The 57671-nt window shown below is 40.3% G+C and carries 52 protein-coding genes and 1 rRNA gene (1 of these 53 running past the window's edge); 29 read left to right on the top strand and 24 right to left on the bottom strand.

Annotation, left to right across the window (positions count from 1 at the left end):
• Window positions 1–1085, bottom strand: the 5' portion of a protein-coding gene (gene fumC, locus H9X96_RS06680; protein WP_187665566.1) for a class II fumarate hydratase. It extends 313 nt beyond the left edge of the window; the window shows 1085 of its 1398 coding nt (coding positions 1–1085); its start codon is at window positions 1083–1085; the stop codon falls past the left edge of the window.
• 175 nt (window positions 1086–1260) lie between these two features.
• Here fumC and H9X96_RS06675 point away from each other — a divergent pair, with 175 nt between their 5' ends.
• On the top strand, window positions 1261–2478 hold the full coding sequence (locus H9X96_RS06675) for a serine hydrolase (protein WP_187665565.1): 1218 nt from the start codon (window positions 1261–1263) through the stop codon (window positions 2476–2478).
• Here the strand turns inward: H9X96_RS06675 and recG are convergent, their stop codons facing one another.
• The 6 genes from recG to meaB form a co-directional block, all read right to left on the bottom strand.
• On the bottom strand, window positions 2479–4584 hold the full coding sequence (gene recG / locus H9X96_RS06670; RefSeq protein ID WP_187665564.1) for an ATP-dependent DNA helicase RecG: 2106 nt from the start codon (window positions 4582–4584) through the stop codon (window positions 2479–2481).
• Window positions 4585–4587: 3 nt separating this feature from the next.
• On the bottom strand, window positions 4588–5499 hold the full coding sequence (locus H9X96_RS06665) for an EamA family transporter (RefSeq protein ID WP_187665563.1): 912 nt from the start codon (window positions 5497–5499) through the stop codon (window positions 4588–4590).
• Window positions 5500–5502: 3 nt separating this feature from the next.
• The gene (locus H9X96_RS06660) at window positions 5503–5889 is read right to left on the bottom strand and encodes a RidA family protein (protein ID WP_187665562.1); all 387 of its coding nucleotides are present in this window, start codon (window positions 5887–5889) and stop codon (window positions 5503–5505) included.
• A gap of 22 nt (window positions 5890–5911) precedes the next feature.
• Window positions 5912–6046, bottom strand: a complete 135-nt coding sequence (locus tag H9X96_RS23070) for a DUF6728 family protein (RefSeq protein ID WP_370576720.1) — start codon at window positions 6044–6046, stop codon at window positions 5912–5914.
• Window positions 6047–6125: 79 nt separating this feature from the next.
• Window positions 6126–7451: an OmpA family protein gene (locus tag H9X96_RS06655; protein ID WP_187665920.1), complete on the bottom strand. Its 1326-nt coding sequence runs from the start codon at window positions 7449–7451 to the stop codon at window positions 6126–6128.
• 410 nt (window positions 7452–7861) lie between these two features.
• Window positions 7862–8755 carry a methylmalonyl Co-A mutase-associated GTPase MeaB gene (meaB, locus tag H9X96_RS06650; protein WP_187665561.1) on the bottom strand — a complete coding sequence of 298 codons (894 nt, stop codon included), beginning with the start codon at window positions 8753–8755 and terminating at the stop codon, window positions 7862–7864.
• Between the two features lie 52 nt (window positions 8756–8807).
• Between meaB and H9X96_RS06645 the strand changes: the two genes are divergently transcribed.
• The 11 genes from H9X96_RS06645 to H9X96_RS06595 all read left to right on the top strand — a co-directional run bounded on the left by H9X96_RS06645 (window position 8808) and on the right by H9X96_RS06595 (window position 20193).
• On the top strand, window positions 8808–9806 hold the full coding sequence (locus tag H9X96_RS06645; RefSeq protein ID WP_187665560.1) for a glycosyltransferase family 2 protein: 999 nt from the start codon (window positions 8808–8810) through the stop codon (window positions 9804–9806).
• Between the two features lie 7 nt (window positions 9807–9813).
• On the top strand, window positions 9814–10548 hold the full coding sequence (locus H9X96_RS06640) for a glycosyltransferase family 2 protein (protein ID WP_187665559.1): 735 nt from the start codon (window positions 9814–9816) through the stop codon (window positions 10546–10548).
• A 100-nt stretch (window positions 10549–10648) separates the two neighbouring features.
• The gene (locus H9X96_RS06635) at window positions 10649–12469 is read left to right on the top strand and encodes an ABC transporter ATP-binding protein (protein ID WP_187665558.1); all 1821 of its coding nucleotides are present in this window, start codon (window positions 10649–10651) and stop codon (window positions 12467–12469) included.
• 2 nt (window positions 12470–12471) lie between these two features.
• The gene (locus tag H9X96_RS06630; RefSeq protein WP_187665557.1) at window positions 12472–13269 is read left to right on the top strand and encodes an acyl esterase; all 798 of its coding nucleotides are present in this window, start codon (window positions 12472–12474) and stop codon (window positions 13267–13269) included.
• Between the two features lie 2 nt (window positions 13270–13271).
• Entirely contained in the window at window positions 13272–14153 is an 882-nt protein-coding gene (locus H9X96_RS06625; RefSeq protein WP_187665556.1) for a glycosyltransferase family 2 protein, read from the top strand.
• A gap of 6 nt (window positions 14154–14159) precedes the next feature.
• Window positions 14160–15374 carry a glycosyltransferase gene (locus H9X96_RS06620; RefSeq protein ID WP_187665555.1) on the top strand — a complete coding sequence of 405 codons (1215 nt, stop codon included), beginning with the start codon at window positions 14160–14162 and terminating at the stop codon, window positions 15372–15374.
• 47 nt (window positions 15375–15421) lie between these two features.
• Window positions 15422–16243 (top strand): glycosyltransferase family 2 protein, encoded by an 822-nt coding sequence (locus H9X96_RS06615; RefSeq protein WP_187665554.1) that lies wholly within the window; start codon window positions 15422–15424, stop codon window positions 16241–16243.
• A gap of 17 nt (window positions 16244–16260) precedes the next feature.
• Window positions 16261–17490, top strand: a complete 1230-nt coding sequence (locus H9X96_RS06610; RefSeq protein ID WP_187665553.1) for a glycosyltransferase — start codon at window positions 16261–16263, stop codon at window positions 17488–17490.
• A gap of 54 nt (window positions 17491–17544) precedes the next feature.
• The gene (locus H9X96_RS06605; protein WP_187665552.1) at window positions 17545–18465 is read left to right on the top strand and encodes a glycosyltransferase family 2 protein; all 921 of its coding nucleotides are present in this window, start codon (window positions 17545–17547) and stop codon (window positions 18463–18465) included.
• A 4-nt stretch (window positions 18466–18469) separates the two neighbouring features.
• Window positions 18470–19444, top strand: coding sequence for a glycosyltransferase family 2 protein (locus H9X96_RS06600; protein WP_187665551.1), 975 nt, complete (start codon window positions 18470–18472; stop codon window positions 19442–19444).
• A 362-nt stretch (window positions 19445–19806) separates the two neighbouring features.
• Window positions 19807–20193: a hypothetical protein gene (locus tag H9X96_RS06595; RefSeq protein WP_187665550.1), complete on the top strand. Its 387-nt coding sequence runs from the start codon at window positions 19807–19809 to the stop codon at window positions 20191–20193.
• 122 nt (window positions 20194–20315) lie between these two features.
• Here H9X96_RS06595 and H9X96_RS06590 read toward each other — a convergent pair whose 3' ends face one another.
• The 5 genes from H9X96_RS06590 to H9X96_RS06570 form a co-directional block, all read right to left on the bottom strand.
• Window positions 20316–21173 carry a hypothetical protein gene (locus tag H9X96_RS06590; protein ID WP_187665549.1) on the bottom strand — a complete coding sequence of 286 codons (858 nt, stop codon included), beginning with the start codon at window positions 21171–21173 and terminating at the stop codon, window positions 20316–20318.
• Between the two features lie 76 nt (window positions 21174–21249).
• Window positions 21250–24315 (bottom strand): translation initiation factor IF-2, encoded by a 3066-nt coding sequence (gene infB, locus H9X96_RS06585; protein ID WP_187665548.1) that lies wholly within the window; start codon window positions 24313–24315, stop codon window positions 21250–21252.
• Between the two features lie 117 nt (window positions 24316–24432).
• Window positions 24433–25668: a transcription termination factor NusA gene (gene nusA / locus H9X96_RS06580; RefSeq protein ID WP_062550746.1), complete on the bottom strand. Its 1236-nt coding sequence runs from the start codon at window positions 25666–25668 to the stop codon at window positions 24433–24435.
• Between the two features lie 2 nt (window positions 25669–25670).
• Complete coding sequence (gene rimP, locus H9X96_RS06575) at window positions 25671–26135, bottom strand: ribosome assembly cofactor RimP (protein WP_187665547.1); 465 nt, start codon at window positions 26133–26135, stop codon at window positions 25671–25673.
• 175 nt (window positions 26136–26310) lie between these two features.
• The gene (locus H9X96_RS06570; RefSeq protein ID WP_187665546.1) at window positions 26311–26745 is read right to left on the bottom strand and encodes a hypothetical protein; all 435 of its coding nucleotides are present in this window, start codon (window positions 26743–26745) and stop codon (window positions 26311–26313) included.
• 18 nt (window positions 26746–26763) lie between these two features.
• On the opposite strand from H9X96_RS06570, the gene H9X96_RS06565 reads away from it, so the two are divergent.
• Window positions 26764–27111, top strand: coding sequence for a phage holin family protein (locus H9X96_RS06565; RefSeq protein ID WP_187665545.1), 348 nt, complete (start codon window positions 26764–26766; stop codon window positions 27109–27111).
• 269 nt (window positions 27112–27380) lie between these two features.
• Here H9X96_RS06565 and H9X96_RS06560 read toward each other — a convergent pair whose 3' ends face one another.
• From H9X96_RS06560 to panC, 3 genes are all read right to left on the bottom strand, one after another.
• Complete coding sequence (locus H9X96_RS06560) at window positions 27381–28520, bottom strand: acyl-CoA dehydrogenase family protein (RefSeq protein ID WP_187665544.1); 1140 nt, start codon at window positions 28518–28520, stop codon at window positions 27381–27383.
• 97 nt (window positions 28521–28617) lie between these two features.
• Window positions 28618–28968, bottom strand: coding sequence for an aspartate 1-decarboxylase (gene panD, locus H9X96_RS06555; protein ID WP_062550751.1), 351 nt, complete (start codon window positions 28966–28968; stop codon window positions 28618–28620).
• 45 nt (window positions 28969–29013) lie between these two features.
• The gene (gene panC, locus H9X96_RS06550) at window positions 29014–29853 is read right to left on the bottom strand and encodes a pantoate--beta-alanine ligase (RefSeq protein ID WP_187665543.1); all 840 of its coding nucleotides are present in this window, start codon (window positions 29851–29853) and stop codon (window positions 29014–29016) included.
• Between the two features lie 154 nt (window positions 29854–30007).
• Here panC and H9X96_RS06545 point away from each other — a divergent pair, with 154 nt between their 5' ends.
• From H9X96_RS06545 to glmS, 3 genes are all read left to right on the top strand, one after another.
• A complete protein-coding gene (locus H9X96_RS06545; protein ID WP_062551221.1) occupies window positions 30008–30832 on the top strand; it encodes a glycogen/starch synthase in 825 nt (274 codons plus the stop codon).
• Between the two features lie 23 nt (window positions 30833–30855).
• Window positions 30856–32292, top strand: a complete 1437-nt coding sequence (locus H9X96_RS06540; RefSeq protein ID WP_187665541.1) for a DUF4270 domain-containing protein — start codon at window positions 30856–30858, stop codon at window positions 32290–32292.
• A gap of 75 nt (window positions 32293–32367) precedes the next feature.
• Window positions 32368–34206, top strand: a complete 1839-nt coding sequence (gene glmS / locus H9X96_RS06535) for a glutamine--fructose-6-phosphate transaminase (isomerizing) (protein WP_187665540.1) — start codon at window positions 32368–32370, stop codon at window positions 34204–34206.
• 55 nt (window positions 34207–34261) lie between these two features.
• On the opposite strand, the gene H9X96_RS06530 is transcribed toward glmS, so the two are convergent.
• Both H9X96_RS06530 and mutY read right to left on the bottom strand, forming a co-directional pair.
• A complete protein-coding gene (locus tag H9X96_RS06530) occupies window positions 34262–34690 on the bottom strand; it encodes a single-stranded DNA-binding protein (protein ID WP_187665539.1) in 429 nt (142 codons plus the stop codon).
• Between the two features lie 11 nt (window positions 34691–34701).
• Window positions 34702–35754: an A/G-specific adenine glycosylase gene (gene mutY, locus H9X96_RS06525; protein ID WP_187665538.1), complete on the bottom strand. Its 1053-nt coding sequence runs from the start codon at window positions 35752–35754 to the stop codon at window positions 34702–34704.
• Window positions 35755–35926: 172 nt separating this feature from the next.
• Between mutY and H9X96_RS06520 the strand changes: the two genes are divergently transcribed.
• From H9X96_RS06520 to H9X96_RS06490, 7 genes are all read left to right on the top strand, one after another.
• Window positions 35927–36229 (top strand): HU family DNA-binding protein, encoded by a 303-nt coding sequence (locus H9X96_RS06520; protein ID WP_062550757.1) that lies wholly within the window; start codon window positions 35927–35929, stop codon window positions 36227–36229.
• Between the two features lie 6 nt (window positions 36230–36235).
• Window positions 36236–37108: a M48 family metallopeptidase gene (locus H9X96_RS06515; protein WP_187665537.1), complete on the top strand. Its 873-nt coding sequence runs from the start codon at window positions 36236–36238 to the stop codon at window positions 37106–37108.
• Between the two features lie 249 nt (window positions 37109–37357).
• Window positions 37358–38908 (top strand): Rne/Rng family ribonuclease, encoded by a 1551-nt coding sequence (locus H9X96_RS06510; RefSeq protein ID WP_062550759.1) that lies wholly within the window; start codon window positions 37358–37360, stop codon window positions 38906–38908.
• A gap of 125 nt (window positions 38909–39033) precedes the next feature.
• Complete coding sequence (gene radA, locus H9X96_RS06505; protein WP_187665536.1) at window positions 39034–40413, top strand: DNA repair protein RadA; 1380 nt, start codon at window positions 39034–39036, stop codon at window positions 40411–40413.
• A gap of 364 nt (window positions 40414–40777) precedes the next feature.
• Window positions 40778–41245, top strand: a complete 468-nt coding sequence (locus tag H9X96_RS06500; protein ID WP_187665535.1) for a DUF4920 domain-containing protein — start codon at window positions 40778–40780, stop codon at window positions 41243–41245.
• 61 nt (window positions 41246–41306) lie between these two features.
• Window positions 41307–41864 carry a LemA family protein gene (locus H9X96_RS06495; RefSeq protein WP_187665534.1) on the top strand — a complete coding sequence of 186 codons (558 nt, stop codon included), beginning with the start codon at window positions 41307–41309 and terminating at the stop codon, window positions 41862–41864.
• Window positions 41864–42820: a DUF3137 domain-containing protein gene (locus tag H9X96_RS06490; RefSeq protein WP_187665533.1), complete on the top strand. Its 957-nt coding sequence runs from the start codon at window positions 41864–41866 to the stop codon at window positions 42818–42820. The genes H9X96_RS06495 and H9X96_RS06490 overlap by 1 nt, the downstream gene beginning before the upstream one ends.
• An 87-nt stretch (window positions 42821–42907) precedes the next feature.
• Here the strand turns inward: H9X96_RS06490 and carB are convergent, their stop codons facing one another.
• Together carB and H9X96_RS06480 are read right to left on the bottom strand one after the other, a co-directional pair.
• Window positions 42908–45724, bottom strand: coding sequence for a carbamoyl-phosphate synthase large subunit (gene carB / locus H9X96_RS06485; RefSeq protein ID WP_187665532.1), 2817 nt, complete (start codon window positions 45722–45724; stop codon window positions 42908–42910).
• Window positions 45725–45957: 233 nt separating this feature from the next.
• Window positions 45958–46275, bottom strand: coding sequence for a carboxypeptidase regulatory-like domain-containing protein (locus H9X96_RS06480; protein ID WP_187665531.1), 318 nt, complete (start codon window positions 46273–46275; stop codon window positions 45958–45960).
• Window positions 46276–46694: 419 nt separating this feature from the next.
• Between H9X96_RS06480 and H9X96_RS06475 the strand changes: the two genes are divergently transcribed.
• The 6 genes from H9X96_RS06475 (at window position 46695) to H9X96_RS06450 (ending at window position 53087) form a co-directional block, all read left to right on the top strand.
• Window positions 46695–47219 (top strand): hypothetical protein, encoded by a 525-nt coding sequence (locus H9X96_RS06475; RefSeq protein ID WP_187665530.1) that lies wholly within the window; start codon window positions 46695–46697, stop codon window positions 47217–47219.
• Window positions 47220–47276: 57 nt separating this feature from the next.
• Entirely contained in the window at window positions 47277–47897 is a 621-nt protein-coding gene (gene pnuC / locus H9X96_RS06470; RefSeq protein ID WP_187665529.1) for a nicotinamide riboside transporter PnuC, read from the top strand.
• Window positions 47881–48411 (top strand): ATP-binding protein, encoded by a 531-nt coding sequence (locus H9X96_RS06465; RefSeq protein ID WP_187665528.1) that lies wholly within the window; start codon window positions 47881–47883, stop codon window positions 48409–48411. The genes pnuC and H9X96_RS06465 overlap by 17 nt, the downstream gene beginning before the upstream one ends.
• Before the next feature lie 268 nt (window positions 48412–48679).
• Window positions 48680–51109 (top strand): TonB-dependent receptor, encoded by a 2430-nt coding sequence (locus H9X96_RS06460; protein ID WP_187665919.1) that lies wholly within the window; start codon window positions 48680–48682, stop codon window positions 51107–51109.
• A 6-nt stretch (window positions 51110–51115) separates the two neighbouring features.
• A complete protein-coding gene (locus H9X96_RS06455) occupies window positions 51116–51748 on the top strand; it encodes a thiamine phosphate synthase (protein ID WP_187665527.1) in 633 nt (210 codons plus the stop codon).
• Between the two features lie 64 nt (window positions 51749–51812).
• Window positions 51813–53087, top strand: coding sequence for an MFS transporter (locus H9X96_RS06450; protein WP_187665526.1), 1275 nt, complete (start codon window positions 51813–51815; stop codon window positions 53085–53087).
• Window positions 53088–53103: 16 nt separating this feature from the next.
• Here the strand turns inward: H9X96_RS06450 and H9X96_RS06445 are convergent, their stop codons facing one another.
• The 5 genes from H9X96_RS06445 to rrf all read right to left on the bottom strand — a co-directional run bounded on the left by H9X96_RS06445 (window position 53104) and on the right by rrf (window position 57662).
• The gene (locus tag H9X96_RS06445) at window positions 53104–54852 is read right to left on the bottom strand and encodes an ABC transporter ATP-binding protein (protein ID WP_187665525.1); all 1749 of its coding nucleotides are present in this window, start codon (window positions 54850–54852) and stop codon (window positions 53104–53106) included.
• Between the two features lie 86 nt (window positions 54853–54938).
• Window positions 54939–55502 carry a ribosome recycling factor gene (gene frr / locus H9X96_RS06440; protein WP_187665524.1) on the bottom strand — a complete coding sequence of 188 codons (564 nt, stop codon included), beginning with the start codon at window positions 55500–55502 and terminating at the stop codon, window positions 54939–54941.
• Window positions 55503–55542: 40 nt separating this feature from the next.
• Window positions 55543–56250 (bottom strand): UMP kinase, encoded by a 708-nt coding sequence (gene pyrH, locus H9X96_RS06435; protein WP_062550771.1) that lies wholly within the window; start codon window positions 56248–56250, stop codon window positions 55543–55545.
• 38 nt (window positions 56251–56288) lie between these two features.
• Window positions 56289–57395: an N-acetylglucosamine-6-phosphate deacetylase gene (nagA, locus tag H9X96_RS06430; RefSeq protein ID WP_187665523.1), complete on the bottom strand. Its 1107-nt coding sequence runs from the start codon at window positions 57393–57395 to the stop codon at window positions 56289–56291.
• 155 nt (window positions 57396–57550) lie between these two features.
• Window positions 57551–57662, bottom strand: a 5S ribosomal RNA gene (gene rrf, locus H9X96_RS06425).
• Between the last annotated feature and the right edge of the window lie 9 nt (window positions 57663–57671).

Raw genomic sequence — 57671 nt, 5'->3', positions numbered from 1 at the left:
AACACATTCAGTTCAAAATGACCATTGCTGCCACCGATACCAACTGTTACATCATTACCCATTACCTGTGCACAAACCATAGTTAACGCTTCAGGCTGTGTAGGATTTACTTTTCCTGGCATAATAGAAGAACCTGGCTCATTATCGGGAATGATGATCTCACCGATACCACAACGTGGACCAGAGCTTAGCATTCTAATGTCATTACCAATTTTCATTAAAGCTACAGCGGTACGTTTGTAAGCTGCCGACAATTCTACCATGGCATCATGTGCTGCCAAGGCTTCAAATTTATTTGGAGCCGTTACAAAAGGAAGTCCGGTCAGGTCTGCAATTTTAGCAGCAACCAGCACATCGTAACCTTTAGGCGTATTTAATCCTGTACCTACAGCAGTACCACCGAGCGCAAGCTCAGAGATCATCACTAAAGCATTTTTGATCGCTCTAACACTGTTGTCAATTTGCTGTACATATCCTGAAAACTCCTGTCCCAATGTCAATGGCGTTGCATCCATGAAGTGGGTACGGCCTGTTTTTACGATATCGCTGAATTCCGCAACTTTACCACTTAAGGTATGACGTAATTTCTCCAATCCTGGAATGGTAATCTCTACTGCCTGTTTGTAAGCAGCGATGTGCATTGCCGTTGGATAAGTATCATTTGAAGATTGTGATTTGTTCACATCATCATTAGGGTGCAAAACTTTCGCCGCATCAGCAAGTGTACCACCATTCAGCACGTGTGCACGATTGGCAATCACCTCATTCGCATTCATATTACTTTGCGTTCCCGAACCTGTTTGCCAGATCACTAAAGGAAACTGCTCATCTAAAGCACCTGCAATCACTTCATCACAAGCAGTAGCAATCAATGCTGCTTTTTCTGCGGTCAACACGCCTAACTCCGTATTTGCTAATGCTGCTGCTTTCTTCAGATAACCAAAAGCATGTATGATTTCCTTTGGCATCGAAGCCTCAGGGCCTATTTTAAAATTATTACGTGAACGTTCGGTTTGAGCCCCCCAATATTTATCGGCAGGTACCTGCACTTCACCCATGGTATCGTGTTCAGTTCTAAAATTCATAGTGTTTTTTTTGTGATGACAAATTTAGTTTTTTATAATTTAATGGTAGCGCTATTCTTCAAATGTATACAATTTCATAAGGTAAATAATAGGTGCTGATAATGTTTAAAACTCTTTTACGTTTAAAAGGTTATTATTCCTTAATTTTCCGGTCTTTAAAGCACCATCATTATTCATGACTTATCGTAATATTCTAGCCGCAGCTTCAGTAGCCACCTTATTATTCTTTTCCTGTTCAAATTCCAAAAAACCTGCGGCACTTGCTGAGCCAAGTAAAGAGCGGACTGTGGAAGATGATAAGGCCGACAGCTTGTTATTGGTTTACAATCCTGCCAAGGGGGATAAATGGATTGCTGACTTTGTACAGAACCTCCATAAAAAATACGGATTTAATGGCAATATGCTGGTCGCAAAAGACGGCAAGATCTTATATGAAAAGGCCATTGGATGGGCAGATTACCTGCACCGCGACAGCTTAAAAATCAATTCTGAATTTGAGCTGGCTTCCATTACCAAAACCTTCACTGGTACGGCCATTATGCAATTGATAGAGCAGGGGAAATTAAAACTGACCGATGATGTAAAGAAATTTTACCCCAACTTCCCTTATGAAGGCATCAATGTGAAATTGTTATTGACCCACCGCAGCGGCATGATGAACTATGTTTATTTTACGGATGGCATCTGGAAAGATAAGAAAAAACCGATGAGTAACCATGACGTCATGAACCTCATTGCCGAGCATAAGCCTAACCGCTATGCCAAACCGGATACCCGTTTTCATTACAATAACTCCAATTATATGGTACTCGCTGCCATCATCGAAAAGGTGACCGGCAAACCTTACTCCGACTACATGATGGAGCATATTTTCAAACCTGCGGGAATGAAAAACACGCACGTTTACTCTACTACCGTATATCCGAAAATCCCTGTTGATGTAGTAGGTCACGACCGTACCTGGAGATATTCTGTCGTACAGAACTTCCTGGATGGCCCAGTTGGGGATAAAGGAATTTACAGCACGATCCACGATTTAGTATTGTATGACAAAGCCTTGAAAAATGGCAGATTGCTAACAAAATCGAGTCTGGACTCTGCGTATAAGGGACACAACAAAGCCATCAATGGTCACTTTAACTACGGTTATGGATGGAGAATGTTTGATGGTGAGAATGGCAGAAAAGTAGTTTACCACACAGGATGGTGGCATGGATTCAGACACATCTACGTGCGTGATGTACAGAAGAACATTGTGGTAATCTTCCTTGGCAACCTGACCAATGGCAGTTTGATGCATTTGGATGACCTATACAAACATCTGGGTATGCCGATCATCAGAAAAGGAGCATATTCAGGATCAGGATCATTGCCAGGCAGCGACGAAGACTAATTAAGAAATTTTATCTAAAGCAATACCTCTGCTTCTTTTAGCGAGGTATGTTTTTAAAAGACTATTTTCAGGGAGTTCCAACTGTGGATCTCCCGCTAGAATGTCCATCACCGTTGACCTTGCCTCTTGCAAAATCAATTGATCTGTGGCCAGATTGGCCAGTTTCAATTCCAGCACGCCACTTTGCTGTGTACCGGTCAGGTCTCCAGGACCGCGCAGCTGCAAATCGATCTCAGAAATCTCAAAGCCGTTATTGGTTTTCACCATTGTATCCAGGCGCAAACGTCCGTCTGCACTCAGCTTATTTCCGGACATCAGGATACAATACGACTGCTCAGCACCCCTGCCTACCCTTCCACGCAGCTGATGAAGTTGTGACAGCCCAAAACGTTCTGCGTTTTCAATGATCATAATCGAAGCATTCGGCACATTTACTCCTACCTCAATTACGGTAGTGGCCACCATAATCTGGCTTTTTCCATCAATAAACTGCTGCATTTCGAACTGCTTTTCTGCATTCTTCATCTGCCCATGGACGATACTAATCTGAAAATCCGGACGGGGGAACTGATAGCTCATCTGCTCAATTCCGGCTTCCAGGTTCAGCAGATCAAGCTTCTCACTTTCTTTGATCAATGGATAAACCACGTAGACTTGTCGGCCTTTAGCAATCTCTTCCCGCATAAAGCCAAACATGCGCAAACGCTGACCTTCAAAAAAATGACGGGTTTCAATTGGCTTCCTGCCTACTGGCAATTCATCAATCGAGGAAACATCCAGATCTCCGTATAAGGTCATGGCCAGGGTACGCGGAATAGGCGTTGCCGTCATCACCAAAATATGAGGCGGAATCGCATTTTTACGCCAAAGTTTAGCCCGTTGCTCCACACCAAAACGGTGTTGTTCATCGATGACCACTAAAGCCAGGTTTTTAAAAATTACTTTATCTTCAATGAGTGCATGGGTACCTACCAGGATATCAATTTCTCCGGCTTCTAGCTCCGCATGTAATTTTGTACGCTGCTTTTTGGTGCTGCTGCCGGTCAGGATGCCTACTTTCGCCAGGCGGCCATTTAACAGCGATGTGATCGATTCATAGTGCTGGCGTGCCAAAATCTCCGTAGGCGCCATCATACAAGCCTGGAAGCCGTTGTCTTTGGCCAATAACATGCTCATCAATGCGACAACCGTCTTCCCGCTGCCTACATCGCCCTGCACCAGACGGTTCATCTGAATGCCACGCTGTGTGTCTGTTCTGATTTCTTTGATGACCCGCTTTTGGGCCCCGGTCAGTTCAAAAGGCAGGATTTCTTTATAGAAAGTATTCACGCTTTCCCCAACGGAGTTGAATGGATGTCCTTTAAACTTCCACTCCCTGATTTGCTTATTGTGCAGCAGCTGCAACTGGATATAGAACAGCTCTTCAAACTTCAACCTTCGTTCTGCTCCTTTTAAGGCCTTTACATCACGGGGAAAATGGATGCTCAGCAGCGCTTCTTTTTTAGTCACCATCTGGTATTTATCCAGAATATAAGCTGGCAGACTTTCCTTTACTTCCGACAGGTGCTGTTCCAATACCAGCGTCTGTAATTTCTGAATCCCTTTACTATCGAGGAAAAATTTTTTAAGTTTTTCCGTGGAGTTATAAACCGGCTGTAAACGAAGGTTTCCGGTAATCGTTGCTGGTCGCGGGTAGTTTTCCAGTTCTGGATGAGAGATACTAAAGCCTCCGTTAAAAGCCGCTGGCTTCCCAAAAACAATATATACCTTGCCACGCTGTACGTTTTCATCAATCCATTTCAAACTTTGAAACCAGACCAGTTCTATCGAGCCGGTTTCGTCAGTTAGGCGGGCTACAATCCTTTTCTTATGTTTTTCTCCAATCTGTTCTTTTCCGGTAATCCGACCCAATACCTGCACATAAGGCAATTCGCTGTTCAGCTCATTTACTTTATAAAACCGGGTACGGTCGATATAACGGAAAGGAAAATAATTGAGTAAATGATCGTAGGTGAAAATACGCAGCTCCTTTTGCAGGAGTTCCGCACGCTTAGGCCCTACGCCTTTCAGGTACTCTATAGTGGAATCTAAACTGGAAGCAAACAAGAGTTAAATGTTTTTTTTCTTAAAGGTAAGGATATCTTTAATGATGCTCCAATTAAATACGACAACAGAGACCACCAGCAAGAAATAAGCGATCAGTTTATTGGAATCTACGTGTTCATCAAAATAAAAGATGGCCACATTAAAGGCAATAATAGGATTCACATAAATAATGATACCCAGAGTAGAAGAAGGAATTCCGATCAATGCGTACAGGCTGAGGAACAATGGGATGATGGTAAAGAATACCGCCACTACAATAATGTTGCCCCAGAACCAGGCAGAGTCAGGAATACCGCCATGCTGAAAAAGATAGAATGGCAGCATCAGGATGACGGCAAGGCCGATCTGAAGGGCCAGTACATTGAGCTTATCCAGGTTTTGCATTTTCCGCTGAATGATCAGGTAAAACGCATATAGGGAAGCAATGATTACCGACCACAAGACTTCTACAAAGGAGCCGGTGGCCAGCAGGATGATACTCAGCAGGGCAATTGCCAGGGAGATCAGTTTTAATTTTGATAAATGTTCTTTGAGGAGTATAAAGCCACCAAATGCAGTAATCAATGGACAAACCATGTAAGCAAAGGCTGCAGATTGAAGGCTGACATTATTTACGGCATAAATATAAGTGTACCAGTTGGAGACTAGGAGTACCGTGGACACTGCAATCTGCAGGGCGATGGTGTTCTTTTCCTTTCTGCCTAAACCGGCGATATAATCCAGGTCTTTTCTAATTTGCTTTTTTCTAAAGGCCAGGATCGCCATCCATAGAAAAACCAGGGAAGTAAAGATCCTGTAATAAAGGATTTCCTCGGAAGGAAAAGCCTTTAAATTTCTCAATGGAATGGAGAAGAAACCCCAGATGGCAAAAGATAAAATGCCGGCAAAAAAATACCTGAGATTAGACTTCCCCAAAACTTATCCTTTACAAGCGATGATAGAAATCTCCACGTTTACCCCTTTAGGCAAGCCTTTAACGGCAACGGTTTCGCGGGCAGGAAAATTGCTTTTACTGTCGAAATAAGAACCGTATACTTCATTCACTTCATTAAACAAAGCCATATCGGTTAAGAAAATAGTGGTCTTTACAATATCACCAAAGCCATAAGAAGCCTCTAATAATACTGCTTTAATGTTTCTCATTACCTGGTGCGTTTCTTCAGAGATGGAAGTCATGGTCAATTCTCCGTTTAAGGGATTGATGGCCACCTGACCTGATAAGAATAGGAAACCATTTGCTTTTACAGCCTGGCTGTAAGGACCAATCGGAGCCGGCGCATTGTCGGTATTAAAAATTTGCTTCATAATTATATAGGTTTATTTTATGCTAAAATAGCCAGCTGATCAGCTTATATAGTAAGCCAGCTACAAAAACGGAGATGGCAACGGCATTAATGACGTGCATAATCCTCAGGTTGATATTGGTTGGTCGGTTCGGATCTTTCTTTCTAAATAGATACATACGTCTCACAAATGTAGGCATAAAAAAAAGAGGGCTTCAAAAATGAAGCCCTCTTTTTTCAATATTTACTTAGAAATAATTAGTTTCTAGCAGATTCAACACGACGGTTTTGGATACGACCTTCTTCAGTATCGTTAGAAGCGATTGGATTAGCTTCACCATGACCTTTAGTGATTACTTGACTAGCATTAACTCCAGAGTTAACTAAGTAAGTTTTCACAGAGTTAGCTCTGTCTTTAGATAATTTTAAGTTGTAAGCAGCAGTACCTTCGCTTGAAGCATAACCGTTAACAGTTACTTTACCACCACCATCACGCAATACTGAAGATAATTTATCTAAAGTAGGGTATGAATCAGTTTTAAGAACTGAAGAGTTAAATTCAAATTGGATTCTTTCGAAACCAGTTACATTGCTAGCATCAACTACAGCAACTTCTACTTTAGGTAGAGGACAGCCTGAACCATCAACTGCAACTCCTGCTGGAGTACCTGGACATTTATCGAATTGATCAGCAACACCGTCACCATCAGAATCTTTTTTCAAATCTTCAACAGATTTTTCAACGTTAGAAACACGAGTTTTCAACGCTTCAACTTCTTGACGTAATGAAGGATCTTTCAATTCATCATACATTAAAGCTAAAGGATTAACCCAGTCAAGGTTTGGTTTAGATTTAGAACCTAGAGAGAATTCTAGACCTGCATAACCGTAAGAGAATTTATCTTTAGTAGTTGCTTTTGCATATACTCCGTCAAAATTATCACCATCGATGAAGTGCATAGTGTAACCTAAGTTAAATGACACACGGTCAGATACTTTAAATTTAACACCAGCTCCAACTGGGATATAAGCTTCTTTTACGAAATCTTTATCTCTGTTTTCACCAAAGTTACCTTTGTTGTCTTTTCCGTCAACGATTGGGTTGTAAGCAACTAAACCGTAACCAGCAGTTACGAAGAAGTTTACTGAGTTCTCACGACGTAAGAAATCTACAGTAGCTACGTTAACAACACCTCTTAAGTCAATAGAGTATTGCATTTCAGTTTCGAAAGCTTTGATACCATTAACAGCACCGCCTACAGCGTCTTTGTTAGTACCTGAAACTTTACCACGGAAAATGTTACCTTCTAATCCGAATGCATGACCTAGTTGTTTTCTCAAAGAGATACCATAACCTAAGTTTACATCGAAGTTAGTAAAGTCATTTGATCCACCGATAGCAACAAATGGAGATAAAACACCACCGTTTACACCGATCGACCATGATCTGTACTGGCCTCTTCCACCAAATACCTTGGCTGAAGAAGAAGTCGCTGGAGTTTCTTGTGCATTAGCAAGAGTCGTTGCTCCCATTAACGCTACGAAAGAGACTGCAAGACCCTTTTTTAAAGTAGAATAATTCATAATTTTCTTTTTTAAGGTTAAACAAATTAATTGTATAATTTTTTGCGTAGCAAAACTAAACAATTTTTTAAATTCCCACAATAGATATACAAACTCCGTTCCAAAGTTTCGAACCATGAATAATTGTGTAAATCCAACACCGCTGTAACTGAATATTTTTCTAAATAAGAATATACAAATGAAACTATATTTTTGTTTTAAAAAAATAAAACAAGCTGATAAACAGCACAATAAACAATATTACACCAAAACAAAGTTCCTTAATCAATAGAAATAGGGACAAAGTGTAAAAAATACAAGCTAGATGTTTTTTTGACAAAAAACATTCCTGATTTGGCACAATTGTCCTACCTGTTCAGCACCCGATTCCTTTTTTACATACAAATCAGCTATAAAGCGAATTGAGCCATTTAGGAATTGATCCAGCGGTCAGTGAATTTATAAATATTAAAATCCGGAGATTTTAGTGCCTCCTTAACCCCTTCCAGCAATGCCCGCTTGTCTAAGCTGGCCATCCGGTAATGCTGAATGATCTTGAAAGCTTTTTCTGCAAGCAGGAATGGCCGGCGTTCATTATCGGCAGCGGTAGGTTCCATCAGCCAGGTACAAAGTGCGGCTATTCCTATATTTTTATCTGCAACCGTTTTAAAGATTGGCGTTTGCTGATGTTGGTGGTACATCAATTTCTGCAGATTGTTCGCAAAAGTATCCGCTCCATCACGATCCGCCTTATTTACGACAAAAGCCTGCGCAATTTCCATCAGACCTGATTTAATGTGCTGGATTTCATCTCCTGACTCCGGTACGAGTACCACTACCGTTTTATCGGCTAATCCGGCAATTTCAATCTCCGACTGCCCTACGCCTACGGTTTCTACGAAAATCAGGTCGAAATTGGCTGCTTTGATCACATCCACCATTTCTATCGTTTTGGCAGAGATCCCACCAAGTGCACCTCTTGTGGCGATAGACCTTATATATACGTTAGGATTATTGAAATGCTGAGACATGCGAATCCGATCCCCCAGCAAAGAACCAAAATTAAAAGGAGAAGTCGGATCAACGGCCAGAATCGCAATTCGCTTTTGTTGTGCCGTTAAATGCATGGTTATGGCATTGACCAATGTACTTTTTCCTGCCCCGGGAGGGCCGGTAATTCCAATTACAGGCGTTTGATTCAGCTCCAACGACCTTAATAATGCTGCCGAAGGGGCAATGTCATTTTCCACCAGTGTCAATGCCCTGGCTAGTCCAATGAAGCTGCCTTCTCGTAATTGTGTAAGCAAATGAGCAGATGAATGCATTAAATTATATCTATCTTTGTACAAATAAAGCAATATGTAATTAAGCAGGCGAATGAATTTTAGTATTTCTGTTGTTATTCCGAATTATAACGGAAAATCTTTATTAGCGGATGTTTTACCAAGTGTAGTCATCGCGCTTGCTAGCCTTAATTCCTCCAGCGAAATCATCGTAGTGGACGACAATTCGACCGATGATTCCATCACCTTCATCAAAGCGAACTTTCCTGAAATTATTGTTTTAAAAAATGAAGTCAACCTGGGCTTTTCAGGGACGATGAACAAAGGCATTTATGCAGCCAGTATGGATCTGGTACTCATTCTCAACAATGATGTGAAACTGCTACCTGGATACTTTGACGATCAGCTCCGGTTTTTCGAAAAGCCAGACACTTTCGGCGTCAATGCTACCGTGCTCAACTGGGATAGTGACATCCTGCAGGGCGGCGGAAAACTGATCAGCAGACACCTGTTCAAGATCAAAGCCAATCAAAACTATTATGTAACCGATCTTCCTACCGATAAAAACGCGGAGTACCTGAGCATGTTCCTTGGCGGAACCAATGCTCTGGTGGATAGAAAAAAGCTGCTGCAGCTCCAAGGCTATAATGATTTGTTCAGTCCTTTCTATGTGGAGGATGTGGAACTCTCCGTCCGTGCCTTAAGAATGGGCTGGAAAATGTATTATGTGCCAACGTCGGAATGCATGCACCAGGTTTCTACCACCATCAACAAATACAATAAAAAGAAGAAAATTAAATACCTGACTCTAAGGAATAAATATTACCTCCACTTTATCCATTTAAGCGGACTTACTTTACTAGGCTGGTACCTTCAAACTTTCCTTGAAATCGCAATACGCCTAATCACCCTCAATGGGACACACCTGAAGGCCTTCCTTACATTTATGAAGACAAAAAAGGAAGCTAAAATTGAGAAGTTAAAATTTCAGCAGTTGCTGTCCTTAAATAAAGTACCTCAGCAACCACTATTCCATATCATCAGTAACTATAAGGCCGAAACTTTAGCACGAATCCAACCAAAAAACATCTAAGGATCACATGTATATTTCAGCAGTCATCATTACCAAAAACTCCGAAAAAACTATAAAATGTTGTCTGGACAGCATTGCGAACCTTGCAGATGAAGTTCTGATCGTAGATTCAGGCAGCACAGACCTCACACTGAAAATTGCCGAAAGCTTTGGCTGTGTGATTATCCAAACCCCATGGTTAGGATATGGGGCCACTAAAAATCTTGGCCATCAGGCTGCCAGGTTCCCTTATATACTTTCTTTGGATTCTGACGAGGCCCTTTCCTACACTTTAGTGAAAGAAATACAACCTGAAAAACCACAGTTGCAGGGGCTTTATGAGTTCAGACGCCTGAACAACTACTGCGGTAAATGGATCAAGCATGGTGCCTGGTACCCTGACAAAAAAATCCGCCTCTTCCCTAAAGAAATTTTATGGAACCATGCTGCCAGTCACGAAAAGCTAGTCCTCAAGGAGGGTCAGTTATTGTATACTTTTAAAAGTCCGATTCTTCATTATGCTTACAGCAGCGAGGAAGAACTGAAGTCGAAAGTAGAACTCTATGCCAGATTAGGAGTAAAGGATCGGAAACACCTGAGCAAAATCGCCGCAATTGGAAAGATGATTTTCTCCCCTATGGTCAGCTTTGTGAAATCTTATTTTATCAAAAGGGGTTTCCAGGATGGCATGGCTGGTTTAAAAATCAGTTATTACATTGCCCTAGGCACCTTTCTTAAATACAAGTACCTGCTTCAAGGCTAGCGAACAGGCCCTGATTAAGACAGCTCTCATTTTCGGATACCCGCCCTTCTTTAATGCACAAAAATAAAAATTGTAACTTTGGTCGATTTTATCATTTTTAATGAAGACATATTTTAGATTACTGTCGTTTGCGAAACCTATTGAGAAGTTCGCCATCCCTTATATTATTGCTACATTATTAGCTGTATTTTTCAACACCTTCAACTTTACGCTGCTGGCGCCTTTGCTGGACACCCTGTTTTTTGACCAAAGCAGTGCTAAAGGAGCAATGAAGATAGCTGGACAATGGGATTTATTAGCCCAGTTCAAAAACTACATCGCTTCTACCGTAGAGCATTTTGGAAAACAAGAAGCCCTAAAAATCGTATGTGCGGTAATTTTGGCTTCCGTATTACTTTCCAATTTCTTCCGTTACTTATCACAGCGATTCATGGAAGACCTGAGGGTACATACCCTCCTGAACATTAGAAAAACGGTGTTTAACAATGTAATGAACATGCATATTGGCTTTTTCAACAACGAAAGAAAAGGCGATATCATTTCTAAAGTATCCTCTGACGTACAGGTGGTACAGTTTACCGTAACCAACACCTTGCAGGTGGTTTTCAAAGAACCCGTACAATTGCTGTTCTATGTATTTGTGTTGTTCAGTATCTCAGTGAAGCTTACCTTGTTCTCTTTGTTAATCATTCCGGTTTCTGGTTTCATTATCAGCAAAATTGTAAAACGACTAAAACAACAGGCTACTGTTACGCATGAGTCCTTTGCAAAAATGATTGGTTTTCTGGATGAGGCATTAAGTGGTATAAAAATCGTCAAGGCCTTTAACTCTACGGAAAGAACTAAAGAAAAATTCCACGCAGAAAATCAGTTCTATTCTAATTTGAATAGAAAAATGGTAAGAAGGCAGCAACTAGCCTCCCCAGTATCGCAATCTCTAGGGATTTTTGTCATCGTGATTATTGTATTGTACGGTGGCGGATTGGTACTGAGCGGAAGCAAAGAATTTACAGCCTCAGATTTCATCATGTATATTGCCGTATTCTCGCAGGTGATGCAACCGATTAAAGCCATTAGTGACTCATTTAGTGGGATTCACTCTGGTATTGCTGCCGGCGAAAGGGTATTAGAATTAATTGATACTGAACCACAAGTGGTCAATAAACCAGATGCAATAGAATTAAAAGAATTCAAAGCGTCACTGACTTTCGAAAATGTAAGTTTCAGTTATCAGGATAAAGTGGTTCTAAACAATATTAACCTGACCGTTCCTAAGGGGAAAACCATCGCATTGGTTGGCCCATCTGGGGGTGGAAAGAGTACCTTAATGGATTTAATTCCTCGTTTCCATGACCCAAAATCAGGCGTAATTAAAATCGACGGACTGAATTATCAAGACTTAACTGTAGAAAGTATCCGCAGTAAAATGGGAATTGTAAACCAGGAATCTTTCCTATTCAATGATACTATTTTCAACAATATAGCCTTTGCCAACCCTAATGCTTCAGAAGAAGAAGTGATTACAGCGGCAAAAATTGCAAATGCACATGAGTTCATTCTAGGTCAGGAACAAGGTTACCAAACTTACGTAGGTGATCGAGGCGGCAGGTTATCTGGTGGACAAAGACAGAGAATCTGTATCGCCAGAGCGGTATTGGCCAATCCGCCAATTATGTTGTTGGATGAAGCTACTTCTGCTTTAGATACAGAATCTGAAAAATTGGTTCAGCAGGCTTTAAACAACCTGATGCAAAACAGAACTTCTATTGTGATTGCTCACCGCTTGAGCACCATTCAACATGCAGATACAATTGTGGTGATTGAGCAGGGTGAAATTAAAGAAACCGGAAGTCATAGCGAGCTGATGAGTCATAATGGCTTATACAGACGACTAATAGACATGCAGGCATTTAATGACTAATCATGGGAAACCTTACTGAGCTATCACGGGCAATCAAACCAGCGGATTATCCGTATGAATTCTCGATTTGCAGCCTGGTCACCAGAAGAGAGGAATACCAGGAGATGCTGGCCAGCTTTTTGGCCTTTGGATTTACCGAAGATTGCTGTGAGTTTTTACATGCCGACAATAGTAAGGAATGCACATTTGATGCCTATACCGGCATCAATCGCTTTTTAAAAGAAGCAAAAGGAAAATATGTGATCATCTGCCATCAGGACATCCTGCTGCATAAAAACAATATCCAAGACCTGAGGGCGGCGCTCTCAGAACTGGATTCATTAGATAGAAATTGGGGGCTTTGTGGCAATGCTGGTGCTGCAGCACCAAATCATGTGGTATACCATATCAGTTATCCTGATACCGGTTTAAAAACCAAGGGTAAATTCCCGCTAAAAGTTGCAGCGCTGGACGAAAATTTTTTGATTGTAAAAAATGAAGCCTGCTTAAAAGTATCAAATGATCTTTCAGGTTTTCATCTATATGGTGCTGACCTTTGTTTACAGGCAGAGCTGAACGGATTCCATGCTTATGTGATCGCGTTTGATGTGATCCATAAAAGTAAAGGCAATAGAAATGAAGACTTTTATACCATCCGCAAAGCCCTCATCAAAAAATATAACCACTTTTTTAGAAGCAGGTGGATTCAAACCAATACCACTACTTTCCATTTGTCGGGCTCTTTCCTTGGAAAACTGGCTGGCAATCCCCTCTCTTTGTTTTTCGCAAAAATGTATCATGGACTAAAGAAGAAAATCTAATCATGGAAGCCCTAATGATCTCTATTGCACTTTGCACCTATAATGGTGAAAAGCACCTGCATGAACAAATGGAATCTCTGCTGAAACAAGATTATCCAAATCTTGAGCTTGTTATCCTGGACGATTGCTCGACAGACCGTACTTATGAATTGCTTTTGCAGTATCAGGAAAAACACCCAAAGATCCGTTTAGCTCAAAATAAAGAAAACCTGGGCTTCAACAAAAACTTTGAGACGGCACTATTACAGTGTAAAGGAGCATTCATTGCGATTGCGGATCAGGACGATATATGGGAACCTGACAAAGTCAGTAAATTGGCTGCCCAAATCGGGAACAACTTGTTGATTTACCATGATTCTTTATTAATCGATGTGGATGGTCATACTTCCGGCAGGAAGACTTCCAATACCCATCGGTTTGTAAAAGGCCACTGTGCCTCATATTTACTCTACAACAACTGTGTTTCCGGACATACCTGTTTAATGAGCAAAGCTTTTTTACCCCATTTATTACCCTTTCCAGAGGGCATTTATTATGATTGGTGGATGGCTTACACTGCTGCCTGCCTTGGTAAAATCGACTATTTGGACTTAGCGCTGGTAAAACACAGAAGGCATGCTTCCAGTTCCACCAGTAAAGACAAAATAAGCGGCAAAGCCTTACGCATTAAAAACCTGAGTCTGTTCCAGACCCACCCTTTAAATACGGAACCTACAAAAACACTGATCAAAGAAGTGTTGGACGGTTATGCGGTATTGAAGCAGCAACCTTTTTCCAAGGCTTTATTCTGGACGCTTCTTAAAAATTTAAAATCAATATTTTATACCCGACGGAAGTCGCTTTTTTCACAAATCAAGTTCATCCTTAAAGAAAGTACCCGTTAATTTTATATGGCAGCTATATCTAACTCCAGCTTAAACAATGGTTCTAAAAAACCAGGCGCGCTGAACGGCATCGTCGCAAAGTTAAGCCAACTCCTTATTTCTTCCAGCAGATCGAAACCTTTGATAGGGACTTCAAAAAAGACCCTTTTGGTCATAGACGACTACCTTCCTTTTTACGATAAATCTTCTGGTTCAAAAAGATTATTTGAATTGTTGAAGCTTTTCATCAGTATGGACTTCAAGGTAATTTACCTACCGGAAGATGGTAAAGCGCCTCAGCCTTATGCTGGGGAAATGCAGGCAATGGGTATTGAAATCTTAGCTATAACTCCTGAAAAAAGCCATGTTGACCAGTTAAAAGAGCGACTGAATGAATTTCATTATGCCTGGATTTCCAGACCAACATTGAATAAAAAATATCAGAAAATTCTGAATAAAAATACCAAGACCATTTTTGACACGGTGGACCTTCATTATTTGAGGATGCTTCGTCAGGCCGAAAATGAAGGCAATGAGAAATTGAAACGCAGGTCCTTAAAAACGAAAAAACTAGAACTTGCATTGGCCCTGAACAGCAATGCCACCGTAACCGTTACTGGAATTGAAAAAGATATTCTCGAAAGAGAAGGAATTGACCATGTTTTCGTCATTCCAAATGTACATTTCCTCAATCCCAACAACAAAAACACTCCTTTTGAGGAGCGTAAGGGCATTTTATTTATCGGGGGATACAAGCATGAACCCAATGTTGATGCGGTAAGATGGTTGGTAGAAGAGATCATGCCAAAAGTATGGGCAGCTGATCCTACGATCCACCTGACCCTTTTGGGCAGTGACCCTAGCAAAGAATTGCTGGCTTATAATTCGGATCGGATTTCTGTTCCCGGATACCTGCAAGAGGTGGCTGATTACTTCTATGAAAATCGGATATTTGTTGCCCCATTAAGGTATGGTGCGGGAATGAAAGGAAAAATAGGCCAAAGTATGGAATTTGGATTGCCTGTGGTTTCTACCAGTATTGGCGTAGAAGGCATGGATTTGAAAGATGGTCATAATGTCCTAGTTGCCGAAAGCACCAATGATTTTGCCAACCGTATTTTACAGTTGTATCAAAATCCGGAACTTTGGTCCTCGATTAAGAATAACTCAATTAAAGCAATCGAAGACTATAGTCCGGCAGAAGTCACCAAAAAATTGGATAAATTGTTTAAAACATTATAATTCCTACTGAATTATAATGTTTAACATCAGCCTAACCTAAGCCTCCCATGAATCCTAAAATCTCCATAATTACCGTCAATTACAACGACAAAGCTGGACTTCAGAAAACCATAAAAAGCGTTGCAGACCAATCTTATAAAGATTTTGAGTTCTTCGTTATTGATGGTGACAGTACGGATGGCAGCAAGAAATTGCTGGAGGAAAATGTCGCATTATTTACTCATTGGTTGTCGGAACCAGACCGTGGTATATACCATGCGATGAATAAAGGCATCAAAATGGCGACAGGCGAGTACCTCCTGTTTCTAAACAGTGGCGACAGCCTGTACAACGCTGATGTACTGAAAACGGTGAACCATGAAATCAACGGGGCGCATGACATCTATTATGGCGATATCATTTATGATGAAATCAGTAAACAGACCGTCAGGACCTTCCCTGACCGACTAACTTTCGGATTCTTTTACGAACACAACCTGTCTCATCAGGCCAGCTTTATCAGAAGAACACTTTTTGATGAATTCTTCTATTACAATGAATCGTTTAAAATTGTGTCCGACTGGGAGTTTTTCATCTATGCGATTTGTAAAAAAGACGTTCCTTATCAACATATCAACAGCATACTCACCAATTACGATGCCACCGGGCTTTCATCTAATGTAGACAATCATGTGGGGATGAGAAAAGAAAGGGCGGCTACGCTGGATAAATACTTTCCTGCCTTTAAGGACGACTACATTTTGTATCCAGAATTACAGCAAAAAAGGACGAAGCAGTTCTTATTCCTAAAACAAAACAAAGTGGCCTGGAGAGTCTTAAAAACATGCATGAGCACTATACAGTTCTTCCTTCCTAAACAGAAAGGATAAACATCAAACCTAATTTTATGAAGAAAATAAAAGTAATAGAGGCCGTGAACCAACTTGGCTTGGGAGGAACAGAATATGCTTTACAATTATATAGTAAATTTTTCGACAAATCATGCTTTGAAGTAACCGTGGTTGCCCTGCTGGAGGGAGGTGCCAGAGTGAAACTTATTGAAGATTTAGGCATCAAAGTGATGGTACTAAATGGCGATCTGAATCAATTTGCTGAATTACTAAAAGAAACTGATGTATTACATTGGCACGGGAATGGTATTTTAGAACCCGATTTGTACCAGGTTATTAAGAGGAATAAGCCGAAAATAGTGATTCAAACTAATGTATTTGGCCTATTCGAAAACGCTACTTATGACGTAATTGACTATGATCTTTTCATCTCCAAGATGATTCTGGTGAGGCGTATGGGGCTGGACAAAAAGTTAAAGGACAATTTTGAGGGTAAAAGAAAAGTCCTGCCTTATCCTGTCGACGTAGATCACCTCAGTAAGTTATTGCCTGAACCGTCGGCAGTATTGAAGTTCAAAAAACAGAAAAACCTGAATGGCTTTTTTGTGGTCGGTAGAATTGGCCGGGCAGACGACAATAAATTCGATCTGATCAGTCTGGATGGTTTCAAAATATTTGCAGAAAAAGTAAGCAACGCACGCTTCTTATTACTCGGTGCTACCCCTAAAATGAGAGCCCATGCTCAGAAATTAGGGATTACAGATAAGCTGATTATCTGCGAAAACACCTCTGATCTTCAAGAACTGTTGTACTACTATAAAACGATCGATATTTTCCTGGCAGCAAGCGCTATTGGAGAAAGCTTTGGAATGGTGATTGCAGAAGCGATGACGGCTGGCACACCTGTCTTAACGATCAGTACCGAAGACCGCGACAATGCACAAATAGAACTGGTAGACCACCACAAAACCGGAATGGTGACCAAAGCTGATCAACATCAAATCGCCTCAGCACTCCAATATCTTTATGAAGATGAGGCGGCGAGAACCCGCTTGTCTTCTGCTTCAAAAGAGAAAATTGTAAACGCATATAAAGCTCAAAAGATTGTTGGCAGTCTGGAACAACTGATCTATAAACATCTTGGAATCGAAAGCAACACCTCGGTTAGTCTGGTCGACGATTTCTCAAAAGATCTGATCAATGAATACACCAGAAGATGTCTAAATACCTATGGCCGTTCCGAATTCATGAAAAGTATTTTATGGCAGCTAAAAAAAATTCGCTAAAAACACAATCTACCCTATAGAAACCATTATTTTTACCTCCTAATCCTCTATCTCATGCCTAGAATATCTGTTATTGTCCCTAATTTCAATCATGCCAAATATTTGGAACAAAGGATAGAAAGTATCCTTTCTCAGACTTATCAGGACTTTGAACTCATTCTGATGGACGATTGTTCTACGGACGACAGCAGGAAAGTTTTAGAGCAATACCGCAACCATCCTAAAGTGACCCAGCTTATTTTTAATGAACAAAATAGCGGCAGTACCTTTAAGCAATGGAAAAAGGGGGTAAATGCCGCTCAGGGCATCTATGTATGGATTGCTGAAAGTGACGATTGGTGTGAGCCTACACTGCTGGAAACCTTGGTTGCCGGCATAGAAAAAGATAAGGACACGGTGATTAGTTATTGCCAGTCCTACTGTGTGAATGATCAACACGACATTATTTTCCAGTCCAACCACCGTGTATTGTCGGAAACCGTAGACGGAAACCAATTTATTCAAAACTATTTATCGGTACCTGTGGCTATTTTTAATGCCAGTATGGCGATCTGGAGGAAGGATAAATTTGAACAGATCCCTGAAGAGCTGACCACCTTCCGCTTTTGCGGCGATTGGTTTTTCTGGATCCAGCTGTCGAGGTTTGGCAAAGTCCATATCTCTGGAAAAATCCTGAATTACTTCAGAAAACATGGCAATGATGTGAGTGGAAAAGCTTACCAGAGTGGATTGAATTTTGTGGAAGAACTTCGGATCCTCAATATGATGTATATCGATCAATTAATTACGGAACGTCAGTATTACCGCGCTTATAAGAAAAAATTCATTGATTACTGGCAAGTAAAAGACACCATCGATAGAACCAATAAAGCGGCCGTAAAAAAGCTGTTTAACAACTCTCTGTCTACCAAAACAAGTATGCTTAAATTAGTCCCGATTGCGATCTGGAAGAAATTCAAGCGAAAGAAGAAATAAACAAATGAATAAAGGAATTACTGTTCTTGTCTGTACCTATAATGGCGCCTCCAGGCTTGCCAAAACCATTGAACATCTTGCTTCACAAAAGACAAGACCTACATTTCAATGGGAACTTATTGTGATAGACAATGCTTCCAAAGATGATTCTGCAGCCGTTGCACAAACAGAATGGAATAAATATAATCTACCATCCGTTCCATTTACCGTGCTTTCTGAGCAAAAGCCTGGAAAGATTTATGCATTGGAGCAAGGCGCTGCGAGGGCAAACTATGAATACCTGTTGATTTGTGATGACGACAACTGGCTGCAACCGGATTACCTAGAAAAAATGTATGCTATCCTGGATAGCCATCCTGAAGTCGGTGCTGTTGGCGGACAAGGAATCGCAGTATGCGATCTACCTGCATTGCCAGTCTGGTTTAAAGACTACGAAGAAGGGTATGCAACCGGAAAGCAAGGGCCGCAAACTGGCGACGTTACGGCCAACGGGCATTTATGGGGTGCCGGGTTGGGCACCCGTACGTCCTTATATCAAAAAATGTATATTGGTTTCCCTTCTCTATTGACAGGAAGGTCAGGCAAGCAACTGACCGCAGGAGAGGATGCTGAATATTGCCAGCGATTAATCTTGGCAGGTTATAAATTGTATTATGACGCGAACCTCATCTTTCAACATTATATGCCTGAGAACCGCTTACAAAGCGAATACAGGGTTAATCTTTTCCAGGGCTTTACAGAGAGTAATAAGATCCTTCACAAATACTATCTGGCAAACGCGCTGAAATTGAAATCTGAAAACAACTTGCTGACAAAAATCAGGTTGTTGCTGGTTACCCCTTTCCGCTTCTTATCTGCAAGGGCACCAGAACGGAAACAAAAAGCAAAGGACACCCTCATATTTCTTAGCCCTATTGAAATTGGCAAGAATACAGTGATGCTGAAAATTAAAAAGTTTTATCAGGCAGTTCGCCGCTAACATTTTAATTTTTTTCCAAAGCCTGGAGAAAAACGATATCTTCTCTTCCTTTGCTTCGTTTCTCTTTTTTACGTAGCTGAGCAGCGTATAATCAAAAATACAATCATCAAATCTTAGTTTTTGTACAGAAAACTCAAGGCCAAACTAGTTTACCAAAAACCACATCAAAAGTTAATTTATTTCGTTTTTAAAAAACTAATGACCATTAGTTAACAAAAAAGAACGCAAACACATAAAATTAATTTTTTTATCAAAAAACAATACAAAATTAATTAAAAAAATATTAAGACTATAAATTTTATAATGTACATTTAATTTCACCAAAACAATATTTAAAACTTTATAAAATCAAAATTTTATCTTTGGCCTTACTTATTTTAACAGCCGCTGCCTGCAAGAAAGAAACATCTACAGCTTTAATTGAAAAGGAGTTGCCAGTAAAGGCTGATAAGGTAGGGTCCACGAGGCTTCCGTCCGATAGTTTAAAAAGCAGCTCTGTAAATGCAAGAGTTGCATTTCAACTTCCATACAAAGACGAAATTCCCGGGCAAGTAATTCTTTACAAATTAATCCGATACAAGACAAATCAACATTTCATGGCATCAGGCCCCGAAGCTTATCAATTGATAAATACAATTAATAATGATGGATTTTCGGAATGGCAGGCTGATGGAAGTGTTTTTTATTTTTATACTACTTCAACACCTACTCAATATTCAGGACCACTGGAAATCGTACTTGGTATTTAGAAGGCATTATTGGGTACAATTAGACGCTCCTAAGATCAAAAAATATCCTGACATAAAAGACGAGACCCTATCACATGATGATATGGCCTCGTCTTTTATGAATTTTATAAAGAATTTCGCCGTTAAGATTTTATTTTTCTCCAAAGCCTGGAAAAGAAGGACTTCTTTTTTACAGGCACTTGATTTTTAGTTTTAAAATTTTTCAGCTCCTCAGAATTCAAAATATCATTAATTGCACCCCTAAACAGGATCAATTTAGGCCAAGTAACCGGATAAAGCGGATGAAAATTTCTTAGACAATTGTAATTACCCTCATCTATTGCATCCCATAGTTTAAAAAAGCTTTTAGTATTGAAATCATCTTTATGGCTCCAGTTATTTAGCTTTTGCTGAATCTCTTCAGTCGTTCTTGCCCAACTCTGATGCAGCATTAAATTGTCCCAATGTACCTGATCGTTGCCAGAAGTATTATTTCTGGCCAGGTCATATACCGGATGATTGGTGGCAAAACTAAGGGTTTCAAAAGAATCATCAATTAGTAGAAAACCTGTAGGCAGTTCTTTAAACAAAGTGGCTACGCTACAATAAATGCTGGTTGGTTTTTCCGGATGGTATTCCTTCAGCCTTTTAATAAAGGCTTCAAAGTCTACAAAATATTCGTCGGAATCAATCTGAATGTACCAATCGGCCTTACCCATCCTTTTCCCTAAAAGGTTTCTTTCTCTGGTATCACATTCCATAGGCGTAAGACCCGGAAGGTAAAACTGGTCTTTATAAATGGTGATTTTCTGGTCTTTATCGAATGCTTTCAGCCATTCCCAGAACTGAGGATCAATTTCCAATGAACCGCCGGCCCAGGTTTTTCCCTCTGCATCTACTGCAAAATAGATTTCATCTACAAAATCATAGATTCTGGGCAATGAAGTTTTCACAAACTCGTAATCGTAGGAAATCAGGTAACCTGCTTTAATGGTCGTCATTGGTATTTATATTTTTTATGCGTAAAAAAACCGCCACAGAGACTGTGGCGGTTAGTTATTTTATGTTTAAGAAAGATTACAACTTCCTTTTTACTTCTACTTGTTCGTAAGCTTCAACGATGTCACCAACTTCGATGTTGTTAAAGTTCTGAATGTTCAATCCACATTCGTAGCCTCTTGATACTTCTTTCACGTCATCTTTATAACGTTTCAACGAAGCCAGCTCGCCTGTGTAAATGACCACACCATCTCTAACGATACGGATCTTGCTGTTACGAGTAATCGTACCATCCAATACCATACATCCGGCAATTGTACCCACTTTAGTGATTTTGAAGGTATCTCTAATCTCCACGTTAGCGGTGATTTTCTCTTCAAATTCTGGAGCCAACATACCTTCCATCGCTGCTTTAATCTCATTGATTGCATCATAGATGATCGAGTAAAGTCTGATGTCAATTTGTTCCGCCTCAGCAAGCTTACGCGCTCCTGGGGAAGGACGAACCTGGAAACCGATGATGATCGCATCAGAAGCAGAAGCTAACAATACATCAGATTCAGAAATCTGACCTACTGCTTTACTAATGATATTGATTTGAATCTCTTCCGTAGACAGTTTCAATAATGAGTCAGATAATGCCTCGATTGAACCATCCACATCACCTTTAACAATCAGGTTCAGCTCTTTAAAGTTACCGATAGCCAAACGACGACCGATCTCATCCAAGGTAATGTGTTTCTGAGTACGAAGACCCTGCTCACGCATTAACTGCAGACGTTTGTTGGCAATTTCTCTTGCTTCAACTTCACTTTCTAATGCATTGAATCTATCACCGGCTGTTGGTGCTCCCTGCATACCCAATACCTGTACTGGTACAGATGGGCCTGCTTTATCAACTTTCTGACCACGTTCGTTAAACAACGCTTTCACACGTCCGCTATAACTACCCGCTAAGATCGGATCACCGATTTTCAAAGTACCTGCCTGAACAAGAACCGTAGTCACAATACCACGACCTTTATCTAATGTAGCTTCAATTACACTACCTGTAGCACGTTTGTTAGGGTTGGCTTTAAGATCCAGCATTTCTGCTTCTAATAATACCTTCTCTAATAACAAGTCTACGTTTAGTCCGCTCTTACCTGAAATCTCTTGTGATTGGAAAGTACCTCCCCAATCCTCTACAAGGATATTCATTGTCGATAATTGCTCGCGTATTTTTTCTGAGTTTGCACCCGGTTTATCAATTTTGGTAAAGGCGAATACCAATGGTACGCCTGCTGCCTGTGCATGTTGGATTGCTTCTTTAGTCTGAGGCATTACTGCATCATCCGCTGCAACCACAATGATGGCAATATCGGCAACTTTCGCACCACGTGCACGCATCGCTGTAAAGGCTTCGTGACCTGGAGTATCTAAGAAAGTTACTTGTTTACCTGTAGGTGTGGTTACCATATAAGCACCAATGTGCTGTGTAATACCACCGGCTTCACCAGCCACTACGTTTGCTTTACGAATATAATCCAGCAATGAAGTTTTACCGTGATCGACGTGACCCATAATAGTCACAACAGGTGCTCTTGGTACTAAATCTTCTTCGCTATCTTCTTCTTCGATCAGGATATCGCTTTCATCATCCGGTTTCACGAATTGAATTTCATAACCGAATTCATCCGCAACAATCGTTAATGTTTCCGCATCCAGACGTTGGTTAATAGATACGAACATACCTAAACTCATACAAGTTCCGATAATTTTCGTTACTGGTACATCCATCATTGTAGCCAACTCATTTGCCGTAACAAATTCCGTCACCTTTAATACTTTGGATTGTGATTCCAGTTCCATTGCTGCTTCGTCTGCAGAAAGTGCCACATCATCACGTTTTTGACGACGTAATTTTGCGCGCTGTGCGAACTTACCAGATTTCCCTGCTCCACTTAAACGGGCAAGTGTTGCTTTAATCTGATCTTGGATTTCTTTTTCCGTAGGTTCTTCTTTAGGACCGCTTCCAGGAGATCCTGGTTTGTTGTTCCTGAAGTTTGGCCTGTTGGCAGTGTTATTCGTATTGTTCCTGAAATCAGGTCTATTGGTAAAAGTAGGTGCTGGTTTCGGCGCTGTTGTGCCTGTACCTGCAGCTCCAGGTGCCACTTGATTTCCTCCGGAAGTATGACCTCCCTGGCCAGGATGGCCTGGAGTCTTTTTACGCTTACGCTTTCTCTTTGCATCATTACTGTCAGCCGATGAGGCTACAGGTGATGATTTACGATCAGGTGTTACCGGTAATACAATTTTACCGATGATGTTTGGTCCTGATAGTTTTACAGAACGTGCCTTAATGACTTCCACACCGTCAGTTTTTTCAACTTTCGGAGCTTCCGCTACTTTAGGCGTTTCAATTATTTTTGGTGCTTCCACTGGTTTTGGAGTTTCTTTTACTTCTGGCTCTATTTTAGCAACAGGTTGCTCAACAGGCTTTGGAGTCTCTTCCACCTTAGGTTGTTCCACAGGTTTAACCACTTCCGCTTTTGGGGCTTCTACTGGTTTCTCAACTGCTTTTTCTTCTACAAGTGCTTTCTCCGCTGGAGCAAGGGCTGGTGTTGGTTCCGCTACTTTAGGTACTTCAGCAACTGGCTGAGGCACTTCTGGTGCTTCGTCTTTCTTCACCGGACGGGTTTTAGTATTTAAATCATCTAAATTGATTTTCCCTACTATTTTCACACCCGGCAATGCTCCCTCTTCAGGTTTCTCTTCTGTTTTTTCCACTACAGGAGCCACCGGTTTTGCCGGAGTTTCTTCTTTAGCTTTCTCTACAGGAGGAGTATACGAATGAAGGTTCTTAATTAAGATGCCTTCATTTTCGAATTCTACATTTTTTCTAGGTGCTTCTGCAGCTTTTTCGACTGCTTCCGGCTCATCACGACGAATTTTACCAATAACAATCTGATTGGCTTCTTCTTTTACGATCTTATCGCCCTGAAACTCTTTCAACAGCGCATTATACATGTCGCGGGAGAGCTTAGTAGTGGGTTTATTCTCAACAGAAAAGCCTTTCTTTTCTAAAAACTCAACGGCCGTAGCTATGCCTACGTTAAGTTCCTTAACTGCTTTAAATAAAATTATTGGTTTGTCGTCTGACATTGATATCCTATTTTTCTTTTAATTCTTATACAAAAGTAACGTTTATTCTTGTTTATTTCATGCGTATGTGATTTGTTTTTAATGGCCACATAAATTTTCAGTATTCAAGCTAACGTTTTATTCAAACTCTGATTTTAATATACTCATCACTTCTTTGACGGTTTCTTCTTCAAGGTCGGTACGTTTTACCAACTCGTCAATTGAAAGTGAAAGTACACTTTTTGCGGTATCACAACCGATTGATTTCAGCTCATCAATGATCCAGCTGTCGATTTCATCTGAGAATTCTTCAATATCCACATCCTCATCTTCTTCGCCTGCTTCACGATAAACATCGATCTCATAACCGGTTAATTTACCCGCTAATTTAATATTATGTCCACCTCTACCGATGGCCAATGAAACCTGATCTGGTTTCAAATATACCGAAGCGTGTTTCGTTTCGTCATCTAACTTAATAGAAGTGATTTTTGCCGGGCTCAATGCTCTGGTAATATATAATGAAACGTTGTTGGTGAAGTTAATCACATCAATGTTTTCATTTTTAAGTTCTCTCACGATACCATGTATCCTGGAACCTTTCATACCCACACAAGCACCAACCGGATCAATCCTGTCGTCATAAGACTCCACTGCCACTTTCGCTCTTTCTCCTGGCTCACGCACGATTTTCTTAATGGTAATTAAGCCATCAAAAATCTCAGGAACCTCAATTTCAAACAAACGCTGTAAGAATTCAGGGGCAATCCTTGAAATGATAATTTTTGGAGTTGCATTGATCATATCTACTTTAAGAATGACCGCGCGAACAGTATCTCCTTTTTTGAAATAATCAGCCGGGATTTGTTCCGTTTTTGGCATCATCAACTCGTTGCCTTCATCATCCAGCACCAGTGTTTCTTTCTTCCAAACCTGATAAACTTCTCCCGTTACAATCTCACCAACTCTATCTTTATATTTTTTGAAGATCTCGTCTTTCTCTAATTCAAGTACCTTAGATACAAGGGTCTGGCGTGCAGCTAAAATTGCTCTACGTCCAAAGCTCTCTAAAGTGATCTGCTCAATGTAATCGTCGCCAACTTCCATATCAGGATCTAAGCGCTTTACTTCAGACAGTTCGATCTCCAGGTCATCATCTTCAGAAAAACCATCCTCCATCACCTTTCTAGTACGCCAGATTTCCAAATCCCCGTTGTCCGGGTTAACGATGACGTCACAATTCTCATCTGTACCGTATTTTTTACGCAACATACTGCGAAATACCTCTTCCAGCACACTAATCACTGTAGGACGGTCGATATTCTTGAACTCTTTGAATTCCTGAAATGAATCGATTAAATTAATATTGCTCATTTTTATTTAAATGAAATTAAAACCTTTGTTTCTGTTATACTACTAAAGTCGATACTGGTTGATTCCAGTGTCGCCTTTTTACCTTTTTCTTTAACCTTCGCTTCGATGGTTATGCCATTCTCTTCAACAGAAAGCAACTGACCTTCTTTAATCTCGCCACCGCTTAGTTTTACACTCAACTCTCTGCCAATATTTTTCACATATTGTCTCTTCAGTCTTAGTGGTTCACCAACACCCGGTGAGGATACCTCTAAATTATAAGCTTTATCGATGGTATTTTCTTCTTCCAAATGAAAACCTACATGTCTGCTGATCGCTGCACAATCCTGGATACTAATCCCTTCATCGCCATCAACATGAATAATAAGCTTATTGTTTGGAAGCATTTTAACTTCTACCAAAAACAACTCCGGCCTATCCGAAATCTTCTCTTCAACTAACTCTGTTACTCTTTTTTCTGCTTGCATAACCAATTTGCTAATAAAAGAAAAGAGGGGACTCCTGCCCCCTCTTGCCCTCTATTACAGTGCAAAGATATGAAATATTTTCACAAAATAAAAATGGAATTGATGTTATGTGCAATGTATGTGCAACTTTTTCAGCAAGATACGGAACCGAGTGCAGGCCTTTGAAAGCGCTTGATTAGCGGTTCAAGACCTTTTGCTGGGGCTTAATCGTATAGCTTAGTTTTCCTTTGATAATTTCTTCGGGCTTGGCGAACTGAATGTTCAGGTGGGTAATAACCAGATACTCGCGGCCCTTTACAAAAGGCTGTATCGGACTGAACACAAGGTTGCTGTCGGTTACATTGATCTTTCCGGGGATCGCTTCTTCTCTGATGACCGAATCTTTTTCGGAAGGGGTTTGCAGGACTGAAACCAGATCCATCAAAACAGAATCTCTGTTTTTGAGGCCCTTCAGCTCCAATAAACCTCTGGGATCAATGTGTGAAAACAAGATCTTTGAACTGTCTGCCGAAAAAGCTATAGAAAGTGGCTTATTATTTGCATCGGAACATCCGGCAAAGAAAAGGCTGGCAGCGCCCAGCACCACTGGCCAAACAAAGTATTTAAACATATCACTAAATTACGCATTATGAAGATCATTGTAGAAATTTTATTATTGGGACTGGCGGTATTTCTTGGCGCCAAAATTATCCCTGGGGTTCATGTAGACAGCTATTGGACAGCCGTTCTTGCCGCAGTACTGATTTCGCTGGCCAATGCTACTATTGGGACCATTTTGAGAATCTTCACTTTACCGATTAACTTTTTAACGCTCGGACTGGTTTCTTTCATCATCACCGTTTTGATGATTTTATTGGTAGACAATATGATGAGTACCTTCAATACGAGCGGTTTCTGGGCAGCAGCCTTATTGGCGATTGTAGTTGCCGTAATTAAGGGATTACTGGGCGGTTTACTCGGAACCGAGAAAGATTAAATTTTTAAAAGTATTGCTTAGGTAGTGACCGGGAAGTGTTCGGGAAGAGAAGGGCCTTATAATAGGGTTCGGAGGGGGTTCGGTTAGGGTTCGCGTAGGGTTGCCTTAGTCTCTGCTATCCAAACCCTAACCGAACCCCCTCCTTCCTCTAAGGAAAAGCAGGTCTCTTCCCGAACCATACGGGAGGCTTATCGCCAACAAAAAAAGCAGCCTTGAGGCTGCTTTTTTTGTTGGTAAAGAAAATCTCTACCTGAAAATGCTGAAGCATTTTATCTCAAAATCTCTCTGGAGATCACCATTTTCTGAATTTCTGTAGTGCCTTCATAAATTTGGGTAATTTTAGCATCTCTCATCATGCGTTCTACATGGTATTCTTTCACAAAACCATAACCGCCATGGATCTGAACTGCCTCAACAGTCACGTCCATCGCTACTTTAGATGCATATAGTTTTGCCATAGAACCGGCTAAAGTATAAGATAAGCCCTGATCTTTCATCCATGCGGCTTTATACACCAGCATTCGTGCGGCTTCAATGCTAGTAGCCATATCGGCCAGCTTAAAGGCAATCGCCTGATGTTCTGCAATTGCTTTGCCGAATGATTTACGTTCCTTTGAATAAGCCAAAGCCAGCTCGTACGCTCCTGCAGCAATCCCTAAGGCCTGCGCAGCGATACCTATACGACCGCCTTCCAGGGTTTTCATTGCGAAAGTGAAACCAAATCCATCATCACCGATCCTGTTTTCTTTAGGAACCTTAACATCATTGAACATGAGTGAATGGGTATCAGAACCACGAATGCCCATTTTATTTTCTTTTGGCCCCACAGTAAAGCCTTCCATACCTTTCTCTACGATAAAAGCGTTGATGCCTTTATGTTTCAAACTGCGATCGGTTTGTGCAATCACCAGATAGGTGGAAGCGGTATTTCCGTTAGTAATCCAGTTTTTAGTACCGTTCAGCAGGTAATAATCGCCCATATCTACCGCAGTAGTTTGCTGGGAGGTGGCATCTGATCCAGCCTCAGGCTCCGACAGACAGAAAGCGCCGATTTTTTCACCTGCAGCCAATGGCTTCAGGTACTTTTCTTTTTGGAATTCTGAACCATAAGACTCCAGTCCATAACAGACCAGGGAGTTATTTACAGAAACCACCACAGAGGCAGAAGCGTCAACTTTCGACAATTCTTCCATCACCAGGACATAAGATAGCGCATCGAGCCCGCTGCCATTATATTTTTCTGAAACCATCATTCCAAGAAATCCGAGTTCACCGAGCTTTTTTACTTGCTCGGCAGGGAATTTCTGGTGCTCATCTCTTTCGATAACTCCGGGCTTCAGTTCAGTCTGTGCGAAATCCCTGGCAGCCTGTTGAATCATCAATTGTTCTTCACTTAATTGAAATAGCATAATTATATAGATAAAAATATACGTACTGCCAAATTTAGTATTTCTAGATCAGATTACTATGGCAGCATAGTATTATTTTACACTATACCGCTTTTTGCTATTTTAAAAGGCGATTGTTGTCGTCAGGAAAAACAAGCACTGGATGGTATTTCTTTGCTTCTTCGATTGGCAGGGAGCCAAAAGACATAATGATTAGAATATCGCCGACCTGTACTTTTCTGGCTACAGCACCATTTAAACAAACAATACCGGTTCCGCGTTCGCCCTTAATCACATAAGTTTCAAAACGCTCTCCGTTGTTGTTGTTTACAATCTGCACCTTTTCATTAGCAATGATCTGGGCAGCATCCATCAGATCCTGATCGATAGTGATACTACCTACGTAGTTCAATTCTGCCTGTGTTACTTTAACACGGTGTATTTTCGATTTTAATATCTCGATAATCATAATTCAAAGTTACGAATTTTTGTAATTAGGGTGTTTAATAGATTGTCAGTTGAGGAGCATATTATCAATTAGACGCGTCTGACCCACCTTTGCGGCCACTAGAGCCACGATATCCGGCTGATTTTTATCGGCTTCCGGAAGCAGTGTTTTCCCATTTGCAATGGTAAAGTAGTCGAGATCCACACCAGGAATGGCAGTGATCATCTTTTTCGCATTTTCCAGTAATTCCGGAATGCTGACGGTTTTAAAATTATCCTTAACATACTGAAGTGCTTCGCTCAATACCAGGGCATTTTTGCGGTCATCTTTGGTCAGGTGGATGTTTCTAGAGCTCATCGCCAGGCCGTCCTCTTCTCTGATGATCGGGCAGGAAATGATCTGAACCGAAAGCTTAAAATAGGCCACCATATTCTCAATCATCAGCACCTGCTGAAAATCTTTTTGTCCGAAGAAAGCAAGGTCTGGATTTACGGCATTGAACAGCTTATTCACGATTTGTGTCACGCCCTGATAGTGCCCTCTTCTGAATTCACCTTCGAGTAAAAACTCTGCCGGCCCCAGGTCTATGTGCCATTCCTCAGGCTCAGGGTACATTTCCTGCACAGATGGCATGAATACCACATCACATCCTGCAGCTAAAAGCATATCCATATCATGCGCTAAAGGGCGGGGATATTTCTCCAGATCCTTAGGATCTGTGAACTGTGTTGGATTTACAAATATGCTGCAAACCACTACATCAGCATGCTGCTGCGCAACCTCAATCAGGGACACGTGTCCTTTGTGCAAAGCACCCATAGTAGGCACTAAAGCAATTTTCTGTTGACCCAATTTTATTGGTTCAAGCAACGACTTTAACGCTGCGATGGTGTTTATAACTTTCAAACTAGCCTATAAAATTTCAAGGGGCAAAGTTGGTTAATAATACATTCCAAACAAAACATCTTGCCTATATAATTGATAAATGTTATTATTTTGCTTACCTTTGCCCCTTGATAATCTTTTCTTTAACATAATTATTTATTTACAGAATATGGAGATGGCCAAAACGAAGCTACTGATTGTTACACACGAGATGTCGCCTTTCCTTGAACTCACTAAAATTTCAGAAATTACCCGTCAACTACCACAGGCGATGCAAGATAAAGGATTTGAAATCCGTATTTTGATGCCTAGATTCGGGAATATTAATGAAAGAAGGAACAGATTGCACGAAGTGATACGTCTTTCAGGAATGAACATTATCATTGATGATAATGACAACCCTTTAATTATTAAAGTTGCCTCTATTCCAGCTGCTCGTATGCAGGTTTACTTCCTGGATAACGAAGATTATTTCCAACGCAAATACGTTTTTAGAGACAAAGAAGAAAAATTCTATGCGGACAATGATGAGAGAACGATCTTCTTTTGCAAAGGCGCATTGGAGACGGTTAAGAAACTAGGATGGGCTCCGGATATCGTGCATTGCCACGGCTGGATGACTTCTTTAGTTCCTGCTTACATCAAAACTTCTTATAAGAATGACCCTACTTTCAAGAATGCGAAAGTGGTGTATTCTATCTATGAGAACTGCTTTACAGAGAAGCTTCATGTAGACCTTCACAAGAAGGCGGTCATGAACGCAATGACGCTTGAGGACACGAAAATGTTTGAAAATGCCGACTGTAACACCTTACATATCGGGGCGATTACTTACTCAGATGCTGTAGTTTTAGCACATGATAAAATCGATGCTGATGTGTTAAAATTTGTTAAAGATTCTAATAAACCAACTTTAGCCTTTAATTTAACCGAGGATTTCGAAAACTTCTACTCTTTATATGAAGAGATTTCGGATGAAGAATTGGTTTCTATAGCATAAACTCAGGTATTATTAATTTAAATATGAAATTTACAAAACAAGACTTATTAACCATGTTGATAGGTCTTTTTCTTTTTTCTTCGTGTAAAGATAACAACACGATTGGCCTTGCTCCAGATGGTGATGCCATTTCCGGAGATTTATACGATAATACAGCACTTACTACGCGCACTCAAGCGGAAGCCCCTGTTGCCGCAAGTGCATTAGCCAGGTTTCCAATTGGCTTGATGGTGGATCCTGTTTTTGGAACATCTGAAGCTGGAGTTGCGATGACGGTAAATATCCCTTCGGTAGGATACCGTTTTGGAAATAACCCAATAGTCGATTCTGCAGTCTTGGTATTGCCTTACTCTACTCAGTTTTATGGTGACTCGACTGCGAAGTATGATTTCACAGTCAAACAATTGACGACAGACATGTCTCTGGAAAACAGCTTTTTAAGCAGCAAAGAATGGTTCAAAAACACAAGTGACGTGTTAGGCACAAATCTGGACCACCAGCAGCGCCCTACTACCAGCTTTAAAGTGACCAATATTGTAACCGGTAAACCGGATACAGCAGCAACAGTTGCTCCTCAGCTCAGAATTCGCCTGAATCCAACCATGATTCAGAACAGAATTGTAAAACTGGACACCAATGCTTTCGCTAGAAACGACCTGTTTACCAGCAAGTTCAATGGCCTTTATGTGAATGTGACCAGAGCAACAGGTGTTGGTGCGATCGCATTCTTCAATTTTGATCAGATAACCGACGTAAACAATGGGGCAAAATTACAGATCTATTACCGCAAAGATGGAACGAGTCCATTAACGCATGATACGGTTTCTGCAATCTTCCCGATCGATAAAACGACTTCCCCAGTGAGTGCTTACGTGAAGCATACCTATACCGCTGACATCAACACGCAATTAAACGATCCTTCAGCTACGCAATATCCAAAAACGTATTTACAAGGCTTAACAGGCTTAAGAAACAAGATCTCTTTTGATTTTAACGAGTTTAAAACCTTAACTGCCGGTACGAAAGTTTCTGTTAACAAAGCAGAGCTGGTGATCGACCTGAGCCCTGAAGATGATGTTTATTTTAAACCTGCACCAAGATTAAGACTATACAAATTTGATGCAGCAGGTCTGGTGACTAACCTTCCGGATAATGACCGTGCGGTAACTGGTGTAACTGCCGGTGACCCAAGAGCACTTCCTGCACAGGAATTGTTTGGCGGATACTTTGATTCTGTGAACAGAAGGTACATTTTTAGTATCACGGCCTATGTTCAGGATTTAATAGACGGAAAAAAACAGGACTACGGCACATTTATAGCGCCAACGCCAAGTACAGAATTTACCTTGAGCCCCTGGGCAGCATCTGCAGAACGTTCCATTTTACTGGCACCAGTAAAAAATGCAGCAGCAGGAACAAAACGCATGAAGTTGAACATCTTTTATACAAAAGTGAGATAATTTAATCCTAACCATATTCATATCCCCCGAGATTCAGTAATTTCGGGGGATTTATTTTTTTAAAACATTTTTTCTATGTGTGGAATAGTTGGTTACATTGGTCATCAGGAAGCTTGGCCAATCGTCCTCAAAGGGCTAAAAAGATTAGAATACCGAGGTTATGACAGCGCAGGAATTGCATTGTTGAACGGTACCGGTTTAAAAATTTATAAAAAAGCAGGAAAAGTCCAGGAACTAGAGAATTTCTCTGTAGGGAAAGACCTTTCCGGAACAATCGGAATTGGACATACCAGGTGGGCAACCCACGGTGCACCATCCGACCGAAATTCTCACCCGCATACCTCTAACAGCGGCAAATTATCCATCATCCATAACGGAATCATAGAAAATTATGCGACGTTAAAGGAAGAACTGATCCACAGAGGTCATGAATTTAAAAGTGACACGGATACCGAAGTACTGGTTCATTTGATCGAAGAGATCTACAAGAATGAAAACACAGATCTTTACGAAGCGGTTAGACTGGCTTTAAATGAGGTAACTGGTGCTTATGCCATTGTTTTGATGGATGAGGATCAGCCAGAGCAGCTGATTGCGGCAAGAAAAGGAAGTCCCTTGGTCATTGGTGTAGGTACAGGTGAATATTTTATCGCTTCTGATGCAACTCCGATCATTGAGTACACTAAAAACGTGATCTACCTGAACGACAATGAAGTGGCACTGGTAAAACGCGACGAGCTATTGATTAAAAGATTGGACAATGTGGTGCAGACACCATATATCCAGGCCTTGGAGCTGAAGCTGGAAATGCTAGAAAAAGGTGGATATGAGCATTTTATGCTGAAAGAAATCTTTGAACAGTCCCGCTCTATCCGTGACTGTATGCGCGGCAGGATTTATCCTAATGAGGGAATTGTGCAGCTGGGTGGAATTAAAGAATATGCCGATAAACTGAAAAATATCGACCGTATTATCATCGTTGCCTGCGGTACTTCATGGCATGCCGGCTTGGTAGCAGAATACCTGATTGAAGAGTATGCAAGGATTCCTGTGGAAGTTGAATATGCTTCTGAATTCAGGTATAGAAATCCGATTATCACCGAAAAAGACATCGTGATTGCGATTTCTCAATCTGGAGAAACGGCAGATACGATGGCAGCTATTGAGATGGCCAAAGAAAGAGGTGCTACTATTTTTGGAGTGTGTAACGTGGTAGGTTCTTCTATTCCAAGGTTAACACATGCAGGAGTGTATACCCATGCCGGACCAGAAATCGGAGTGGCTTCGACCAAAGCATTCACCGCTCAAGTAACGGTATTGACGCTGATGGCCTTCTATATGGCACAGCAAAAAGGGACCATTACCAAATCTAAATTAGTAGAACTATTAACAGAATTGGATTCTATCCCAGATAAGATTCAAAAAGCATTAGAGTCTAATGATTTGATCCAAGAAATTGCAGCAAAATTTAAAGACTCGAGAAATTGTTTATTCCTTGGAAGAGGTAGCGGATTCCCTGTTGCACTAGAAGGTGCTTTAAAGCTCAAGGAGATCTCTTACATCCACGCGGAAGGTTATCCTGCGGCGGAGATGAAACACGGCCCTATCGCCTTAATTGACGAAGAAATGCCAGTAGTCGTAATTGCGACGAAAAACTCTTCTTATGAGAAGGTGATCAGCAATATCCAGGAAGTGAAAGCAAGAAAAGGAATTGTATTGGCAATTGTAACTGAAGGAGACACAGAAGTAAGGAAAATGGCAGATTACTGCATCGAGATTCCGGATGCTAGTGAAGCCTTCCTGCCATTGTTAGCCACGATACCTTTGCAGTTGTTGTCGTACCATATTGCATTAATGCGCGGCTGTAACGTAGATCAGCCAAGAAACCTGGCGAAATCAGTTACGGTAGAGTAATTTATGGAGATCAGAAAAAGGGTTGGAAGTATTCCAACCCTTTTTTTATGCGGTTTTAAAAAGGCAGATCTCCGGAAACCTCTGTTGGATCCAGGTATTCTGTTTCACTTTTTGGCGTGGTATTTTCGGTGCTAACCGGCGTATGCTCAAAATCACTCTTTCTACCCAGAATGGTAAAATTTTCGGCTACTACTTCGGTTACATATTTCTTTATTTTTTCACGGTCTTCGAAAGAACGGGTGCGCAGTTTTCCTTCAATATAAACCAACTTCCCTTTCTGCAAATATTTGGAGGCAACTTCTGCCAGGCCTCTCCATAAAACAATGTTATGCCATTCCGTCTGCTCAACGCGCTTACCATCTTTGTTATAGGTCTCTGATGTTGCCAATGGAAAACTAGCTACAGTTACCCCTCCTTCTAAATGTCTAACTTCAGGATCTTTGCCTAAATGTCCGACTAAAATAACTTTGTTAATACCTGACATGGAATCTATTTTTACTGTTTAATTGAATTGGAACTCATAAAATTTGTAATTACTTTAGGTTGAGGCAGCTCCTCAAATTCTGCCAGGGATACCCATTTTATTTCTGCATCCTTCTTAAAGTTAATGATATAATTGTCTAAAACAAAAAATTGAACATATATAGTTTGGTGCGTCAGTAAATGTTTTTGCTGAGATATAGGGCTGATCAGACAGTCAGGACCAAAGTTATTTTTTAATTCTGGCAGAAAGCTTTCCTGGGTTTCGAGGTAATTTTTTTCCGTTTCTATTAACGGGAAATCATACAATTCCTGCCAGACATCCCCGGCAATCCGTTTTTTTACCAGGAGATTTTCACCTTCCTGGCATACAAAATAGTTGAAATAACGGATACGCTTTTTCAACTTTTTCAGTTTCAAAGGGAGTACATTGACCCGATCGTTAGCCCTGGCATAGCAGCCCGACTGCAATGGACAATTCCCGCAATCCGGAGATTTCGGCTTGCATTGCAACGCGCCAAATTCCATGATGGCCTGGTTGTATATGGAAGGATTCTGACCTTCGATCAGGGCATTGGCCATGGCTGTAAATTCCTTCTTTCCTTCGGTACTATTGATCGCGGTTTCTATCCCAAAATAACGGGACAATAAGCGGAAAACATTCCCATCTAAAACGGCCCTGGATTCGTTGGCCGAAAAGGACGAAATTGCTGCTGCAGTATATTCTCCGACACCTTTCAGCTGTACCAGCTCTTCGTATTTCTGCGGAAAAATACCACCATAATGCGCTTGTATCTGCCTTGCGGTAAACAGCATATTTCTTCCTCTGGAATAATAGCCTAAACCTTGCCATAACTTAAGAACCTGAGCCTCTGTGGCATTGGCGAAATCATTGACGGTAGGATAGTTTTGCAAAAACCGCTGAAAATAAGGGAGGCCTTGTTCCACACGGGTTTGCTGCAAAATAATTTCAGACAGCCAGATCACATAAGCATCGGTAGTGTCTCTCCAGGGAAGCTCCCTTTTATTGATGGAATACCATTTAACGATTTCTCTCTGAAAATTCATAAGTGCAAAAATACGCGGTAAATATTTATTTTTACTAAAACTTGCAATTCGGTGATACTCTTGGCGACAAATAAATCATCTTTTATTTTCCTATCTCATTAAAAAGCAATACTTTTGCAACCCCAAAACACTTATAAAGTATATAACACACTATAAATTAATAACAGAGAATATGACTAAGGCAGATATTATTTCAGAAATATCAACGAAAACAGGAATTGAAAAGGTAGATGTACAAGAAACCGTTGAGGCATTTTTCAAGGTCATCAAAAACAGCATGATTGGTGGAGAAAATGTATATGTTAGGGGTTTTGGTAGTTTTGTTGTTAAAAAAAGAGCACAAAAAACTGCAAGGAATATTTCTAAAAACACTGCAATTATTATCCCGGAACACTTCGTTCCAAGCTTTAAACCAGCAAAAGTATTTGTTGATAAAGTGAAAAATAATTCAAAAATAGTTAGCGTAGAAGCTTAATTCATTATGATCAAGAATATCCGAACTAAACAAGCCATATTGATAGGAGCAGTTGTACTGCTTGTAGCGTTTTTGTTTACAAGGGATATTAAAGGGTTGGTAAAGCCAAAGGAAGAAACCAGCAGTACGCCTGCAGGTGGCCCGATGAGCACGCAAGCCCCGGCAGCAGCAGAAATCAACCTTAAAGAGGTCTCTACTGTCGCCAAAAATACCATCAATGCAAGTTTAGCCGCTGAAATTGTAACCCTTGAAAATGCGTATAACAGCGCTTCTGAAGACAAGAAAGCTGGAGAAGCAAAATTATTAGCGAAGAAATGGGATGATTTAGAGCAAACAGTTCCAAGTGCGTTATATTTGGAAATTGTAGCCAGCAAAGAACCTACATTAAACAATTGGTTGACTGCCGGCGATACATTTATGAAGGCATTTGACAACACCCGGGACAGTGTATTATTACCTGCATTATTACAAAAAGCGAATCTCGCTTACACGAATGCAGTTAAAATAGACTCAACCAGCAATGATGCTAAAACAGGCCTTGGAATTACCATCGTTAACGGAATGGGTGCCCCAATGGCAGGGATAGCAATGTTAATGGACGTTGTAAAGAAAGATCCAAAGAACTTAAAAGCAAATATGAGCTTGGGTACTTTCGCTATGAAATCGGGACAATTTGATAAAGCAATAACCAGGTTCCAAAACATTATTGCCATGAAGCCTTCTCCAGATGCATATTTCTATTTGGGAACGGCCTATGAAAACCTTGGAAAAAACCCGGAAGCTATTGAAGCTTACGAAAAAAGTAAAAAATTAGCTGCAAACGCGACCTTGTCGAAGTTTATCGATGATAAAGTGGATGCGTTAAAGAATAAAAAATAATAAACAGATTTACGAAAATATTTAAAACCCAAAAATTATGCCAAGCGGTAAGAAAAGAAAGAGACATAAAATGGCTACTCACAAACGCAAAAAACGTTTAAGAAAAAACAGACATAAGAAAAAATAGGTTTTCTTAATGTTTTGCTCAACAACTAAGGCTAGGATTTGATCGTAGCCTTAATTGTTGGTAGCAATATTTTTTTATTGTCCATGTGTTAATAAGGCGAATAGCCTTAAAATCTGTAGCTTTTGGTAAAGGAACTCATTATAGATTCATCTCCCTCGGGAGTAACCATAGCTTTAGTTGAAGACAAACAGCTTGTAGAACTTCACAAGGAACACATCAATAACAATTACGCTGTAGGCGATATATATTTAGGCCGCATAAAGAAAATTATGCCTGGTCTGAATGCTGCGTTCGTTGATGTGGGTTACGAAAAGGATGCTTTTTTGCATTACTTCGACCTTGGTCCACAAGTACAATCTTTAATTAAGCTTACTAAAATCAAGCGTAATGGCTCTGTTAGCGGAACTTTATTAGATAATTTCAAGCTAGAAGGAGACATTAACAAAGCTGGGAAGATCTCTGAAGTGGTCAGCAAGAATCTTGTCTTACCAGTTCAAATCGCCAAAGAACCTATTTCAACAAAGGGGCCACGTTTAAGTTCAGACTTATCTATAGCAGGACGCTATATTGTGCTGGTTCCCTTCTCTAATGTCATCTCGATTTCCAAAAAGATTAAAAGCAATACGGAACGTAATCGTTTAAAAAAGATTATCGAAAGTATCAAGCCGAAGAACTTTGGAGTGATAATTAGAACGGTTTCTGAAGGTAAAGGCGTTGCCGAACTTCAAAAAGACCTTTTGGACTCTGTTACAAAATGGGAGAACTTCATCAAGAAGTTGCCTGATGCAGAGCCTTCAAAACGTGTTTGGGGAGAGATGGACCGTACTTCCACGCTTATCCGAGACATTTTAAGTACCGACTTTACTAACGTCTATGTGAACGATAGTAACTTGTTCGAAGACATTCGTTCTTATGTGCATGAAATCTCTCCTGAGATGGAGAAGATCGTTAAGATCTACAAGCATAAAGAGCCGATATTTGAACATTTCGGTATTGAAAAGCAAATTAAAAATGCTTTCGGAAAAACAGTAAACCTAGCCGGTGGTGCCTACTTAGTGGTAGAACATACCGAAGCATTGCATGTGGTTGACGTGAATAGCGGAAACAGAACAGCAAGCAAAGAAAATCAGGAAGAAAATGCCCTTCAGGTAAATAAAGAAGCGGCGAAAGAAATTGCGAGACAATTGCGCTTACGTGATATGGGTGGTATTGTAGTGATCGATTTTATCGATATGCACAAGCCTGCAAACCGTAAGATGTTATTTGATTATCTGAAGGAACTGATGCTCCTGGATCGTGCAAAACATACCATATTGCCTCCAAGCAAGTTTGGTCTTGTTCAAATCACACGTCAGCGCGTTAGACCCGAGATGAACATCGTAACCAGTGAAAAATGCCCAACCTGTGACGGTACGGGTGAAATTAAGGCAAGTATTGTATTGATGGATGACATCGAAAACAATCTGACCTATATTTTGCAGGAGCAAAACGAAAAAAATATTACACTTTGTGTACACCCTTATATTGAGGCTTACATCAAAAAAGGGTTCATATCTCTACAATGGAAATGGTTCTTTAAATTTGGACAAAGAATCAAAATCAAGGCGGTTCCTTCTTATAACCTCACTGAATTCCATTTTATCTCGTCTAAAGACGAAGAGATTAAATTATAATCACGGTTAAATTTCTTTAAACAGGCCTGCTCCTTCCGGAACAGGCCTGTTTGCTTTAAAAGGGTTTTTTAATCCGCATTTAACGCGAATTATCTTAAATTTACAGCACATTAAAAATCAATCAATTGGCTAAAACTAAATCAGCATATTTTTGTCAGAATTGTGGGCATGAAGCAGCGAAGTGGCTTGGAAAGTGTCCTTCCTGTAACGAATGGAACACTTTTGTGGAAGAAGTGATCGAAAAAGCAGGTTCGAAAGTGCCGGCCTGGAAAACTTCTACAAGCGGCACAAGAGTCAATAAGCCGAATAAAGTAGACCACATCATCTCTATTAGCGAGGATCGCATTTTAACTGGTGATCAGGAGCTGGATCGGGTATTGGGCGGTGGCTTGGTGGCAGGTTCCGTGATTTTAATCGGCGGTGAACCCGGTATTGGGAAGTCAACATTGATGCTGCAGCTGGCTTTAAACATCCCCGGCAAAAAGATTCTATACATCTCCGGAGAAGAGAGTGAACAGCAGATAAAAATGAGGGCGGAAAGGATCACCTCCAACCCTACCTCAGATTGTTATATCCTGACGGAAACCTCTACTCAAAATATTTTCAAACAGATTGAAGAACTGAATCCGGATCTACTGATTGTAGATTCCATTCAGACACTTCACTCGGCTCATATTGATGCGACACCAGGCAGTGTTTCGCAGGTACGTGAATGTACTTCAGAACTGCTGAGGTTTGCAAAAGAAACAGATACGCCGGTCTTTTTAATTGGCCACATTACCAAGGACGGCGCAATTGCAGGCCCGAAAATCCTGGAACACATGGTAGATACTGTATTGCAGTTTGAGGGCGACCGGAATCATGTTTACCGGATTTTACGTTCCATTAAAAACCGTTTTGGGGCGGCTGCAGAACTGGGGATTTATGCGATGCACAGTACCGGATTAAGACAAGTTTCCAATCCTTCAGAGATTTTATTGTCGCAGAGGGATGAAGAGATGAGTGGAATTGCGATTTCAGCGACCTTAGAAGGCGCTAGGCCAATGTTAATAGAAACACAGGCCTTGGTAAGTGCTGCAGCTTATGGGACGCCTCAACGCTCCTCTAATGGCTTCGACACCAAAAGAATGAATATGCTGCTGGCAGTGCTGGAAAAAAGATGCGGATTCAGGCTGAGCACCAGGGATGTCTTTTTGAACATTGCCGGAGGAATTAAAGTAGAAGATCCTGCAATTGACCTGGCCATCTTAGTGGCCATCATCTCTTCTCATGAAGATATTTTTATCTCTTCAAAGATCTGTTTTGCAGCTGAGGTGGGCCTTTCCGGCGAAATCAGAGCAGTGAACCGAATTGAACAAAGAATTTCCGAAGCGGAAAAACTGGGTTTTAAAAGGATTTTTATTTCCAATTATAATATGAAAGGCCTAATCACCGAAAGGTATAAAATTGAACTGACGCCAGTTAGCAAAATCGAAGACGTTTTCTCTTTGTTATTTGGATCATAAAGTAGTCTGGAAAATCAATAAGCAAGGAAATATTTCCCCAATTTGTGGAAATTAGGATCATTATTTCCACAAGCTGGGGAAATAATTACACGATTTCCATTCGTTGTATTTCTGTTTTTTATTTGAAATTTCATTGATTATCAGTCATTTAACTAAATGATGTGGAGTTTTTAAAAACCGGCCTATAAGTTGTCTATTATATATTGTTAATCATTTATGATTTAACAACAATAGGGATGATTATCCTCGTTATCGATAGATAACGAGGATTTTTTATTTTATAACCTTTCCATTCAGAGTATTTCCAGGAAATTTGATATTTTTATTGCTAATCAAAAGAATTTCAATCTTTTAATCCTATCTCATGAAAAAAATACTACTCAGCCTCTGCTTATCTGCACTTGGCATTTGTGCAATGGCGCAAGACAATACACCACTTCAAGGCAAATCCTTTGGAACGGGTGTTACTTCAGGCAACCTGATTCCCGCTGCTAAAATGGAATCCACTATGGGTGATGAAAAGACTGTAGACATGAAAATTACCGGTCAGGTGGTAGAGGTTTGTCAGAAGAAAGGCTGCTGGATGACCTTAAAAATGCCTTCTGGTGAAGCAATGCGTGTTACTTTTAAAGATTACGCCTTTTTTATGCCAATGGATATAGTGGGGAAAAAAGTAGCATTGGACGGTCTTGCGAAAAAGCAGATCATCTCTGCAGAAACATTACGTCATTACGCAGAAGATGCACATAAACCAGCAGCAGAAGTGGCAAAAATAATAGCCCCTAAAAAGGAATTGGCTTTTGAAGCAAAAGGAGTAACTATTCTGGAATAATCAGCTGTTTCTTTTTAATTTCTTAACTTACATTATCATTTAACCCTCTTAAATTTATTTTATGATCATTGCTGGTATTATTATTCTAGTGCTTGTTATTATTAGTATTGCCATCTACAATTCATTAATCGCGAAAAAGAATCAAACTGACAATGCTTTTTCGTCAATTGATGCAATGCTAAAAAAACGCTTCGACCTGTTGCCTAACCTTGTGGAAACAGTAAAACAGTACATGGAGTATGAAAGCGATCTGCTCACAAAGGTCGTTGCTTTAAGAAGCCGTGCCAGCAATCCGAATTTGAATAATGATGAGAAGTTAAACATTGATCAGGAACTTAGCTATGAAGTAAAAGGGTTAATGGTCAATGTGGAGAATTATCCGAACCTTAAAGCTGATCAGAGTTTTACAAATCTACAAATTACCTGGACGGAAAGCGAGGAACAAATTGCTGCCGCCAGAAGAACTTATAACGCTGCAATTACAGATTACAACAATGCCATCATGATGTTTCCCGGCAGCATCTTTGCAGGAATTTTAAATTACACCGTTAAACCGGTACTTTCCATCCCTGAAACAGAACGCGGCAATATCAGCGCAAAAGACCTTTTTAACAGCTAATGACTGCTTCAGCTCCCCTTGACCCTGCCACAATGGAGGTCCTGAATGTCTTAGAGGCAACCAGAATCGCCTTGCGAAAGAAAATGATGATACATATTGTCATTTGCTGTGCCGGAGCGATGATCGCTGTTCTAGGTTTTATGTCTACCCTGATTCCAATTGGTATCATCGGCATCATTTGCCTAATTACCGGCTTCGTTTTAATGTCAATAAGCTCGACAGCAGTAGACCAGTATCGCCTGGATTTCAAACAAAAGGTGATTGCTCAGGCCTTACACACGATTGATGACAGTCTAGAAATTGATCCTAAAAGAGGTTTAGCTGAAAATGAGTTCATCAAGTCTTTGTTATTTAACAGAAGGCCGGACAAGTATAGGAGTGAGGACCTGGTGGAAGGAAATGGCGGAAAAACGAAACTTAGCTTTTCAGAAGTACAGGCACATTATAAGGAAGTGACCAATACTAAAAGAGGCCGTCAGGAAACCTGGCATGAGATTTTTAGTGGCGTAATCTTTCAAGCTGATTTTAACAAGCACCTTAAAGGGACTACAGTGGTTCAGTCCAGGGTATTTGGCAGCGGTATTTCTGATTGGTTTATGAATAATGTCCAGTTGTTTTCGGGTGATGACAGTCGCGTTAAATTAGAGAGTCCGGAATTTGAAAAGACTTTTATCACCCATTCTTCAGATCAAATTGAGGCAAGATACATTTTGACGCCATTGATGATGGAATCGATAAGCACGCTCAACGATAGGTGCAAATACAGCATCAGTCTCTCCTTCATTGGAAATATGGTAACTATTGCTTTTCCGCAATCTAAAAATTATTTCGAAGCACCATTGTTTAAAAGCTTGATGACTGATGGCTTGCTTAAGGAAGATCTGGAGTTGGTACGCCATATCTATCAGGTGATTGAAACTTTAAATTTAAATACCCGAATCTGGGGGAAAGATTAATATGATCTTTAAAGGAAGGCAATAAAAGCAGCCCTCCACTAAAAATCATATTGTATATAAAAAGTCCCTTGCGGGACTTTTTATTTATTATTTCGATAAGTACATCGATTTGTCTTTCACTAACTTTCTGAAGTAAGGATCCTCCAGGTCTTTTATAAACCTGATCGCCTCCCCTGTAGACTTCATCTCCGGACCTAGTTCTTTCACTACTTCAGGGAACTTATCAAAAGAGAATACCGGCTCTTTAATTGCATAACCTTGAAGTTTTCTTTCAATCGTAAAGTCTTTCAATTTGTTTACCCCTAACATCACTTTAGCGGCGATATTGATATAAGGAACATCGTAAGCTTTAGCGATGAAAGGAACAGTTCTTGAAGCTCTAGGATTCGCTTCGATCACATAAACTTTCTCGTCTTTAACTGCAAACTGGATGTTTAACAAACCGATTACGTTTAATGCTCTCGCGATTTTCTTAGAGTAAGTCTCCATATCGTTCATTACCTTTTCAGATAAGCTGAATGGCGGCAATACAGCGCTGGAGTCACCAGAGTGAATACCTGCGGGCTCAATATGCTCCATCAATCCAATGATGTGTACGTCTTCGCCATCACAGATAGAATCCGACTCGGTTTCTTCTGCTCTGTCTAAGAAGTGGTCAATCAATACGCGGTTTCCAGGAAGATCACCTAGTAGTTTAACTACTGCTTTCTCCAGGTCTTCGTCGTTGATTACGATGCTCATTCCTTGTCCACCCAATACATAACTTGGTCTAACCAATACCGGGTATCCTACTTCATTCGCAACTACAATCGCCTCTTCTGCGTTCTCCGCAACACCATATCTTGGATAAGGAATCTCTAATTCTTTTAATAAGTCTGAGAAACGACCTCTATCTTCCGCAACATCCATGTCATTGTAAGATGTACCAATGATTTTAATACCATTCTCATGAAGCTTTTCAGCCATTTTCAAAGCAGTCTGTCCACCCAACTGAACGATTACACCTACTGGTTTCTCTAATTCGATAATTTCACGAACATGTTCCCAGAATACCGGCTCAAAGTACAACTTATCAGCCATGTTGAAATCTGTAGAAACTGTCTCCGGGTTACAGTTGATCATGATTGCTTCAAAACCGCTTTCTTTAGCAGCAAGCAAACCGTGTACACAAGAGTAATCAAATTCAATCCCCTGACCGATACGGTTAGGACCTGAACCCAATACAATTACTTTCTTTTTATCTGTTGGGGTAGATTCGTTTTCTTCTTCAAATGTAGAGTAGTAATATGGCGTTTGCGCTGCGAATTCTGCTGCACAAGTATCTACCATTTTATACACACGTCTGATGCCTAGGGATTTTCTTCTCTCATAAACCTCATCCTCCGTTACGTTACCTAATAGATAAGCGATCTGGATGTCAGAGAATCCTTTTTGTTTCAATGTAAAGAAGAAATCTTTAGGAATGTTGTTCAGAGAGTACCTTTTTAGCTCAACTTCCAGGTGTACTAAATCCTGAATTTGAGAAAGGAACCATTTATCGATTTTCGTTACCTTACGGATAGACTCCAAAGGAACACCCATCGACATGGCATCTTTGATTAAGAATAGTCGGTTCCAGCTTGGATGCTCCAAACCGTGCATGATCTCTTCGATACTTCTGTTATGCTTACCATCTGCACCTAATCCGGCTCTGCCAATTTCTAAACTCTGACAAGCTTTTTGTAAGGCCTCGATGAAGGTACGGCCGATAGCCATTACTTCTCCAACCGACTTCATTTGTAATCCTAGTTCCATGTTGGCACCTTTGAATTTATCAAAGTTCCAGCGAGGTACTTTCACGATTACATAGTCTAATGTAGGCTCGAAGTAAGCAGATGTTGTTTTTGTAATTTGATTTTCAATCTCGTCTAAGTTATAACCGATGGCTAATTTAGAAGCGATTTTTGCGATCGGATATCCTGTTGCTTTACTTGCCAATGCCGAAGAGCGTGATACCCTTGGGTTGATTTCGATGGCAATAATGTCATCATTATCAGGATTCACAGAGAACTGAACGTTACAGCCTCCAGCGAAAGTACCAATGGCGCGCATCATTTTGATGGCTTGATTACGCATGTCCTGGTAGCAGCGGTCAGATAAAGTCATTGCTGGTGCTACAGTAATCGAATCGCCAGTATGAATACCCATTGGATCAAAGTTTTCAATTGAACAGATAATGATCACGTTGTCATTGCTATCTCTCAACAACTCCAATTCGTATTCTTTCCATCCAATTACTGCTTTCTCTACCAATACTTCATGCGTTGGAGAAGCTTCTAATCCGCGCTGTAAAGCGTGGTCGAACTCTTCTTTTTTGTGCACAAAACCACCTCCTGAACCCCCTAAGGTATAAGAAGGGCGGATTACCAACGGATAACCGATTTCCTGAGCTGCTTCTTTACCTTCTAAGAAGGAGTTTGCAATTCTGGATGGAGCAACACCTACACCTATATCAATCATTAATTGACGGAAGGATTCTCTGTTTTCAGTTTTCTCAATCGCGGCAACATCTACCCCGATTACTCTAACACCATATTTTTCCCAAACACCACGTTCTTCTGCTTCTTTACAAAGGTTCAAAGCGGTTTGTCCGCCCATGGTAGGCAACACTGCATCGATTTTTCTTTCGATCAGGATCTGCTCAATCGAGTCTACCGTTAAAGGCCAAAGGTACACATGGTCCCCAATCACCTTGTCGGTCATGATAGTTGCAGGATTAGAGTTGATGATGGAAACTTCAATTCCCTCTTCCTTTAAGGATAAGGCAGCTTGAGATCCTGAATAATCAAATTCACAGGCTTGACCAATGATAATAGGTCCCGATCCGATAATTAATACTGAGCGTATGGAGGTGTCTTTAGGCATAAGGCTTTAAAAAGTCTAAAGTTAGTATAAGTGAAATTGGTAAAATTTGCATTCTAAAAGACCAGAATAGTCTAGAGATTTTCTCTGCTGTGCGAGGGGAATATCCCGACTCTTCCGTCGGGATGCAAAGTTACGTTTTTGATCGATAAAAATATGGTGTTTTTTAAAAAACAGTTCAAATAAAAAAGAGCCTCTGAAATTCATCTAAAGCCCTTTTAATCATTTACTATAAATTACTGCAGCAATTTAATCTCTCCAATATCTGTTGTGGCACTATCTACCACCGCAACATTCTCTACAGAAGTGTCCTTATATGGCGGATTTGCCTTCACCCAAATGGTATAAGTTAGAGGTTTAATCTTGCTGAAAACGAAGCTGCCATTGTTAATTGAGGCGCGTAAAGTATCCCTTCCGGAAATTGCCAATACCTGAGATGCACCTTCCGCAGGATTGACTTTCCCTTGGATGCCACCTTCTCTGATACTGCTGAATGCCAATAAGCCTAATGAAAGTCCTGCTGCTACGATAAAATTTAATTTGAGCCTTTTCATTATGTTCAATTTTAGGTAAAAATTATAAGGGTTTAGTGTTTAATACTATGCTAACTACAAGTGGGACAGAATTATGTTTTAGTGTGAAGCAGCTATCAGGGATTAATTTTCATTTATTTACTTTTAGCTTATTCCTTTATTGAGTTTAAGCTTAGCTTGATTTATATTAAATGTAATAGGATTGATTTAGGAAGGAATATGCTTAATTTTGGAAAAGCCATAATGGCTTGGTCTCTGCTGAAAAGTTTGAAAGACTACCTTCTGCTCTTAGTTCATCATTAGACGAATCATTTGATAGTGCTGATGAGGCGTTCTCCATAACTAAATCGGCGGCAAAATGTAACTGAATGCAATTTGGAACAACATTTGCCGTTCCTATCTGAAATATACCATATCAAATGATAACTATGTACAACCCAATGAAAAAATTATTCCCGGTAGTAGTGGCCGCAATAGTCCTGCTTTCCAGCTGCGCCACAGTACAATCCCTTATAAAATCCTCTTTTCCATATAACGCTACTGTAGTCATTCCTGCAGGCACAAAAAGCGACGCCAACATTTCTACAAGCTCGGCGGCAACTAGCTTTGATCAGGTTTTCGGAAATCAAAATGGTACAGATTATGTAAAAGAGATCAGAATTGCTTCCGCAAAAATGGAAGCTAGTAACCCTTCCAGCAAAAGTTTAGGGATGTTCAAGTCTGTAAAACTATTTGTAGCTAATGAAAAAGGACAAGAAGTAATGGTGGCCTCTAGAAATGATGTGCAGCAAAATATTGGTACCAGCTTGGTTTTGGACATTGACAATTCACGCTTTCTGGACAATTATGTTAAAGGAACTAATTTACGCATCAGAATGGAGTACGTTTTAAGAGAAAAAACGACTACTGACGTTAGTGTTCGGGTATCTTTAAGTTTTAGCACCTCCCCAAAAACCAATAATTAACAGCATTCCGATAAAGCTTTATGTTGCAAATAATTTTAGGATAACTACTTTTGGCTCATGTTCCTTCTTGAGTCTTCATTTTTTCAGTTAATTGCTGATCAATTTATTCATACCACCTGGCTAGAATGGCTGGGTGTACTTTCAGGATTTATTTGCATTTACCTGGCCACAAGAGAGAATGTACTGAGCTGGCCGATTTCAATTATCAGCGTGATCGCGTATGCCTGGGTATTTCTCGATGCAAAAATGTATGGCGATATGGCCCTGCAGTTCTACTTCCTTTTTACCGCCTTTTACGGCTGGTATTTCTGGATCAGAAAAAAAGAAGTAAATGAGAAGCCGGTCACCAATTTATCTAGAAAAGGCTGGTGGATTGCCATTGCATCCATAGTGGTCTTATCCGTTGCATTAGGGTTATTTCTGGACAATTTTACAGATACCAATGTGCCTTACGAAGATGGCTTCTGTACCGCAATGAGCTTTGTTGCCCAACTTATGCTCAGCAGAAAAATTCTGCAGAACTGGATACTATGGATTATCGTTGACCTTTGCTATATTCCATTATATATTTATAAGAATCTAAATTTAAGTGCCATATTTTATGCTTTCCTGGTCGCCATTGCCATTAAAGGATATATAGACTGGAGGAAAACGTACCGCCGTGAACAAGCAAATTAAAAAAATCGCCATCGTTGGCCCTGAAAGCACTGGAAAATCAACCATTGCACAGCAGCTGGCCAAGCATTACCAAACCTTATGGGTACCGGAGTATGCCCGTTACTATTGTGCCGCTTTAACAGAGCCCTGTAATTTGCAGGATGAAGTAAACATGTATCACGGGCAAGTCGCCCTGGAAGAGTCCATCCTCTCCATAGCGGAAAACGATCTGATCATTTGTGATACTACTTTTATTACGGTAAAGGTTTGGAGTGATGAGGTTTTTGGAAATACTCCGGATGTGGTGCTCCAAGCTTTACCACTCCACACTTACGATTTATACTTGCTAATGGACATTGACTTGCCATGGCAAGAAGATCCACTGCGTGATTTCCCTCATAAAAGGGAACATTTCATGAAGGTCTGGCACCAGGAATTACAAAATTTAAACGCCAATTATGTAGTAATCGGTGGTACGGAAGAGCGGTTAAATAATGCGATTGCAGCAGTAGAATCTTTTCTTAATGGACTATAAACAGCATTCCTAGAGATCCATTCTTGAGATTCAATTTTTATCGATACCTTTAGCCCATCAAAAAGGGGTGCCTTGTTTTGTAAAAAACACAAAAACAGGCTGAGAGCATACCCATTATATCTACAAACAGATATATGCACCTGATCCGGATAATGCCGGCGGAGGGATTGGAGTTATGGAGTTAACTGGGCTGTAAGTACCCCTTACTTACAGTGTTTTAACTAAAAAAAACAAAAAATTGAAAAAATTATTGACCATAGCGCTAGCTATGTTGTTGTTGCCTGTATTAACAAATGCGCAGTTTAGTATTTCGGGAGTCGTGTCCGAAAACAACCAGCAGATATTGCCAGGTGCAACGATTCGTTTAAAAGGAAAATCATTTGGAGTAACCGCAGATGGGCAGGGAAAGTACCAGCTTAAGAACCTTAAACCAGGGAGTTATACCTTAGTAGTGAGTTTTATTGGCTACCAAACGACAGAAAAAAACCTGGAGCTAAAAGCAGATCAGCTGGAAAACATCACTCTAAAACCTGCTGCTTTTCTTGCAGATGAGGTCATCGTTAATGCCACACGTGCCAACGAAAAATCAGCTACCACCTATAAAAACATCAGCAAGGCTGAAATTCAGGAAAACAATTTCGGACAAGACTTGCCATTTATTTTAAATAATACTCCTGGCGTCGTCGTAACTTCCGATGCAGGCGCCGGCGTAGGTTATACCGGTATAAAAATCAGAGGTAGCGATGCCAGTAGAATCAATGTAACGATTAATGGTATTCCTTACAATGACAGTGAAAGTCAGGGAATATTTTGGGTAAATATGCCAGATTTCGCCTCCTCTATCGAAAATGTACAGATCCAACGCGGCGTAGGAACCTCTACTAATGGTGCTGGTGCTTTTGGAGGAAGTTTGAATATCCAAACCACAGCCCCCTCAGAAAGTGCATACGCAGAATTAAACAACACCTACGGTTCGTTTAATACCCTTAAAAATACGGTAAAACTTGGAACAGGTCTTATTGACAACAAATGGAGTTTCGATGGACGCCTTTCCAGAATAAAATCTGATGGTTTTATCGACCGTGCAGCTTCAAATTTGAAGTCCTACTACCTTTCTGGTGCCTATCATGGAAAGAATGAATTGCTTCGCCTGAATGTTTTCTCCGGAACGGAAAAAACTTACCAGGCCTGGGACGGTATTCCTGAAGCCAGGTTAAAGGGTGATGTACAGGGAATGATAGATTTTAGCAAGCGTCAGGAATTTAATGATGCTCAAAAACAGCACTTATTGAATTCAGAGAACAGAACTTATAATTCTTTTACGTATAAAGACCAAACCGACAATTACGCACAAAATCACTATCAGGGACTTTATGCCAAACAATTTAACGAACAACTCTCTTTCAATGGAGCTTTACATTATACAGATGGAAAAGGTTATTTCGAAGAGTTTAAATTCGACCAAAAGCTGAGTAAATATGGTTTACCGCCAATGAATGCAGATGGTGCCATCCAAACAAGATCTGATCTTATTCGTCGCCGCTGGTTGGATAATGATTTCTATGGTGCCACTTATGCTTTCACATATAAGCCACAAGCTAATTTGAATTTCACACTTGGCGGGGCTTACAATGAATATAGAGGAAAACATTTTGGACAGGTGATCTGGGCAAAATACCCATCCACAAGTAACAACACAGACCATTATTATGATGGTAAAGGAAACAAAGATGATTTCAATACCTATGGGAAAGTGAGTTATAGCCCAGTTGACCAGCTGAGCCTATTTGCGGATCTTCAATACAGAAGTATCAACTATACCATTTCGGGAAAAGATAAAAACCTTCGGGAGCTTGATTTCAACAATACTTATCACTTTTTTAATCCTAAAATTGGTGCTACTTATTTCTTAAATGAACAAAGTAACATCTATACATCCTTCAGTGTAGCCAACAAAGAGCCAAATCGCGATGATTTTACCAATTTGAAAGTAGGTATACCTGCTCCAAAACCAGAACGTCTGCATGATTTAGAGGCTGGCTACCGTTATAAAGAAAACAGGCTGAACCTGGGCGTAAATGTCTATGGAATGTTCTATAAAGATCAATTGATTTTCACAGGAGAAATCAATGAATTTGCTGATGCTTATCGTCAGAATGTAGACAAAAGTTACCGCATGGGATTTGAACTAGATGCTTCTTATATCATTAGTTCTCAATTTGCGTTAAATGCCAATGCTGCATTCAGTAAGAATAAAATCCAGAATTACATTAATTATGTGACCCAGTATGAAGATGACAATACCGAAACGCTGATTACTACTAATTACAAAAACACAGACATTTCTTTCTCTCCAAAATCCGTTATTGGAGGGGAACTGGTTTACAAACCATTTAAAGGTTTCGCCACTGCCTTACAAAGTAAATTTGTAGGTAAGCAATATCTTGACAATACTCAAAATGAAAGCAGAAAGTTAGATGCCTATTGGGTAAATAATGCAAGAATCGCTTACGATTTCCAACTTAAAGGAATCAAAAACATCAATATTGGATTATTAGTCAATAATATCTTCAATGAAAAGTATGAAAGTAACGGTTATACTTATAGCTCTGCTTACCAAGGGAATATCACTACAGAGAACTTTTATTACGCCCAAGCCGGAACTAATTTTTTACTTTCGTTAAATTTCAAATTTTAACTACTTATGAAGAAGTTCATCGAAAAACTACATTTTATAACACACGATATCCACCAGCATAGTCATATTGAACAGGCCAACATCGCCTGCAGTGAAGGTGCAAAATGGATTCAATACCGTTGTCTGACTAAAAGTGATGAAGAACTTTTGGAAGATATCAATGCAATTGCAGGTATCTGTGACGATTGGGGAGCAACCCTGATCGTTACAGATCATATTCATCTGAATGGTCATGCCGACATTCAGGGCTTTCACATAGAAGATATGGATGCTGATTTTGTAAAAATCCGGGAGCAATTGGGAGAAGCAATTACCATTGGTGGTTCTTCTAACACTTTAGAGGGCCTAATCAGACTGGCTGCAGAAGGTGCAGACTATGCTGGATTCGGACCATTTTATACCACCAGAACAAAGCCCAACACTGCGCCATTATTAGGAGTAGAAGGCTATGCAAAAGCCATGAAAGTGCTAAAAGCACAGAAAATTAATCTACCAGTCCTTGCTGTTGGAGGCGTCACTCTCAGCGATATTGATCCATTAATAGCAACAGGAATTTTCGGAATTGCCGCTTCTGAAGCCATCAATCAGGCGGATGATATGGGTGCCGCTTACCGTGCATTTTATGACAATATCATGTAATATTTTTTAAACACATGTATGTTATTGAACCACCATAACATACATTTGTTTAAAAAAAACCTTCTTGGAACCTCAGATACCCACAGAAAAACCAGATCCCTACGCTGCGCTCCGATTCCGGGAGTTTCGATCCTATCTCGGCATGCGTTTCTTTTTTACGTTTGCTTATCAAATGCAGGCGGTCATTATTGGATTTCATATTTACCACCTCACCAAAGACCCCTTAGCCCTTGGCTTAGTTGGACTTTGCGAAGCGATTCCTGCCATAAGCATCGCCCTATACGGAGGTTATGTGGCTGATAAATCAGAAAAAAGAGGTTTATTACTGAAAATATTTAGCGGTGTATTCTTGTGTTCATTGATCATGCTGATCGTGACCACTAAGCAAATGCATACCTACGTACCCGTAGACTATATTGTGCCCATTATGTATTTAATGGTATTTGGAATTGGAATTGCCCGAGGATTTTTTAGTCCGGCAACCTTCTCTTTAATGGCGCAGATTATTCCTAAAAAACTTTACCCTAATTCGAGTACCTGGAACAGTTCCAGCTGGCAGGCAGCTTCCATTTTAGGTCCTGCTGTAGGTGGATTGATCTATGGATTCTACGGCATTACCGCTACCTATTGCGTCATCCTTTCCTTCATCGGCATTGCCCTTATCTGTATATTTTTCTTAAAACCACATCCTCCTGCCTTTGTCCCTAAAGAAAGTATTGTAAAAAGCCTAACCGAGGGTGTCCATTTTGTCTTCAAAAACAAAATGATGTTAGGTGCGATGAGCCTTGACCTATTCTCTGTATTCTTTGGAGGGGCGGTAGCTTTACTTCCCGTATTTGCCAATGATATCTTAAAAGTTGGATCTGAAGGGCTTGGCTTTATGCGGGCTGCTGCTTCCAGTGGTGCAGTAATTACCATGTTGGCCATGACCCGTTTCTCCCCGATGAACAAACCCTGGAGGAACCTGTTAATTGCCGTTACAGGATTTGGAACTAGTATTATTTGTTATGGTCTATCAAAAAATTTCTACCTCACCCTTGTATTTCTATTCATGGAAGGTGCTTTTGATAGCATCAGTGTAATCATCAGGTCGACGATTATGCAATTGCTCACCCCTGATGAAATGCGAGGTAGAGTTTCTGCTGTAAATAGCATGTTTATTGGCTCTTCTAATGAAATTGGAGCCTTTGAGTCCGGTCTTACTGCAAAGCTCATGAGAACCATCCCAGCAGTCGTATTTGGCGGCAGCATGACCATATTAGTAGCTGGAATCACATACCTAAAGACAAAAGGAATGATGAAGTTAACTTTGCAGGAAATCAACGACCAGCAAAATTAACTCCATTCATTTAAATCTAATATTCTATTCTCTCACCTACTTGCTGTCTCCACATGGCATAGTATAACCCTGTTTCGGCCAATAAGTCTTCATGTTTACCCTGTTCGATGATATGTCCACGTTCCAATACGAAAATACGGTCTGCATGACGAATCGTAGACAGCCTGTGGGCAATCAAAATAGTAATATGATTGGTCTGCACAGAAATATCACGGATAGTTGCTGTGATTTCTTCCTCTGTTAAAGAGTCTAAAGAAGAGGTTGCTTCATCAAACACCAGGATATCTGGTCTGCGCAATAATGCTCTTGCAATCGATAATCTTTGTTTTTCTCCACCGGAGACCTTCACTCCGCCTTCACCGATTACAGTATCTAAACCTTTATCTGCACGTGCCAGCAAGTTATTGCAAGCCGCTTGTTTCATCACCCGAAGGCAATCTTCATCCGTAGCATCAGGTCTCACAAATTGAAGATTTTCCCTGATGGTTCCTGAAAACAATTGTGTATCCTGGGTTACAAAACCAATCTTTTCCCTTAACATATCCAGATCTATCGCTTTGCTTGAAGTATCATTATACAGAACATCGCCTTCTATTGGCTGATAAAGACCAACTAACAGTTTTACCAATGTGGTTTTTCCAGAGCCTGAAGGGCCAACAAATGCAATGGTCTCTCCATTATGGGTACGGAAATTAATGTCATTCAAAGCATTGTGCTTACCGGTCAGATGTCTAAAGTTCACATCTTTAAACTCAAGACTCGTAATTTTATCCAGTTTAACAGGGTTTAGTGGTTTCTCATCTATTGGCGTACTTAGGATTTTCTTGAAGTTTCCTAGAGACACCTCTGCTTCGCGCCAGGAAAGAATTACATTTCCCAATTCCTGTAAAGGTCCAAAGAGAAAAAAAGAATAAAATAAGAAGGAGAAGTATTGCCCAGCAGAAATTGTATTTTCAAAGATAAGAATCAATAGAACCACCACCATCGTACTACGTACAAAATTGACAGTTGTTCCTTGTACAAAGCTCATGCTTCTTACATATTTCACCTTTCTGAGTTCCAGCCCTAAAATTTTATAAGTAGTTTTATTTAACCTTTCGATTTCCTGACTGGCAAGGCCGAGACTTTTCACCAACTCAATATTCCTCAAAGATTCCGTTGTAGAACCCGCTAAGGCCGTTGTTTCTGCAACAATGGTTTTTTGAATTGTTTTAATCTTTCTGCTCAGGTACCAACTTACAAAACTAATGATCGGAATTGCAGAAAAGTATACCAGTGTTACCTTATAACTCACCGTAACAGAGTATACAATCACGAACACCATTCCTATCATGCTCACAAAAAGGATGCTGATAAATGCAGTAATAAATTTCTCCGAATCAAGACGGACCTTTTGTAAGATCCCTAATGTCTCACCACTTCGCTGGTCTTCAAATACCTGATAAGGTAATTCAAGGGAGTGCTTCAGTCCATCAGCATACATACTTGCTCCGACCTTCTGAACGATGATGCTAGTAAAATAATCCTGGAAATTCTTGGCAATTCTAGACACCATTGCGGCCCCTACGCTCAAGCCTACCAAGCCAAGTACTCCCCATATAAATTCACTTCTTTGCAACACATCCTTTTTTTGAATGAACTCATCCACTATTCTTCCAGTGATATAAGGGTCCAACAACGAGAATCCAATGTTGATTGCGGCTAGCAAAAGTGCTAATGCAACCACCCATTTATGAGCACTTAAATATTCAAGTAGTAATTTCATGTAATTAAATCTAGCCAAAAATAAATAAAGGGAATGAAGCATTAGCTCGATTCCCTTTAAATTACACGTAAATTATAAATCAGGTTTTAAACCGTCATGATATCTTTTTCTTTTGCTTCTGCATGTTTATCTACTTTGATAATGTACGCGTCAGTTATTTTTTGCACTTCGCCTTCTCCGGTTTTGATTTCATCATCAGAGACGCTTTCACCTTTTAACTTCTTAATTTTCTCGTTGGCATCTTTACGGATATTACGAATGGTAATTTTCCCGCGTTCTGCTTCTTCCTTTACCTTTTTAACCAGGTCTCTTCTACGTTCTTCAGTTAGCGGAGGAACCACTAAGCGGATCACCACACCATCATTCTGAGGGTTGATTCCAATGTTCGCTTCCATGATGGCGCGTTCAATAGGAACTAACATATTTTTTTCCCAAGGCTGAACGAGTAAAGTACGTGCATCTGGCGTATTGATACTTGCGACTTGAGATAAACCAGTAGCGCTACCATAATAATCTACAAATATGCCGTCTAACATTCCCGCAGAAGCTTTTCCAGCACGAATTTTTGTCAATTCAGATTCACAATGGTCAATAGCCTTGTCCATGCTTGCCTGAGCGTCTTGTAGTTGTTTCTTTATGAGGTCATTCATGTTTTGTAAAATTTAACCAAAAATATAAAATTTATTAGAATCAGACCTTAACAAGCGTCCCAATCTCTTCACCCTTGGCAATTTTCATGAAATTACCGGTTTTATTCATATCAAAAACGATAATAGGAAGTTCATTTTCTTCACACAGGGTGAAGGCAGTCATATCCATTACGTTTAAACCTTTATCATAAACTTCTTTGAAAGAAATTTTTTCATATTTTGTTGCTGTAGGATCTTTTTCTGGATCTGCAGTGTAAATCCCATCTACACGTGTCCCTTTAAGTACTACATCTGCTTTAATTTCAATTGCTCTCAAAGCAGCAGCAGAATCAGTTGTGAAATAAGGATTACCTGTACCGGCACCAAAAATCACGACACGACCTTTTTCAAGGTGACGTACTGCTCTTCTACGAATGAATGGCTCACAGATTTGCTCCATTTTAATTGCAGTCAGCAAACGTGTTTTTAAACCCACTTTTTCCAGAGCATCTTGCAATGCCATACTATTGATTACGGTAGCTAACATTCCCATATAATCAGCCTGCGCACGATCCATACCTGACTTTTCGGCGCTTAAACCTCTAAAAATATTACCACCTCCAATAACTATTGCTATTTCAAGGCCTTCATCATGTACCGCTTTAATGTCTTCCGCGTATTGCCTAACACGCTCATTATCAATACCATATTGTTTATCGCCCATCAGCGACTCGCCACTTAATTTCAGCAGAATCCGTTTATACTTCATGAGTCCAAAAATAACTATTTGTTTTAATTAATCAGGGCTCAAATGTGCAAACCCTTTACAAAAACTTTCTTTAGCTGCAGCTTGGGAGATAAAAACAGTAAATCAGCATCGCTACCTACATTTAGAGTGCCTTTTGTTTTCAAAATACCCATTAATAGTGCTGGATTTTTTGCAGCTAGTTTTAAAGCTTCCCCTATTGGAATATCACAATGTTTAACACAATTCTGAACGGCCTGCAAAAGGGTAATATTTGAACCAGAAAGTGTACCGTCAGCAGTCACAAACTTATCGCCCTGAAGTTCATGCTGATAAGGTCCAATTGCACATGCCGTTACTGCATCAGTAATTAGAAACAATCGATCTTTCATTGCTTTATATGTCATCTTAACCACTTCGAGGTTCACATGACAGCCATCCGCAATAATACTAGCCATTGCAGTAGGATGATTCATGACAGCCACAGGCAAATTAGGAGCCCTATGATGGATCGAAGGCATGGCATTGAACAAATGTGTGGTTGTCTTAAAACCATTGTTATAAGCTGCTGTGGCTTGATTAAAATCAGCATCACTATGCCCTAGGGATAAAATGATTCCCTGATCTACTAAATAACGGATCACCTCCTCGTCTTGCAATTCTGCGGCTATAGTCATCATTTTAACTGTGCCGTCTGCATAATCCAACAGTTTCTTCACCTCATCTAGGGTTGCTTTATAAATGTAGTTTTCTATATGTGCTCCTCTACGTTTGGCGTTGATATAAGGTCCTTCCAGATGAAGCCCTAAAAACCCCTTAGCTTCGCTGCGATAAGCTTTTGCTGCATCCAGACACTGATAAACAATTTCAGGGCTATTTGTTGCCACACAAGCTAAAAAGCTCGTCGTTCCTTTAGATATTAGGTCTTCATCCATCTGCTTTAACGTTTCCGCCGTAGGATAAGCTGAAAAAAGATTTCCGCCACTACCATAAATCTGGAGATCAATAAAAGCAGGAGAAACATAGTCACCGGCTGCATCTATAATTTCATAGTCAGCTGGAATAGTTTCATTGGAGATTCGACTAATCTTTCCATCTTCAATAAAAATGGTTTGACCCTTTAGGAGCAGGTCGTCACTAAAAACCTGACTATTCGTTATCGCAATCATATTACATGTATTTAAGATATCCAAATATAAGCGAGTAGTTCAGATATCACTAGTTAATTACAACAAGAAAAGAAGATGGTTTTAAATTTTGTTCAGTATAAAAAAGGCTGTATACAAGAAAAGCCTGTAGTTTTCACTACAGGCTTTCTTTTAAGATTTGGCACCGACCTACTCTCCCACGTGTTACCGCAGTACCATCGGCTCTGGCGGGCTTGACTTCTCTGTTCGGAATGGGAAGAGGTAGACACCGCCGATATAGGCACCTAAATATTTTTA

Origin of the sequence: Pedobacter sp. N36a (assembly GCF_014472395.1) — a bacterium.
GTDB lineage: Bacteria > Bacteroidota > Bacteroidia > Sphingobacteriales > Sphingobacteriaceae > Pedobacter.
The sequence above is the reverse complement of the archived record's forward strand: the minus strand, read 5'-3'. Positions and strand labels throughout refer to the sequence as shown.

Excerpts from the sequence above, each read along its gene's own strand:
- H9X96_RS06675 (WP_187665565.1), top strand. The coding sequence starts at position 1,261 with ATGACTTATCGTAATATTCTAGCCGCAGCTTCAGTAGCCACCTTATTA.
- H9X96_RS06660 (WP_187665562.1), bottom strand. The coding sequence starts at position 5,889 with ATGAAGCAAATTTTTAATACCGACAATGCGCCGGCTCCGATTGGTCCT.
- H9X96_RS23070 (WP_370576720.1), bottom strand. The coding sequence starts at position 6,046 with ATGTATCTATTTAGAAAGAAAGATCCGAACCGACCAACCAATATCAAC.
- H9X96_RS06655 (WP_187665920.1), bottom strand. The coding sequence starts at position 7,451 with ATGAATTATTCTACTTTAAAAAAGGGTCTTGCAGTCTCTTTCGTAGCG.
- meaB (WP_187665561.1), bottom strand. The coding sequence starts at position 8,755 with ATGCATTCATCTGCTCATTTGCTTACACAATTACGAGAAGGCAGCTTC.
- H9X96_RS06645 (WP_187665560.1), top strand. The coding sequence starts at position 8,808 with ATGAATTTTAGTATTTCTGTTGTTATTCCGAATTATAACGGAAAATCT.
- H9X96_RS06640 (WP_187665559.1), top strand. The coding sequence starts at position 9,814 with ATGTATATTTCAGCAGTCATCATTACCAAAAACTCCGAAAAAACTATA.
- H9X96_RS06635 (WP_187665558.1), top strand. The coding sequence starts at position 10,649 with ATGAAGACATATTTTAGATTACTGTCGTTTGCGAAACCTATTGAGAAG.
- H9X96_RS06630 (WP_187665557.1), top strand. The coding sequence starts at position 12,472 with ATGGGAAACCTTACTGAGCTATCACGGGCAATCAAACCAGCGGATTAT.
- H9X96_RS06625 (WP_187665556.1), top strand. The coding sequence starts at position 13,272 with ATGGAAGCCCTAATGATCTCTATTGCACTTTGCACCTATAATGGTGAA.
- H9X96_RS06620 (WP_187665555.1), top strand. The coding sequence starts at position 14,160 with ATGGCAGCTATATCTAACTCCAGCTTAAACAATGGTTCTAAAAAACCA.
- H9X96_RS06615 (WP_187665554.1), top strand. The coding sequence starts at position 15,422 with ATGAATCCTAAAATCTCCATAATTACCGTCAATTACAACGACAAAGCT.
- H9X96_RS06610 (WP_187665553.1), top strand. The coding sequence starts at position 16,261 with ATGAAGAAAATAAAAGTAATAGAGGCCGTGAACCAACTTGGCTTGGGA.
- H9X96_RS06605 (WP_187665552.1), top strand. The coding sequence starts at position 17,545 with ATGCCTAGAATATCTGTTATTGTCCCTAATTTCAATCATGCCAAATAT.
- H9X96_RS06600 (WP_187665551.1), top strand. The coding sequence starts at position 18,470 with ATGAATAAAGGAATTACTGTTCTTGTCTGTACCTATAATGGCGCCTCC.
- H9X96_RS06590 (WP_187665549.1), bottom strand. The coding sequence starts at position 21,173 with ATGACGACCATTAAAGCAGGTTACCTGATTTCCTACGATTACGAGTTT.
- infB (WP_187665548.1), bottom strand. The coding sequence starts at position 24,315 with ATGTCAGACGACAAACCAATAATTTTATTTAAAGCAGTTAAGGAACTT.
- nusA (WP_062550746.1), bottom strand. The coding sequence starts at position 25,668 with ATGAGCAATATTAATTTAATCGATTCATTTCAGGAATTCAAAGAGTTC.
- rimP (WP_187665547.1), bottom strand. The coding sequence starts at position 26,135 with ATGCAAGCAGAAAAAAGAGTAACAGAGTTAGTTGAAGAGAAGATTTCG.
- H9X96_RS06570 (WP_187665546.1), bottom strand. The coding sequence starts at position 26,745 with ATGTTTAAATACTTTGTTTGGCCAGTGGTGCTGGGCGCTGCCAGCCTT.
- H9X96_RS06565 (WP_187665545.1), top strand. The coding sequence starts at position 26,764 with ATGAAGATCATTGTAGAAATTTTATTATTGGGACTGGCGGTATTTCTT.
- H9X96_RS06560 (WP_187665544.1), bottom strand. The coding sequence starts at position 28,520 with ATGCTATTTCAATTAAGTGAAGAACAATTGATGATTCAACAGGCTGCC.
- panD (WP_062550751.1), bottom strand. The coding sequence starts at position 28,968 with ATGATTATCGAGATATTAAAATCGAAAATACACCGTGTTAAAGTAACA.
- H9X96_RS06545 (WP_062551221.1), top strand. The coding sequence starts at position 30,008 with ATGGCCAAAACGAAGCTACTGATTGTTACACACGAGATGTCGCCTTTC.
- H9X96_RS06540 (WP_187665541.1), top strand. The coding sequence starts at position 30,856 with ATGAAATTTACAAAACAAGACTTATTAACCATGTTGATAGGTCTTTTT.
- glmS (WP_187665540.1), top strand. The coding sequence starts at position 32,368 with ATGTGTGGAATAGTTGGTTACATTGGTCATCAGGAAGCTTGGCCAATC.
- H9X96_RS06530 (WP_187665539.1), bottom strand. The coding sequence starts at position 34,690 with ATGTCAGGTATTAACAAAGTTATTTTAGTCGGACATTTAGGCAAAGAT.
- mutY (WP_187665538.1), bottom strand. The coding sequence starts at position 35,754 with ATGAATTTTCAGAGAGAAATCGTTAAATGGTATTCCATCAATAAAAGG.
- H9X96_RS06520 (WP_062550757.1), top strand. The coding sequence starts at position 35,927 with ATGACTAAGGCAGATATTATTTCAGAAATATCAACGAAAACAGGAATT.
- H9X96_RS06515 (WP_187665537.1), top strand. The coding sequence starts at position 36,236 with ATGATCAAGAATATCCGAACTAAACAAGCCATATTGATAGGAGCAGTT.
- H9X96_RS06500 (WP_187665535.1), top strand. The coding sequence starts at position 40,778 with ATGAAAAAAATACTACTCAGCCTCTGCTTATCTGCACTTGGCATTTGT.
- H9X96_RS06495 (WP_187665534.1), top strand. The coding sequence starts at position 41,307 with ATGATCATTGCTGGTATTATTATTCTAGTGCTTGTTATTATTAGTATT.
- H9X96_RS06490 (WP_187665533.1), top strand. The coding sequence starts at position 41,864 with ATGACTGCTTCAGCTCCCCTTGACCCTGCCACAATGGAGGTCCTGAAT.
- carB (WP_187665532.1), bottom strand. The coding sequence starts at position 45,724 with ATGCCTAAAGACACCTCCATACGCTCAGTATTAATTATCGGATCGGGA.
- H9X96_RS06480 (WP_187665531.1), bottom strand. The coding sequence starts at position 46,275 with ATGAAAAGGCTCAAATTAAATTTTATCGTAGCAGCAGGACTTTCATTA.
- H9X96_RS06475 (WP_187665530.1), top strand. The coding sequence starts at position 46,695 with ATGAAAAAATTATTCCCGGTAGTAGTGGCCGCAATAGTCCTGCTTTCC.
- pnuC (WP_187665529.1), top strand. The coding sequence starts at position 47,277 with ATGTTCCTTCTTGAGTCTTCATTTTTTCAGTTAATTGCTGATCAATTT.
- H9X96_RS06460 (WP_187665919.1), top strand. The coding sequence starts at position 48,680 with ATGTTGTTGTTGCCTGTATTAACAAATGCGCAGTTTAGTATTTCGGGA.
- H9X96_RS06455 (WP_187665527.1), top strand. The coding sequence starts at position 51,116 with ATGAAGAAGTTCATCGAAAAACTACATTTTATAACACACGATATCCAC.
- H9X96_RS06445 (WP_187665525.1), bottom strand. The coding sequence starts at position 54,852 with ATGAAATTACTACTTGAATATTTAAGTGCTCATAAATGGGTGGTTGCA.
- frr (WP_187665524.1), bottom strand. The coding sequence starts at position 55,502 with ATGAATGACCTCATAAAGAAACAACTACAAGACGCTCAGGCAAGCATG.
- pyrH (WP_062550771.1), bottom strand. The coding sequence starts at position 56,250 with ATGAAGTATAAACGGATTCTGCTGAAATTAAGTGGCGAGTCGCTGATG.
- nagA (WP_187665523.1), bottom strand. The coding sequence starts at position 57,395 with ATGATTGCGATAACGAATAGTCAGGTTTTTAGTGACGACCTGCTCCTA.